Origin of the sequence: Mycobacteroides sp. LB1, from assembly GCF_013449725.1 — a bacterium.
Taxonomy (GTDB): domain Bacteria; phylum Actinomycetota; class Actinomycetes; order Mycobacteriales; family Mycobacteriaceae; genus Mycobacterium.
This window is the reverse complement of sequence record NZ_JACCFF010000007.1, coordinates 283,733-341,163: the sequence shown is the minus strand read 5'-3', so window position 1 is coordinate 341,163 and position 57,431 is coordinate 283,733. Positions and strand designations below refer to the sequence as shown.

The following is a 57,431-nucleotide window of genomic DNA, read 5'->3' as shown; positions in this document are numbered from 1 at the left end:
AGCCCCGCACCGGCCCGGATATCCGATGACCACACCGGCGCACTGGACAGTTGACGGATACCCCGAACCACTGCGTGATGCCCGTCTGTTCGCGCGTCGGCGCCCAATCGCATCATCTCCTCGACAAAGCGGAATCTGGCCTCGAAGACGTTCTCGGTGATCATGGAAGTGCCGTCGGCTATCGCTGCAAGACCAATTGCCATGGGCTGCAAGTCAGTTGGGAATCCCGGGAATGGCAGCGTGGCCACGTTGATCGCTTTGGGACGCTCGTACTGAACCACGCGAAATCCGTTGTCGTCCTGGGTAACTGTGGCCCCGGCATCGTGGAGCTTGTGCAGCACCAGCTGGAGGTGCTCTGGATCAACTCCGGTGACCGTGACATCACCCCGAGTCATCGCGGCGGCGATACCCCAAGTGGCAGCGACGATTCGGTCTCCGATAACGCGATGCTCGGTGGGATGAAGCTGAGGCACGCCGGTAACCGTCAACGTCGACGTTCCAGCACCTTCTATCTGGGCGCCCATCTGCACCAACATGGTGCAGAGATCCACCACGTCTGGTTCACGCGCCGCGTTGTGGATTGTGGTGATGCCATCGGCAAGCACAGCTGCCATCAAGATGTTCTCGGTCGCACCCACCGACGGGAAGTCAAGTTGAATATTGGCCCCGTGCAACGCTTTTGCCTCGGCGACCACACAGCCATGCTCGATCGTGCACTCCGCCCCCAGCTGCCGCAGGCCCGCCTGGTGCATGTCGAGCGGGCGAGACCCGATGGCATCTCCACCCGGTAACGCCACCTTCGCCCGTCGACACCGGCCCACCAACGGACCCAGGACGCAGACCGAAGCCCGGAACTGACGTACCGCCGCGAAGTCGGCGTCGTATTTGAGCTCAGCCGGCGAGGTGATCGTGACGACGTCGCCTTCGAGTTCCACCGTGGCACCCAATCCGCGCAGCACCTCGGCCATCAAGGGCACGTCCAGGATGTCGGGGCAGTTGGTGATGGTGCTGACTCCCTCCGCCAGCAGCGCGGCCGCCATCAACTTGAGCACGCTGTTCTTGGCGCCGGTAACAGCCACTTGACCTGTAAGCCGGGCGCCGCCGGTCACCAAGAAATGCTCGCTCACGCCCGACAGCGTAGCCGGGTAACGTTTCAACGCATGACCGATGAGGCGCCCGCAAGCGGGAGGGACCCCGAGAGTGCGCGGAGAGCATCGAGTGGTGTGCATCTCACTCGCATCTACACCCGGACCGGAGATGACGGGACCACCGGTCTAAGCGACTTCTCACGAGTGCCGAAGAACGACCCACGGCTCCTCGCATACGCCGATTGCGATGAGGCCAACGCCGCTATTGGCGTCGCAGTGGTGCTCGGGAACCCGAGTCAAGCGATCAATTCGGTGCTGTTGCAGATCCAGAACGATCTGTTCGACGCCGGCGCAGACCTGTCCACCCCCGTCGTGCCCAATCCTGAATACCCCCCGCTGCGGATCACGCAGCCGTATGTCGACCGCCTAGAAGGCTGGTGTGACGAGTACAACGAGGATCTACCGAAGCTGAATTCCTTTGTGCTGCCGGGCGGTACCCCACTATCCGGCTTATTGCACGTGGCACGGACCGTGGCGCGTCGAGCGGAACGTTCGGCCTGGGCCGCAATCGATACGTATCCCGACAGCACCAATGTGCTGACCGCCAAATATCTGAACCGGCTCTCGGATCTGCTGTTCATCCTGTCGCGGGTCGCCAACGGCGGCAAGGACACGCTCTGGAAGCCCGGCGGACCGGCACAGCCCGCCTAAATCCTTCAGATCCTCCTCGACATACCGCCTCGTGGCGAAAACACGCGGTACGAAACCACCGCAACACGACGTGTCGGCGAGAAATGCCTAGCGGCTGCGGCGCTCTGCCCGCGGCGAGGGCCGCGACTCCATCCACGACATGAACGCGGTCAGCGCACCGCGATCCAGCGCCATTTCGTATTCACGCGCACCGTCACGCAGCTGCAGCACCACGATTTCGGCGGTCATGATGTCGTACTCATCGCCGCGCGGAATCCGACGATCGAGGATCTCGAGATCACGTCGCGACAGCCGGCGATCCGGCCACAGTCGAATACTGGACAACCGATAGAACTCCGCCTCAGATTCGCGGTAACGCATGACGCCGTGGCGCCAGCGCCGCTCCTGCGATGAGCCGCTTACGCGAAGAACATCTGGGCCGGTGTCCGGTCGAGCATCCCGTAACAACGCGGCGGTCCCGCCATGTCGCAACTTGAGCAGACGAAAACTCAAGGCAGCCACCGCCAAAACGAGAACGGCGATGATCGAGATCTCGATCATCGCCGTCACGCTCAAAGCGGTATCCCTAGGTGGGTAATGCTAAACCGTCTGTCCGAGCGCACGTAAGCGCGCGCGTCCCTGCGCGGCCACCCGTGGAACGTCGGAACCGGAATCGGTCTTGGCCTTGGCCTCGTCAATATCCGCACGTGCCTGCACGGACTCCGCCAGGATGCTGACCTTGGTGTCGGTGATCGACAGGAATCCCCCGTCGATCGCCCACCACAGGTCGTCAGCGCCCTCGCGCTCGATCTTCACCGCGGCATCGTCCACCAGCTGCGCCACCAAGGGAATGTGGTGCGGCAGGATTCCGATTTCACCGGAGGTCGTGCGGGTAAAGACGAATGTGGCCTTACCCGACCAGATCTCGCGCTCGACGGCGACAATCTCGACGTCAATTTCGGACATTCAGTGCACCTCCTTCAGATGGCTAGCGACGAATTACAGCTTGGCGCCGAGGCTTTCGGCCTTCTTCGCCAGGTCGTCCAGACCACCGATGAGGAAGAACGCCTGCTCGGGCAGGTGGTCGAACTCACCCTTGGTGAGCTTGTCGAAGGCCTCGATGGTCTCCTTGAGCGGCACGGTCGAGCCGGGCTGGCCGGTGAACTGCTCGGCAGCCATCATGTTCTGGCTCAGGAAACGCTCGATACGACGGGCACGGCCCACCAGCTGCTTGTCTTCTTCCGACAGCTCGTCGATACCGAGGATGGCGATGATGTCCTGCAGGTCCTGGTAGCGCTGCAGAACACGGATGACTTCCTGCGCAACCCGGTAGTGCTCCTCACCCACCACGGACGGCAGCAGAATCGTCGACGACGAGGCCAGCGGGTCCACGGCCGGGAAGATGCCCTTGGAGAACACCGCACGAGAAAGCTCGGTGGTGGCGTCCAGGTGCGCGAACGTGGTCGCCGGCGCCGGGTCGGTGTAGTCGTCGGCGGGCACGTACACGGCCTGCATCGAGGTGATCGAGCGACCGCGGGTCGAGGTGATGCGCTCCTGCAGCTCACCCATCTCGTCGGCCAGCGTCGGCTGGTAACCCACGGCGGACGGCATGCGGCCCAGCAGGGTCGACACCTCCGAGCCGGCCTGGGTGAACCGGAAGATGTTGTCGATGAACAGCAGCACGTCCTGACCCTGCTCATCGCGGAAGTACTCCGCCATGGTCAGCGCCGAGAGCGCGACGCGCATACGCGTGCCGGGCGGCTCGTCCATCTGGCCGAACACCAACGCGGTGTCCTTGAGCACGTTGGCATCGGCAAGCTCGACCCACAGGTCGTTGCCCTCACGGGTGCGCTCACCAACGCCGGCGAATACCGAGGTACCACCGAAGTTCCGGGCGATGCGGTTGATCATCTCCTGGATCAGCACGGTCTTACCCACACCGGCACCACCGAAGAGTGCGATCTTGCCACCACGCACGTACGGGGTCAGCAGGTCGACGACCTTAAGGCCGGTCTCCAGCATCTCAGTACGCGGCTCGAGCTGGTCGAAGGCCGGGGGCTTGCGGTGGATGGACCACTTCTCGAAATCGCTACCGTAGCCCGGCTCGTCGAGGCAGTCGCCCAAGGCGTTGAAGACGTGCCCCTTCACGCCGTCACCGACCGGCACCGAGATGGTGCTACCGGTGTTGGTGACATCCACGCCACGCACCAGGCCGTCAGTCGGCTGCATGGAGACGGTGCGAACGAGGTTGTCGCCCAGGTGCTGTGCCACCTCGAGGGTCAGCGTCTTGGCCATCGCTTCGTAGGTGATCTCGGCGTTGAGGGCGGAGAAGAGCGGCGGCACGGCGCCACGCGGGAACTCCACGTCGACGACCGGGCCGGTAACGCGAACCACTCGTCCGACGGTCTTGTTAGCAGTTGCAGCAGTCATCTGGCTCGACTCTTTCTATTCTTAATGTTCGCTTGCGGCGGCCGAGGCAAGCGCGTCCACGCCGCCAACGATTTCACTGATTTCCTGGGTGATCTGGGCCTGGCGAGCACGGTTGGCTTCCAGGGTGAGTCCCTTGATGAGGTCATCGGCGTTATCCGTGGCCGCCTTCATGGCGCGCCGGCGGGATGCCGACTCCGAGGCTGCCGCCTCCAGCAGCGCCGCGTACACCCGGGTCGCCAGGTAGCGAGGCAGCAGGGACGCGAAAAGCGTTGTGGCGTCAGGCTCGAACGAGTACTGGGTGGTCGGTCCAGCGGCCTCGCCGACGTACTCGATCTCCATCGGCGCGATCCGCTTGGCCACGGCCGACTGGGTCAGCATCGACTTGAACTCGGTGTACACGATATGCAGCTCGTCGACGCCGAGAATGCCATCGGCACCGGGCTCGTCGCCGTCGTCATCGGCACCCGCCAGGAAGCCATCCACCAGCACGCCGGCGATTTCCTGGGCGTGTGAGTACTCGGGACGCTCGGAGAACCCGGTCCAGGACTGAGTGACCGTGCGGCCACGGAACTTGTAGAAGTTCAGCGCCTTGCGGCCGACCACGTAGATCACCGGGGTCTTGCCCTGCTCACGCAGCAGCGCGAACAGCTCCTCGGCGACACGCAGCACGTTGGCGTTGTACCCACCGCACAGCCCGCGATCCGACGAGACGATGAGCACGCCTGCCCGCTTCGGCTCGGCCCGCGCCACCAGTAGCGGATGATCCAACGCGGCATCATCGGCGAGTGCGGTAAGCACGTTGGTGATCTCGGCCGCGTACGGACGAGCCGCCACCACACGTGCCTGCGCCTTAGAGATGCGCGATGTCGCGATCAGCTCTTGCGCCTTGGTGATCTTCTTGATCGATCCGGCGGATTTGATCCGCCGGCGCAGTTCTCGGATTTGTGCAGCCATTTTCTGGAGGTCCTACTGCTCTACTTTTTTGCCGGAGCCGGCTTGCGGACCTGGACGGTCTCCTGACCGACCTCGGACTCGTCGAGCGCCTCGGCCGCGACGTCCTTGACCTCCACCGAGCTGCCATCAGTGGCGGCGAAGCTCTTCTTGAACGCGTTGATCGCGGCCGTGAGCTTGGATTCGGTGTCCTCCGAGAACTTCTTGGTCTCCTTGATATCGGTCAGAATGTCGGCGTGTGAGCCGCGCACGTGGTCGAGGAATTCCTGCTCGAACCGAATGACATCACCGACCGGCACCGAGTCGAGGTGTCCACCGGTGCCGAGGTAGATCGCCACGACCTGCTCCTCGACCGGGTACGGCGAGTTCTGCGACTGCTTGAGCAGCTCGACCAGGCGCGCACCACGCTCCAGCTGGGCCTTCGAGGTGGCATCCAGGTCCGAGGCGAAGGCCGCGAAGGCCTCCAACTCGCGGTACTGCGAGAGCTCCAACCGCAGCGAGCCGGCTACTTCCTTCATTGCCTTGATCTGTGCGGCACCACCCACGCGCGACACCGACACACCAACGTTGATGGCCGGGCGTACGCCCTGGTTGAAGAGGTCGGTCTGCAGGAAGCACTGTCCGTCGGTGATCGAGATGACGTTGGTGGGGATGTAGGCCGAGATGTCGTTGGCCTTGGTCTCGATGATCGGCAGACCGGTCAGCGAGCCGGCACCCAGCGCGTCGGACAGCTTCGCGCAACGCTCCAGCAGACGCGAATGCAAGTAGAAGACGTCACCCGGGTATGCCTCGCGGCCCGGCGGACGGCGCAGCAGCAGCGAGATGGCGCGGTAGGCCTCGGCCTGCTTGGTGAGGTCGTCGAACACGATGAGGACGTGCTTGCCCTGGTACATCCAGTGCTGGCCGAGGGCCGAGCCGGTGTACGGCGCAAGCCATTTGAAGCCCGCCGCATCGGAGGCCGGGGCGGCCACGATGGTGGTGTACTCCAGCGCGCCGGCCTCGTCCAGGGTGCGGCGCACCGCAGCGATGGTCGAGCCCTTCTGTCCGACGGCGACGTAGATGCAGCGCACCTGCTGCTGCGGATCGCCGCTGTCCCAGGCCTGCTTCTGGTTCAGGATGGTGTCGACGCAGACGGCGGTCTTGCCGGTCTTGCGGTCACCGATGATCAGCTGGCGCTGGCCGCGACCGATGGGGGTCTGCGAGTCGATGGCCTTGATGCCGGTCTGCAGCGGCTCCGCAACACTTTGACGCTCGACCACACTGGCGGCCTGGAGCTCGAGCGCGCGAGTGGTCTCGGCCTCGATGTCGCCGCGGCCGTCGATCGGCTGACCGAGCGGGTTGATGACGCGACCGAGGAAGGCGTCGCCCACCGGTACCGATAGGACCTCGCCGGTGCGCTTGACCTGCTGGCCCTCTTCGATGCCGTGGAAGTCGCCGAGGATAACGGTGCCGACGCTGCGCTCGTCCAGGTTCAGCGCCACACCCAGCACGCCGCCCGGGAACTCGAGGAGCTCCTGAGTCATGACCGAAGGCAGACCCTCGACGTGGGCGATGCCGTCACCGGTGTCGGCGACGATGCCGATTTCTTCGCGGGCGGGGTCGGCAGAGAACGTCGCGACGTACTGCTCGATCGCGCCGGAGATGTCCGCCGAGGAGATCGTCAACTCTGTCATGGCTTTTCTCGTCTTCCTGTTCCTGGCTCTTCTTGCGGGGTAAGTCTGGTGGTTGCTTAGTTGGGCAGGTGGAGGGCGGCCGCGGAAAGCCGGGTGGACAGGCTGCCGTCGATCTCCTCGTCACCGATGTTGACGACGAGCCCGCCCAGCAGTTCGGGATCCACATCCAGCTGCACCGCGATGGTGCGGCCGTAAATCTGCCCGAGCACCTGGGCCAGCCGTGTGCTCTGAGCATCGCTGATCGGGGCGGCCGACTTCACGTGAGCGACCGACTCGTTGCGCCGGGCAACCGCCAATTCGGCGACATCAAGTACTGCGATATCTGCGCGCTTACCGCGCAACAGACGCACGGTCTGCGCCAGCAGGCTGGTCACGATCAGGTTGGAACGACCGGCGAGGACGTTCTTCAACAGCGTCACGCGATCGGCGGTAGGCGCGGCGGTGTTGCTCAGCAGCAAGCTCAGCTGCGGCTCGCCGTCGAGGACGCGGCTGATGCGGAACAACTGGTCTTCGACATCGTCGATCTGACCGTCGCGTTCGGCCCGCTCCAACAGAGCGAGGCGGGCGATGTGTTCGATCGCAGTGATCAGATCACCGGAGGCAGACCAGCGGGCGGTAACGGCCGAGCGCACGACCTCGAGCGCCGGCCGTCCGATCTTGGAAGTGAATATCGAGTCGACCAAGGTGATCTTGGCTGACAGCTCGCTGGCGTCGACCGGCTCGGACAAGTGCTTACGCAGCACCAACTCCTTAATGAGGAGCTCGGCGACCGCGGTCAGATCATCGGCCAGCGCGTTGAGTGTCAGGCTATCGAGCGAGACCGCGTTGGCTTGAAAAGCGGATACCTGCTCGGCGAGCGACTCGCGGCTGGCGGCGTGCAGGCCTGCTCCCCCGACTGCCAACGGCCGGCGTTCGGTGTTGACGCTGCCAGCCATCTGGGTCAGCTCATCCAGGAACCGGTCGACGGTGGCGGATTGCGCTGCCGCGTCACCGACATGTGAACGAACCAAATCGCCTGCACGGTTCACGGATTCAGTACCGAGATCACCGCGGAGCTGACGGATCAGCTGCTGGCGCTGCAGCAGGATCTGCTCCTGGCCGTGCACCTTGATCCGCTCGACCTCGGCGTCGGCCTGCTCGCGCAGCTGCTTGGAGATCTGCTTGGCATCGGCCTTGGCTTCTTCGGCGATCTCGGCGGCGTCGGCCTTGGCGTCTTCGATCGCCTTGGCATGTGCACCCTCGGCCTCGACGAGCTTGGCCGCAGCCGACTTACTGTCGGCGAGCTGCTGGCGCACCACGTCCTGCTGCTTGCCCATCAGCGTGCGCACCGGTGGCACCACGAACTTGACCACCAGGAACACGATGACAGCGAAACCGATGAGCTGCCCGATAAATGTCGACATCTGTACCTAGCCTCGCCCTGCATTCGCTGGTTCCGAAAGGCTCACGCCGAGAACGCGTTCGGCGAGCGTTCGGGACAGGCTGTCGACGTTCGCCGCCAGCTCTCCCGAAGTTGCCTCGCCCTGACGGGCCAACGATTCGGCCGCCGCTGATGACACAGCATTCGCTTCCGCATTGGCCCGCTGACGCATGTCCTCGAGAATTCCGCGTCCCTCGGCCCTGGCCTCGTCGCGCACCGCTGTCGCGGCACCGCGAGCCTTGGCCAGCTCATCCTTGTAGTCGGCCTCGGCGGCGGTGAATTGCTCGGCGGCGTTCTTGGTGTCCTCTGCCGTCTTGGTGACCATGTCCTCGCGTGCCGTGAGCACCTTTTGGACCGGCGGCACCACAAAGGTACCGATGACCGCTAGGACGATCAGGAAGATCGCTAGGACGACGAAGAAGGTGCCGTTGGGGATGAGGAAGTTCGACTTCTCCGCACCCTCTTCGGCGGCCTGCGCCACGACGACGCTCTGCAATTCACCCATGCCGATTAGCTAGCGCCGGGAGTAGCGAAAACGAACAGCGCCATGAAGGCCAGGTTGATGAAGTACGCGGCCTCAACCAGACCGACGGTGATGAAGAACGGCGTGAACAGCCGGCCTTGAGCCTCAGGCTGGCGAGCTACACCGGAGATCAGGGCGTTACCGGCGATACCGTCACCGATACCGGCACCGATCGCGCCGCCGGCCATGATCAAACCACCGCCAATGAGGGCACCAGCAACAATTGTCGGGTCCGCCATCTCTTTCCTCCTTATTAAGTGGTAGCTGTGCTACCAGGGTCTTTCAGGTTGGTCTATGTAATTAGTGGTGTTCGTCGGTTTCCATCGACTGGCTGAAGTACAGGATTGTCAGCAGCGCGAAGATGAAGGCCTGGATCAGACCGACGAATAGATCGAACGTTTTCCAGATGGCGTTGGGCGCCCACATGATGTACGCGGGGAACAGCGCGATCAGCGCGACCATGATGCCACCGGCAAACATGTTGCCGAAGAGCCGCAGCGATAGCGATATCGGCTTGGCGATCTCCTCGACGATGTTGATGAGCGCCAAGGCCGGAACGTGTCCCTTGATCACCTTGATCGGGTGACCGATGAGGCCACGCCGCATGAACCCTGCGGCGTGATAGCAGAGGAACACGAACAATGCCAGGGCCAGCACGTAGTTGATATCCGAGGCAGGCGGTTTGAGGAGTTCGGCGGTGGCGCCGTTGGCGTCGGTGTACTGCACCGGCAGCACCGAGATCCAGTTGGACACCAGCACGAAGACGAAGATCGTCACGGCCAGCGGCAGCACGAACGGCGCGATCTTCATGCCGATTGCGGCCTCGACCTGGTTGCGGAACTGGACGGTCACGGCCTCGAAGAACAGCTGCACACCGTTGGGCACACCGGTCGAGGTGACCTTGGCCCTCAGGAAGAGCGCGAGCGCGATGACGATCACGCCGGCAATGGCAGAGGCCAGGATGGTGTCGGTGTTGACCTCACCAATGAGCGGCCAATGCGCATGAGTGTGGTGGCCAACTTCGATGGCGCCTTCGGCCAGAAAAGTCGTGGTGCTCATGGTCGGCTATACCTCCGCCTGATTCACTGAACGGATCCCTTTCCACACCGGCACAGCGGTGGTCAACACCAGCAGCACCTGGAACAACGCAACTCCGAAGAACACCCCAAGACCATCGGGGCGGAAAACGAACGCGATAACCAGGGCAAGGACGGTAATGACCATCAACCGCGCAGCGGAATTGATGGCCATTTTTTGCTTGCTTGGATTGTCTTGCGCGGTAATGACTTCCGCGGACTGGCGAACGAGGAGAGCGTTCACCAGTCCGAGTCCAAGCCCGGTAACGAAGAAGACGCCGATCGCCCAATGCCCCAGAAGTGCAGAGGCCAACAGAGCCAGGGCGCCGAGAACGCCACAGAGAACCGTCAGACGCAACGGGCGGAACGCCAATGCCGGGAGTACAAACGGGGCATTGGGGTTTGCCTGGGGCGCGGTCATCTGGGGTGTCACCTCACATCTTTGTCGGGGTGGCGATACAAAAAATTGCGTTCGTCGGTGTCAGACCCTATCGGAGGTCCGCGGGCTCGCGGAACTCACCTCAAAGGACAGCTCTCTGTCGGTCAGTTGATCGGTCCGGTGGCACCTGGAACATTCGGACAAATGCTCTCAGAATCCCGCCGATCCGGTGTGGCCGGCACCCGTGAGTTTTCGGGTATGCCAGAACGGTATCACATGGTAGAGGCCGTTAATGCACCCCTACTACTTTTCGTCGTACACGGCTGGTTCCCTTGGCGGACTGAGGTCCGATTCGACATCCGGCACCACCGCATCTGCCACGGTCGGCCGATCGGATTCACGGCGCAACAGTGGGATGACCGTCGCGACAATCGCGATACCGATCGCGCCTAACACCACCGCTCCCGCGTATCGGGGTTCGAAGAAGATGGTGCTGGCCGCTCCGAACGCGATGATGGCCACCCAGAGGTAGATGATCAGCACCGCCTTGCGATGCGAATGCCCGATCTGAAGCAACCGATGGTGCAGATGCATCTTGTCCGGGCTGAAGGGGCTACGGCCCGCCCGAGTCCGCCGGATGATCGCCAGCAAGGCATCCAGCGCCGGTACCAGCATGACCGCGATCACCAGCAGGAACGGCGACAGCAAGACAAACATGTCCTTGGCACCGTAAGAACTCTGCGAGATGGGGCCCGCGGCCGTCGTCGACGCCGCCGCCAGCATCAGGCCGATCAGCATCGACCCCGAGTCGCCCATGAAAATCCGGGCCCGGTGGAAGTTGTGCGGAAGAAAACCCAGGCACGCCCCGGCCAGCACCACCGAGATCACCGCGGGTGGGTAGTACAGGACATCGCCGCCATGGCTGCGCAGTAGCCCAACGGAAAAGATGCAGATGGCGGCCGCGGTGATCAAGCCCAAACCGGCAGCCAGGCCGTCGAGCCCGTCCACGAAGTTCATGGCGTTCACGATCGACACCGTCAACGCCAGCGTGACCAGGATGGACGACATCTGGTCCAGCACAATGGTCCCCACCCCGCCGAACGGGATGTAGATCATGCTCCAGGCCACACCCATGGTGACCAGAACGCTGGCGGCGGTGACCTGGCCGGCGAACTTGGTCAGCGCGTCCAGGCCCCATTTGTCGTCGATCAGACCGACGACCATGATGATGCCGCCTGCGACCACTACCGCCGGCAGGCCCGAAGAATAGACGAAACCCCTTGTCAGGGCCGGTAGTTGCGAGGCCAGGAAGATCGCGGCGCACACACCGAGATAGATCCCGAGACCGCCCATCCGCGGTGTCGGCTGCAGGTGGACATCACGTTCGCGCGGGTAGGCCACCGCACCCACACGGGTCGCAAAAAGCCGTACTCCACCAGTGCAGAAGAACGTCGTGATGGCGGCGGTCAGACCAACAAGGACAAGCTCTCGCAGCGGTACGCCCGCACCTCGATCGGCAAGCGCCAACAGTTCACTGGCCACGGCGCTCACCGAATCTGGGCTCACCGAAATCCACGCATCTGACCGTACTTCAAGATCCTGTGGGTTCTGCGCCATCGGCAGGTCCGATCGCAGTGCCAATGACACTGACGATCTGGTCCCGGGTGATCGGCCCTTCCCGCACGATCATCGGCGCCGGCCCGGTGAGGTCGACGATCGTCGACGCCGCACCCAGCTCCGCCGTGCCGCCGTCCAGATACACCGCCACCCTGTCACCCAATTGATCGCGCGCCTCTTTGCCGGTGAGCGCCGCAGGCTGCCCCGAGACATTGGCACTGGAGACCGCCATCGGACCGACGGCACGCAGCAGGTCGATCGCCACCGGATGCAGGGGCATACGCAGCATGACGCTTCCCCGGGCATCCCCCAGATCCCAGGACAGCGATGGCGCGTGCCTCACGATGATGCTCAGCGGTCCCGGCCAGAATGCCTCGATGAGCTCGCGGGCAGCGGGCGGAACGGCGAACACCAGTCCGTCGATGGTGTGCCACGACCCGACGAGCACCCCGACGGGCATATCCCGCCCCCGCCCCTTGGCTGCAAGCAGCGCCGATACCGCGTTGGAATCGAATGCGTCACAACCCAATCCGTAGACAGTGTCGGTGGGCATAACCACCAATTCGCCTGCCTTGAGCGCGCTCACCGCCGCGTCGATCCCCTCCTGGCGGGTCGCTGCATCCTGGCAGTCGTAGACGACGGTCACCGGACAAGTCTATGACGAGGACGTTTTCCGGCGAGCGGTGACGAATCGCGGCCGGCCCCCAAGATCTTGCCGCTGTGTGACGTCATCGAATAAGCCGCTTGCCGTGAATAGCTCGCACGTTCCATCTCCGTTGCTGTCATCGTGCTCTACGCCGATGCAGCCTCCCGGAGCGAGCAGTCGACCTGCTGCCGTCACGATGGGCGCGATGACTGACAGCCCGTCCGCGCCCGCGAACAGCGCCAGCGGCGGATCATGCTGCGCCACTTCGGGCTCCAGTTCGGCATTCTCAGGGATGTAGGGCGGGTTGGCGACGATCAGATCGACCGTGCCATCAAGATCGGTCAGCAGCGCGGGCATCGTCACATCGGCCTGGATCACCTCGACCGGAGTTCCGGCGGTATTCCGGCGCGTGTATATCAGCGCCTCGCCGTCGAGCTCAACGGCGAGGACACGGGCGGTCGGCTCGTCATGTGACAGGGCGATCGCGAGAGCCGCCGATCCGGCACATAGCTCGACGACCGTCGCGTGTGGCGCCAACTCGCCGGCCGCCCAGGCGTACAGCGACTCCGTCTCCGGGCGCGGGATGAACACTCCAGGACCCACGGACACCTCGATGGGGCCGAAGGCCGCGTTGCCGATCAAATGCTGCAACGGGATCCGCCGCGCCCGCTGCACCACCAGGTCGCGGTACCTCTCGGGAAAACCCGGGGTGATCTCGGTAAAGCGCAGCCGCGTCCGCGGGACGCCGAGCAGGTGCGCGGCGAGCTCTTCGGCGTCTACCTGCGGGCTGGAAACCCCTGTCCGGGAAAGTGATTCGACCGCCTCAGCGATCAGTTCGCGCAAGCGGCTCATCTAGCCCCCAGTTCTTTCGCGCAAGCGGCTCATCACGCCTCCTGCAGGCGCGCCTTCCGGTCCGCAACGGCCAGTGCGTCGAACAGCGCATCCATGTCACCGTCGAGCACCTGATCCAGGTTGTGGGCCTTGAATCCGACGCGATGATCGGTGATCCGGTTCTCAGGGAAGTTGTAGGTGCGGATCCGCTCGCTGCGGTCGACGGTGCGGATCTGGCTCGCACGGCCCGCCGACGCGTCGGCCTGTGCCTGCTCCTCGGCGAGGGCCTGCAGCCGCGCCGCCAGCACCTGCATGGCACGGGCCTTGTTCTGCAGCTGTGAGCGCTCGTTCTGGCAGGTCACCACGATCCCCGTCGGCAGATGGGTGATGCGGACCGCGGAGTCGGTGGTGTTGACGCCCTGGCCGCCCTTGCCTGAGGAGCGATATACATCGATTCGCAGATCCGATTCGTCGATCTGGACTTCCTCGACCTCTTCGGGCTCGGGGTACACCAACACGCCAGCCGCCGAGGTGTGCACGCGCCCTTGGGATTCGGTGACGGGAACACGTTGTACGCGGTGCACCCCACCTTCAAACTTGAGTCGCGACCAGACGCCGTCCGCGCTGTCGCCCTTGCTGGCGATGGCCAGCGTGGCGTCCTTGTAGCCGCCGAGATCAGACTCGGTCTCGTCGAGAATCGTGACCTTCCAGCCATGCCGCTCGGCGTAGCGGATGTACATGCGGGCCAGATCGGCAGCGAATAGCGCCGATTCCTCGCCGCCTTCACCGGATTTCACTTCGAGGAGGATGTCGTCGCCGTCATGGGGGTCGCGAGGTGCGAGCATGTCCGAGAGCTGGGTTTCCAACTCCGCGATGGACGATTCCAACTCGATCAGCTCATCGGCAAATGAAGGATCGTCCGCCGACAGCTCACGGGCGGTGGCCGCATCGTCGCGGGCGGCGAAGAGCTTGCGGTGGGTGGCGACGATCGGCGACAGCATCGCGAACCGACGTCCGGCCTTGCGCGCTGCGCCCGGATCAGCATGCAACGCGGGGTCGGCCAGTTGCTTCTCCAGCTCAGCGTGCTCAGCCAGCATCGCCTCGATCAGTGGCGTCTCGCCCATGCACCCTCCTCAGACGTTCACTACAAAAAAACCGACGCCCGGTCTGCATCAGCAGAACGGGCGTCGGCATGGAAGCTACTGGTCGGCTGCGGCCTTGCGCTTGCCGTACCGCGCCTCGAACCGGGCGACGCGACCGCCGCTGTCCAGGATCTTCTGCTTGCCCGTGTAGAACGGGTGGCACTGCGAGCAGACCTCGACCACGATGTGGCCACTGTCCTTAGTGCTGTGAGTGGCGAAAGTGTTGCCACAGCCGCAGACCACATTGGTCTCGACATACTTGGGGTGGATACCCGATTTCATGGTGATTCCTCTTCGTGTAGTGGTCGCCGGGTCGCCTGCGTTGCGACGTGAACCGGAACCCGTCAAAGACTGAGAGGCCATTATGCCAGCTCAATTACGTAGAACCTAAACGGCAGCGACCAGCGCAGTATTCCCATTTCCTAGCCGCGGCGTACGTTGGGTGGCAGTACGCCGATTCGGAAAGGAAACGCATGAACATCAAGAGATTGATCGTCACAGGCGCATCCGCTGCGGCAATGGGATTGGCCGCCTTCGCGGGCGCGCAAGGCCTGGCCTACGCCGACCCCATCACGCCTCCGCCGCCACCACCTATCCCCCAGGCGCCCCCGGTTCCGGAGGTGCCCCAGGCACCTCCGATTCCGCAGATCCCACAGATTCCGCCCATCCCACAGCCGTGACGCCCGCCTGAGCACCGGCACGTAACGGCGATTGACATCCTGTCGATATCCAATTGGGCAGCCGCGGCATAACCACCGCGGGGCCGCTGTTGAGTATCAGCACCTTCGGTCGAGTCGGGGCGAACCGCCGAGATAATCGGACAGGAGTCGCACATGAATCTGAAAAGCGTTGTGATCCAAGGCGCTATGATCAGCGCGCTGACCGTCGGCACGCTTGGACTCGGTGCCATACCGGCTTATGCGCAGCCCGCAGGTCCGCCCGGTTACATCCAGGATCATCCGAATCGCCCCCACGGCGACGACGATGACGACTGGGGTGATCACGACGGTTACCGCTACAACGACGGTTGGCGCGGTAATGACAATTGGCGCGATCGCGACCAGGACCGGCGGGATGACCATCGGTGGCAGGACGACCGTAGGGAATGGCGCGATAACCCATGGCATTACAACCAGCGCCCGCCCTGGGGCTGGGCCGCGCCGCCGCGCGCGGAATGGCGCGGTCCGCTCCCCGACCGCTGGGGTCCACCCCCGCGGTCCATCGACTACTGGGGATATCGGGTACAGCCGGTCTGGGATGACGGGTTCCGCACCTGGGGTTTCTGGCTCCTCGGCATCTGGATTCCGTTGGCTTCGGTGGGCTGAACCGGTTCCGCCCGTCGGCGTAACAGCAGAAGGACGATGTCCCGAATGGGTCCCACCACCTCAGGGCCCTACCCAATCGTGAACTCGCAATCGGTCGCCCGAAGAAAAACCGCGCGCCGGGTTGAGCGGTATCTCCATGTCCTGCGCGTGGATGATGACGTCGAGCGCAAACCCGGCCCGACCGCCGGTCGGGCCCGGCTCGTGGTGCTGAGCGCGCACGGAAAGAAGCAGCGCGATATCGCGCAGCGCGAGGTCACCAAGGTTCACGCCGAATGGCGAAAGCATTTGAGCACCAAGGAATACGGCCAACTCGCGGCCACCCTGGCAAAGCTGCGGGAGGTCACCGATCCGTATCGGTGATACTGTGCGCACTCTGGCAAAACTGGATCACAACGGGGGCAAAATGGCAGACGCGCGCAAACCCTGGTGGCGTGGATTCCTGATGCGGATCGCACTCGCACTCGTGGTGGGTGTCATCGCGATCTTCGTGCGGCATTGGATGAGCGAAAAGAACACCGAGTCCGCGGCACGCAAGGAGTTGGACAAGTACACCGTGGGCCAGTGTGTGGTGCTGACCAAATCGGGCACGGGGATCGGCAGCGTTGACGCCGCCGACACACCCTGTGATCGCGATCCCAGCTACACCGTGGCAAGCCGTATCGATGCGAATGCCAAGTGCCCCAACGAGAACTACGTCGAGTACAGCTATGAGGTGGGCTCAAAGAGCGCCGGCAAGCTGTGTCTGGTCGAGAACCTCACGCCCGGACATTGTTACGAAGAAGAACTGCTCACCAAGATCACCAAGCTCAACAACAGCTGCAGTGGCCTGGCTTCATCAAACCCGTTCCGGGTGCAGAGTCGGACCGAAACCGACGGTGCGCCATGCCCGGACGACACGACGCCGATCGTCTACCCACAGCCGCCCCGCACCTACTGCGTGACGGCCGTGGACACGCTCTAGCTGTACTGCGGCTCGTCGGCGCCGTTGCTGCCCGGAGTGTTCTTCGAGACCGAGACCAGGAACTCGTAGTTGGTCTTGGTCTTGCGCAGCTGGCTCATCAGCAGGTCGATGGCCTGATGCGAATCCAAGCCCGACAGCACGCGGCGCAGCTTGTGCACAATCGCGAACTCGTCGCCGCTCATCAGCAGCTCGTCCTTACGGGTACCCGACGGGTTGACGTCGACAGCCGGGAACACCCGACGCTCGGAGATCTTGCGGTCGAGCTTGAGCTCGGCGTTACCGGTGCCCTTGAACTCCTCGAAGATGACGGTGTCACCGGTGGAGCCGGTCTCGACCATGGCCGTGGCGATGATCGTCAGCGAGCCGCCGAACTCGATATTGCGCGCCGCGCCCAGGAATCGTTTGGGCGGGTACAGCGCGGTCGAGTCGACACCACCGGAGAGGATGCGACCCGAGGCGGGCGAGGCGTTGTTGTACGCACGGCCCAGGCGGGTGATCGAGTCCAGCAGCACCACCACGTCCTTGCCCTGCTCGACCAGACGCTTGGCGCGCTCGATCGCCAACTCCGCGGCCTGAGTGTGATCTGACGGCGGGCGATCGAAGGTCGAGGCAATGACCTCACCCTTCACCGAACGCTGCATATCGGTGACCTCTTCAGGCCGTTCGTCGACCAGCACCACCATCAGATGGCACTCGGGATTGTTGGCCGAGATCGCATTGGCGATGTTCTGCATGATCGTGGTCTTACCGGCCTTGGGCGGGGACACGATCAGCGCGCGCTGGCCCTTACCAATCGGCATGATCAAGTCGATTACCCGAGTGGTCAGCTTCTCGGTGGTGGTTTCCAACCGCAGCCGCTGATTCGGGTACAGCGGGGTCAGCTTGTTGAAGTCGGGGCGATTCCTGGCGTCCTCGACCGGGCCGCCGTTGACGGTGTCGAGACGCACCAGCGGGTTGAACTTCTGCCGCTGATTTTCTTTGGACGCGTCCGAATCCCGCGGCACCCGCACGGCGCCGGTAATCGCGTCACCACGACGCAACCCGTTCTTGCGCACGAGGTTCATCGAGACATACACGTCGTTCGGGCCCGCAAGGTAGCCGGACGTCCGCACGAAGGCGTAGTTGTCGAGCACATCGAGAATGCCGGCTACGGGCTGGACGACATCGTCCTCGCGCAGCTGCTCGGTCTCGCCGCCACCGCTTTCGTTGCCATTGCGGTCACGACCGCGGCGCCGTTCCCGAGTGCGACGGCCGCGACGGCCACGGCCATCGCCATCGTCGCCACGGTTCTGGTTGTTGTCCTGGTTCTGGCCGTCCTGGCCGCCGTCGCGGGCGGAGTTGTTCGAGTTTCCGCTGTTTTCGCGACCGCCATCCTGCTGCTTGCGCTCGCCCTCGGCGTTCTGATTCTGATTCTGGTTGCGACGCCGCTCGCCGCGGCCCTCGCGGGGCGCGCCGGCCTTATCGGCGTCTTTACCCTCAGCGCCCTCAGCGTCCTGGGCGGAGTTGGTCTCCGGGGCGGACTTCGGCGTCTCGGACGGCAGATCCAGCGCCGTCTGGGTCGGCTCGGGCTGAGCCGACTCCTTCTGCGCGGGCTCGGCTGGGGCAGAGGAAGCCTGGGGCTGCTGAGTCCGCGTAGCCGCCTGGTTGTTCTTCGGTGCGCCGAGCGCGCCCTGATGCTCACGAATGGCGGCAATCAAGTCGCCCTTACGCATTCCGGAGGTGCCCTTGACGCCTACCTGGCCAGCCAGGGCGCGCAGCTCCGGCAACACCATCGTCGACAGTGCACCCAGCTCGTCCCCTCGGCGCTCCTTGCCGGCGCGATCAGAGGAAGCTGTGGTGGGCGCCGCCGGGGTCTCCGGGGCGGCTTCGGTCGCGATGAGGTCCGTATCGGTCACGGATTTCCTTTCCTTCCCCCGCCAAACATGGGGCGAGGGGTCTCACTTCGGCCAGACAGGTTGCTGGCCGCGAAGTTCATGCTGCGGGCCCACACAGATAGGGCCGCGCGAGGTCCTGAGAAATGGCAGCTGACCATTGACCTTGCCCAATATCGCCGCCTGTCGGCGACGACTGAAACATTAGGAAGAATTTGTGATCGTCCTCGTTCTCGGCGCAGGTGCGCAGAAGCTGCAATTGCTGGGACTGATACCGAGGATAACCCTCAGGTGAGCATCAAGCAACCAGCGCCCCCCGGCGAGTCCCCCGCTCACCAGCCATAACGTCGATTATCGAACCGACACACCCTCCGACACGGACATCGCCACGACTGAGAATCCTTGATCTTCAGCGTATTTCACTGCCGAGTCGGGAAGCTCGCCGGTGGTCAGCGCCAACACCGCAGGTCCAGCACCGGAAAGGACCGCCGCAATCCCTTGGCTGCGCAGGTACCCGAGAACCTCCGCGGACGCCGGCATAGCGGGTGCGCGCTGCGGCTGATGGAGACGATCCTCGGTGGCGATCATCAGCAGATCCGGCCGCGACGTCAGCGCGAGAGTGAGCAATGCCGCTCGGCTAATATTGAATCTTGCGTCTACATGGGTGATAGATTCCGGTAGCAACACCCGAGTGTGCGCAGTAGAAGACTGTTCCTCCGGGATGGCGGCAACAATCCTGATATCCGAGTGCACATCGAGACGAACCGCCGCATAGGCGGTGGTCACGCCCGCGGTCTCCGATAACGGTTGTCCATCTTCGCGCGAGCGGCTCATCCAGACTTGATTATCTTCGCGCGAGCGGCTCATCCAGGCCACCACCGCTCCCCCGAGCACACTGGCCGCCGCGTTATCGGGATGCCCCTCGAACTCCGAGGCCAGCTGCACCAGCATGTCGTCGGAGAGCACCGGACGCCCCGCCTTGGCGAGTAATCCGTTCGCGACCCCAAGACCCGCCACCGCCGCGGCGGCCGAAGAACCCAGCCCACGCGAATGCGGAATTTTGTTGTGGCACTGAACGATCAGACCCGGGGCGGCGACCCCGCCGGTGGCAAGCCCGCGTTCGATGGCCCGCACGACGAGGTGACTGCCATCAAGCGGAACCTCACCCGCACCCTCACCTTCAACGGCCACCTTGAGACCGGATGCGATTGTGTTGACCTCGATCTCGTCATACAGGGACAGAGCGATGCCGAGGCTGTCGAAGCCAGGGCCCAGGTTCGCGCTCGACGCGGGCACCACCACGGAGGTGGACAGGCCGACGGGGAGAAGCTGAACGTGATGGCCCTCGCCCGAGAGGCTCATCCCACTCACGCGAGTTCCAGTGCCTCGGCGACCGCGCTCGCCTCCACCGGAATGGGGGTCACCTCGGGCATTCCGCTCAGTGCGTTATCCGGATCCTTCAAGCCGTTACCGGTCACGGTGCAGACCACGGTGGAGCCCTTCGGAACCCACCCGTCGGCAACCGATTTCAGCAGGCCCGCAATGCTGGCCGCCGACGCAGGCTCCACGAACACACCCTCGCTGGAGGCGACCAGGCGGTAGGCGTTGAGAATCTCCTCATCGGTGACGGCGAGGAACTTGCCACCCGACTCCTGTTGTGCGGCAACCGCACCCGACCACGACGCCGGGGACCCGATCCGGATGGCGGTGGCGATGGTCTCCGGATTCGCCACCGGCGCCCCGTTCACCAGCGGCGCTGCACCAGCGGCTTGAACACCCAGCATCTTGGGCAGCCGGTCCGACAGGCCGTCACGGTAATACTCGTTGTAGCCACGCCAATAGGCCGTGATGTTCCCCGCGTTGCCCACGGGCAGCGCATGGATATCGGGCGCAGTGCCGAGTGCATCCATGATCTCGAAAGCGGCGGTCTTCTGACCTTCGATGCGCACCGGGTTGACGGAGTTGACGAGCGCAATGGTCGGGTAGTCCGATGTGGTCTTGCGCGCCAGCTCCAGGCAGTCGTCAAAGTTGCCATCCACCTGAATGATCCGAGCGCCGTGGATAACGGCCTGGGCGAGCTTGCCCATCGCGATCTTGCCCTGCGGGATCAACACCGCGCAGGTGATACCGGCCTTCGCGGCATAGGCAGCGGCGGAAGCCGAAGTGTTTCCGGTCGAGGCGCACAGCACCGCGCGCTGGCCGCGGGCCAACGCATCGGTCACGGCCATCGTCATACCGCGGTCCTTGAACGATCCGGTGGGGTTGAGGCCTTCAACCTTCAAATGCACCGTGCAACCGGTGAGCTCGGAGAGCCGCGCCGCGGGCAGCAACGGGGTGCCGCCCTCGCGCAGGGTGACCGGCTCCCAGTTCTCACCGATCGGGAGTCGGTCTCGGTAAGCGGCGATGAGGCCGGGCCAAGGCGTGTGAACGGTCACTCTTGTGTTCCTTCCAGCCGGATGACGCTCGCGACACCCAGCACCACATCGAGATCGGCAAGTGCGGCAACGGTTTCCGATAGCGCAGCGTCGGTCGCCTTATGCGTGAGCACCACCAGCCGGGCGCCCGTCTCGTCGACCTCGCCCTCCTGCCGGACGGTCGCGATGCTGACCTCGCGCTTTGAGAACTCAGCGGCCACGGTGGCCAGCACGCCGGGCCTGTCGGCGACCCGCATACGCACGTAGTACCGCGTCGGGATGAGACCGATCGGCGCGATGGGCAGCTGCGCGTAGCGGGACGAGCGGGGACCGCGTCCGCCCTGCACCCGGTTGCGTGCGGCCATCACCAAATCACCCAGCACCGCGGAGGCGGTGGGTGCCCCGCCTGCACCCTGGCCATAGAACATGAGCTGGCCGGCGGCCTCTGCCTCGACGAAGACGGCGTTGAACGCGCCGTTAACGCTTGCCAGCGGATGAGTGAGCGGCACCAGCGAGGGGTACACGCGGGCTGAAACCCGTTGGCGTCCTTCCTCGTCGGTGATTCGTTCGCAGATGGACAGCAGCTTGATGGTGCACTGCAGCGCCCGCGCGGAGTCGAAGTCGTCAGCGGTGATCTTGGTGATGCCCTCGCGGTACACATCGTCGGCACTGACCCGAGTGTGGAAGGCGATGGATGCAAGAATCGCTGCCTTGGCGGCGGCGTCGTAGCCCTCGACATCGGCGGTCGGGTCGGCCTCGGCGTATCCGAGCTCCCCGGCCTCGGCGAGGGCGTTGGCGTAGCCGGCACCCGTGTTATCCATGGCGGACAGGATGTAGTTGGTGGTGCCGTTGACGATTCCGGATACCCGGATCACCGAGTCACCGGCCAGCGACTGAGTCAGCGGGCGGATAACCGGAATGGCACCGGCCACGGCCGCCTCGAAATAGAGATCAACCCTTGCCTTCTCGGCAGCTTCCGCGAGCTCTCCGGCGGATTGCGCCAGCAGCGCCTTGTTGGCAGTGACCACCGACTTGCCGGCGTTGAGCGCACCCAGGATGCCCCGCCGCGCGGGCTCCACCGGACCCATGAGCTCGACCACGATATCGACGTCATCGCGTGCCACCAGCGCGTCGATATCGTCGGTGAGGAGGTCGACGGGCACGCCACGGTCTGCGGCAACGCGGCGCACTCCGATACCCCGAATCTCCAACGGGGCACCGATGCGGGCAGCGAGATCGCTTGCGCTGCTTTCGATGATGCGGGCTACCTCGCTACCGACATTGCCCAGGCCCAGGATCGCTACACCTATTGGCCTACCGAGTTCGCTCATTCACTTACCTCCAAACTCACCAAATCCTCGACGGTTTCGCGCCGCAGGATCAGTCGCGCCTTACCGTCCTTGACGGCGATGACCGCCGGACGGGTCAGCAGGTTGTACCGGCTGGACATCGAATAGCAGTACGCACCGGTCGCGGCAACCGCCAGCAGGTCGCCGGGGGCCACGTCCTCGGGAAGCCACGCGTCCCGGACCACGATATCGCCGCTTTCGCAGTGCTTTCCGACCACCCGGGATAACACCGGAGCGACATCGCTATCGCGGGACACCAGCTGGGGGTGGTACTCGGCCTGATACAGCGAGGTGCGGATGTTGTCGCTCATCCCGCCGTCGACACTCACGTATCGGCGCTGGCCGTTCGAGAGAATCACATCCTTGGTGGTCCCCACCCGGTACAGCGTGACGGTGCCGGGGCCGGCAATGGCACGGCCCGGCTCGATCACCAAACGCGGCTCGGGCAGACCGACCAGTGCCGACTCGGTGCGCACAATGACGTCGAGCTTGGCGGCCAGATCCTCGATGGGGGGCGGATCGTCGGAGGGCACATAGCTGATGCCGAGGCCGCCACCGAGATCGATGATGTTGAGCTGCGCGGTCTTCTCGGTACCGAACTCGGCGACCACATCACGCAGCAGTCCGATGACCCGGTGCGCGGCAACCTCGAACCCGTCGACATCGAAGATCTGCGAGCCGATGTGGCTGTGCAGCCCGACGAGTCGCAGGTTGTCGGTGGCGAAGACGCGACGCACTGCCTCGAGCGCCTGGCCACCCGCGAGGGACAACCCGAACTTCTGGTCCTCGTGAGCGGTGGAGATGAACTCATGGGTGTGCGCCTCGACACCGACGGTGACGCGCACCAGAACGTCTTGCACCACACCGGCGTTGCCCGCGATCAGATCCAACCGGTCGATCTCGATCATCGAATCGACGACGACGTGTCCGACACCTGCCTGTACCGCCTGCGCGAGCTCCGCCTCGGATTTATTGTTGCCGTGCAGCGCGATTCGCTCCGGAGGGAAATCGGCCCGTAGCGCGACGGCCAACTCTCCCGCAGAGCAGACATCAAGACCCAGACCCTCGCCGGCGATCCAGCGCGCGATCTCCGTGCACAGGAATGCCTTCGAGGCATAGTGCACGCGCGCGGCACCGCCGAACGCCGCGGCCATATCCCGGCAACGCGAGCGGAAGTCGTCCTCGTCGATGACGAACAGCGGAGTTCCGTACTCCTCGGCGAGTTCGGAGACGGTCAGGCCTGCGAGTGACACCTCACCATTCGCGCCGCGGGTGGCATTACGGGGCCATACATTCGGCGCCAAAAGAGTCGGGTTTTCTGGAGATGCGGTCATGACGGTGTGCTGTTCCCCTTCTGCGTGGCGGGGGCCTGCCGGGTGTGCGCTCACATCCGCTCCGGTGCGCTCACGCCGAGAATGTCCAGGCCGTTGGCGATGACTTGACGGGTGGCAAGGCACAGCGCAAGCCGTGCCGCGTGCAGGTCTCCCGGCGTTTCATCACCCTGCGGGAGCACTCGACACGAATCGTAGAACCGGTGGTAATCACCGGCGATGTCTTCCAGATACCTTGCGACCCGGTGCGGCTCGCGCAGTACCGCGGCGCTCTCCAGAATCCGACCGAACTCGCCGAGTCCCCGGATCAGCGCACCTTCCTTCTCGTGGGTGAGCAGTTCAAGATGATCGGTCGAGTGCTGCAGGCCCAGATCGGCGGCGTTGCGCGCCAGCGCGCAGAGCCGTGCGTGTGCGTATTGCACGTAGTAGACCGGATTCTCGCTCGACGCGGAGGCCCAGAGTTCCAGGTCGATATCGATCGAGGTGTCCACCGAGGACCGAATCAAGGCGTAGCGAGCGGCGTCGACCCCGATGGCATCCACCAGGTCGTCGAGGGTGATGACGGTGCCTGCGCGCTTGGACATTCGGACGGGCTGGCCGTCGCGCACCAGGTTGACCATTTGGCCGATGAGCACCTCGACACTGTCGGCGTCGTAACCCAGTGCCGCCGCAACGGCTTTCAGCCGTGCGATGTAGCCATGGTGGTCGGCGCCGAGCATGTAGATGCACAGGTCGAAGCCGCGCTCACGCTTGTCGAGGTAATAGGCGATGTCACCGGCGATGTAGGCGGGGTTACCGTCGCTCTTGATGACGACGCGGTCCTTGTCATCGCCGAAGTTGCTCGCACGCAGCCAGGACGCGCCGTCCTTTTCGTAGATGTTGCCGGTCTTACGCAGCTGCGCGATGGCCTCCTGCACGCGGCCCGAGGTATGCATCGAGTCCTCGTGGGTGAAAACGTCGAATTCCGTGCCGAATTCGTGCAGCGACTCCTTGATGTGGGTGAACATCAGGTCCACACCTACTGCACGGAACGCCTCGGCCTTCTCGTCTTCGGGCAGCGACAGCGCGTCGGGACGCTTAGTGAGGACCTGCTTGGCGATATCGGCGATGTAATCACCCGCGTAGCCGTCCTCCGGGGCTTCTTTGCCCTCGGCAGCCGCGATCAGCGATCGGACGAATCGGTCGATCTGCGCACCATGGTCATTGAAGTAGTACTCGCGGGTGACCTTGGCGCCCTGGCGGGTCAGTAGGCGACCCAGTGCATCACCGACCGCCGCCCAGCGGGTACCGCCGATGTGGATCGGCCCCGTCGGGTTGGCCGAAACGAACTCCAGGTTGACGGTGTGCGTAGCCTGCGAGTCGGAGTTGCCGTATGCCTCCCCCGCATTCAGGACGTTCGTGACGACGGTGCCTTGCGCCTCGGCGGCGATCCGCAGGTTCACAAACCCGGGTCCCGCGATCTCGGCGGCAGCGATCGCCTCATTGGAGGTCAGGGCATCGACGAGCCAGCCGGCCAGGTCGCGCGGGGCGACACCCACCTTCTTGGCGACCTGCAAGGCCACGTTGGTGGCGTAGTCGCCGTGCTCGGGGTTACGGGGCCGTTCGACAGTAACGACGGCCGGTAGCGCCGACGTGTCCAGGCCACGCTCGTCCAGCACCGTGGTGGCGGTGGAACGTAGCAGGTCGGCGAGGTCGTCGGGAGTCACGGCGATCATCTTATGGGCTGGGGTATCCAGGCCCCGAATCCTTTATCCGCGACCGAAACGGTGTCCGGGGCCGCGATCAGGATGCGCTAGGCTGTCAGGGCCTTGATGCCCTCGTAGCTCAGGGGATAGAGCGTCTGCCTCCGGAGCAGAAGGCCGCAGGTTCGATTCCTGCCGAGGGCACACACATTTACTCGGCCGCGGGCCTTTCCGCCGCGGCGGCCTCGCGGGCCTGCTGCTTCTCGGTCTTCACCCGGCGATACCTCTTACGCACCGTGAAGAACGAAACGACCAGGACGATCACCAACGCGATGATCGCGCCTATCACCGTCGCCCCCCGAAACCCCGGTGCCTCGACATCAAGCACACGCTCACCGGCATGTGCGGAATTGCTGGTTCCGAGCACGATGGTCAGCGTCATGAGGTTGGGCAAGGCGAGGATCAACGAGAGCAACGCGAGCACCCCGGCCATGAACTTGCCGCCACGACGTTGCCATAGAAGCGCCGCGGAGAGCAGGAGCAGCAATGGCACCCCCGTGCACACCAGACCGAGAACCAACCCACTCCAAATCCCCTGGGTGAAGCTGCCGTGGCCCGACATGCCGGCGATGCGCTGTGCCCACCAGCGTGGGATGAAGGCCGACAACGCGAAGTACACGGCCAGAAGGGCCAGCAGCAGCGCAACAACCGCTATCAGGCGCCCCCGCCACCTGGCCCAGAGCGACTCCTTGCCCACCGGTCTTGCTTCGCCTACGCCAGCCATAGCGAAAGGCTATTCCAATACAATGGAACTCGTGTCCAAGGCAGCGGTAATCGGTGTGATCGGTGCGGTATTGATGCTGTGCGCACCGGCCGCCTATGCCGACCCGATTCCGGTCTGCCCGTTCAACCAGCCCTCGGGTTGGAACGGGCAGCAGTGTTTCCCGCAGCCGTGCGTTCCTCCCTATGCACCCGGTGTCCCGCCCTGTTTCATGCCGCCACCGACAATCGGGTCCAACGGCCTGCCGCAGATCTAGTCAGCCGCAGGCAGCGGCTCGGACCTCCACCGCGCGTACAGCAGCGAGAGCGCCAACACCCCGAGACCTGCCACGGCAAGCGCCGCCCCGACGAGCGAGGGGGCCCGGTAGCCGTACCCCGCGGTGATAACCAGCCCACCGAGCCAGGCACCGCCCGCGTTGGCGATGTTGAGCGCCGAGTGATTGAGCGCAGCGGCCAGTGTCTGTGCATCCTCGCCGACGTCCATGAGGCGCGTCTGCAACGCGGGCACCAGGGACGTCCCGGATACTCCTACCGCAAACACCAGCACCAATGCCGCCCAAGGATTTCCGGATACAGCCACGAAAATCACGAGCATCACCGCAACCAGCACCAGACCGACGGTGATCGCCCTGACCACACTGCGGTCGGCCATCCAGCCGCCCAGCACGTTTCCGGTCACCATGCCGATGCCATAGAGGGCCAGCGCGAGCGGGACGACGGCCTTCGGCAGCCCGGAGACGCTCGTGAGCGTGGTGCTGATGTAGGTGTAGAAGGCGAACATGCCGCCGAAGCCCACGATTCCGATCAGCAGGGTGAACCACACCTGTGCGCGGCGCAGTGCCCCGAGCTCGGTGAGCGGGTTCGTGATGGTCATGTCCGTCAGCCCAGGCAGGAACCGCAGCAACGCCACGATAGTGACCACACCGATGACCGCGACGACGGCGAAGGCCGCACGCCAGCCCACCGTGTTGCCCAGCCAGGTCGCGGCGGGAACCCCCACCACATTGGCCACTGACAGACCGAGCATGGTCTGCCCCACTGCCTTGGCACGTCCGCCGGGACCCGCCAGGTGTGCCGCCACCAAGGCCGCGATACCGAAGTAGGCACCGTGCGGCAGGCCGGAAACGAACCTGGAGACGATGAGCGCCGCATAACCGGGCGCGAACATGGTGGCGGCATTGCCGATGGTGAACGCGATCATGAGGGCAATGAGCAGCGTCCGACGCGCGGCGCGGGCGGTAAGCGCCGCGATGATCGGAGCGCCGACCACGACGCCGAGCGCGTAGGCGCTGATGACGTGCCCGGCCTCGGGTTCGGTGACACCGAAGCCATGCGCGATATTGGGGAGTAGGCCCATCGCCACGAATTCGGTTGTCCCGATTCCGAATCCACCGATGGCGAGCGCGAAGATGGCGGCTCGCCGGACTCGCGGCGACACCGGCAGCACGGGCTGCGTGGGTGTTTCGACAAGGGCAGTCATCAATGGGCTCCAGGGCGGTATGCGAAGAATGCGCACACCGGTGAGCGCCACGATCGGTAAACCAACGATCCCGGCGGGTTCATTCCCGACGGGCGGTTGCTCTGTGAAGAGTAGCGCTTCCGTGTTACCGGAACGGGCTGATGATGTCGCGCATGAACTGACCGATATTGGTGGGCGCATCCCCGTCGGGGAAACTCGCGGTGGCCAGCACGTTGCCACCCGCGTCGGTGAAGTTCCGGTCAGCGCGCTGCTGGTGGGTCGAGTTCGTCACCAGGATGATTCCGGATGCACCCGCCTGCTTCGCCAGCGGCACCGAGAACTGCGCGTTCTGCACCGTGCTGTTGGCCCGGGGCTCCACGACGATCCGGTCGGACGGATAGCCAAGGCCGACAAGCATGTTGCGCATCTGCTCGGCCTCCGACACGCCATTCTGCGGATTGCCTCCGGTCACGATGATGAACGAATTCGGGAACATGTTGGCGATCGTTCTGCCGGTTGCCACTCGCTGATAGAGCTTGTCCCGCATCGAGCCGTCGGGCTTGAGTCCGTAGCCCAGAATGACGACGGCCGGTTTCGAGAAATCCTTGCCCACCGCCATCGGTTCGGCGCTCGCGGTCCCAGAGGTACCCAACACGGGGACACCAAACGCGAAGACGACGGCGACAACGATCGCGGTCGTCCATCGAGTCATCAATGCGTCCTCCAAACCACAGTGACTTCTGAGCCAGGTGAGGTACATGGTGCCAGAGGTACCCCTGTCAAGTCGACCCGCCGCAGAAATCGGCCTCAGTTCCCCCTGGTGTGACCGACATGACAGATGTACGATCCTTTATCAGACACATGTCTACTAACACCACAACGCCGTGGAGGGTGACGTGACCGAGGCCTCAACCATCGACCGGGAAACGGCTGCGTCCGAGCCAAGCCCGCCGCCAACGGTGCCATTCCCCAAGCTGGCTCAGGGCATCGCATTCGTGGCCTCGCGCCGCTGGACAACCCGCCAGCTGGCCAAGCAGTACGGGAAGATCTACACGATCAACATTCCCAAGTACGGGCGCACCGTGATCGTTGGCGACCCGGACCTCGCGCGTCAGGTGTTCAGCACCAGCACCGAGGCCCTGGGCAACATCCAGCCGAATCTCAGTCAGGTACTGGGGTCCGGCTCGGTGTTCGGGCTCGAACGCAAGGAACACCGGCACCGCCGCAAGCTGCTCGCACCAAAGTTCCACGGCAAGGCGATGGTTCAGTACGAGCAGATCATCGAGGAAGAGACGCTGCGTGAGTGCGCGTCATGGCCCGAAGGTCAACAGTTCGAAATCATGGAACCGATGATGCGGATCACGCTCAACGCGATCCTGCGCGCGGTCTTCGGCGCCGACGGCGCCGAGCTCGACCAACTACGGAAGCTCATTCCGCCCTGGGTTGTCCTCGCCTCGGCCGTCACCAGATTCCCGCAGCCCAAACGCATCTATGGCCGGTTCAGCCCGTGGGGCCAGCTCGAGACCAAACGCAAGCACTACGACAAGGTCATCAACGTCCTTATCGACAGGGCTCTTGCCGCAACGGATTTCGAAGATCGCACCGATATTCTCGCGCTACTGCTGCGCTCGACCTACGACGACGGCACCTCAATGTCGCGCAGCGATGTCGGCGACGAACTCCTCACCCTGTTGGCGGCCGGCCATGAGACCACGGCCACTACCCTGGCGTGGGCGCTCGAGCGGATAAGCCGCCACCCGCGCATACTCACGCGTCTGGTTGAGGAGGCACAGACCGAGCACAACGAGTATCGGCAGGCGACGATCCTGGAGGTACAGCGCAGCCGGCCGGTCATCGACTTCGCGGGCCGCCATGTGTTCGCGCCGTATGTGGACATTGGGGACTATCGCATCCCGCATGGCTGGACGGTCCTGGTGAGCGTCAGCCTCATGCAGGACGATCCCACCGCATTTCCTGATCCGGAGCGCTTCGACCCCGACCGTTTCGCGGACACCAAACCCGGTAATTCCTGGGTGCCCTATGGCGGCGGTACCCGACGCTGTGTTGGGGCCGCGTTCGCGAACATGGAGATGGACGTTGTGTTGCGAACCATATTGCGACACTTCACCATTGAGACCACCAACGCTCCCGACGAGAAGTGGCATTCACGCGGCGTCGCCTCATGCCCGAAGGACAACGGGCTCGCCACGGTATATCGGCGCACCTGAGACACGCGGGCATCACGCAGTGAGTCTGCGCAGCTCCGCCTCGACATTGCTCCGCGCGGCGGCTTCCCAGCGCACTCTGCCGGCTTCGGTGTGGAATATCGAATCCTGTTCCAGTAACGCACCCAGGATCCGCGCCCGCTCACGATTGAAGACATGGTCCGGCACCACCTCGTACTCCTCGCGTACCGCCGCCGCGTACCGCGCGTAGCGGTCATCAGAGGACCCAAGCACCGACAGATCGGCATCGCTCAGCACGGCGCCGTTGACGTCGCCTGGTTCCACGCGATGAGTCTCGGTGATCAGAACCAGGCGGATAACCTCCCGGCTGGCGTTGGGAGGCAACAGATCCTGCGCTAATGCGGCCGACTGCACCTCGTTATCGCCATGCCCGATCTCGTACACCGCATCGTGGAACCACACCGCCAATTCGACGGGCTCCCTGTCAAAGACCATGCCGTCACCAGCGAGCAGGTCAACAGCATCCAGCACTTCACGCAGATGCACGAGGTTATGGTGGCGCCGGTGCGGTTGCAGCCACCGAGCCGTCAACTGGCCACGAAGGGCCTCGGTAAGGATCGTCACTCCACCAGTGTCACGGATGCCGTCGGCGCAGCTTCATCAGGATCTCACCCTCGGGCCCGCCGGTGAACGTCACCTCACGGCGCGGATTCTGTCCCGGCAGCATGTCCAACTCATATTGCTGGGCCAGCGCCGCCACTCCGATGACGGCCTCCAGGTTCGCGAAGCCCGACGCAATGCACATCCGCTTACCGGCGCCGAAAGGCATGTGCGCCTTACGCTGTTCCGGCTCCAGGTTCTCCTTGAGGAACCGTGAGGGATCGAACTTCGAGGCATTCTCCCAGACTCGCTCATTCTGATGAATGCTGTCGATGACAATCGCCACTGTGCTTCCCGCCTCGATCGGGTAGTCCCCCAGCACATCCCGCTCCTTCGCGGTGCGCGCCACGCCAATAATCGGCGGACACACCCGCATCGCCTCGTTGACCACTGCGGCGGTCCACGGCAAGTTGTCGACATCCTCGGCGGTTGGCAAACGACCCTGCAGCACCCGGTCGACTTCTTCGCCCAGCGTGACGCGGGCCTCGGGGTTGCGCGACAACAGGTACCAGGTCCACGCCAACGCCGCGGCCGTCGTCTCGAAACCTGCTCCCAGGAACGTCATCAGCTCGTCGCGGATCTCCAGGTCCGTGTATTTGGCACCGGTCTCCGGGTCCTCGGCCGCCATCAGCAGCGCCAGCAGATTGTCTTGCCGGGTGATGCGCCCGCTTCGATGGTCGGCGATAAGCTGATCGATGGTGTGCTCAATCCACCGCAATCCACGCATGGTTCGCGGCGCGATCACCGAGGCTCCGATGCGCAGCGCGCGAATCGCCAATCGCGGTGTGTGTGAAGATAATTCGTCCGGCCCATGAGTGGCGAGCTTGTCGACTATCCAACGCAGCGGGGGTGCCGCGCCCGCTATGAATCCAATACCGAAGAGCTTGAGCAGCCGCGCGAAGCTGATCCGCATCCGCTCGGCCATATCGCCAGAGAGATCGATCCCGAACATCGTCTGCGCAACGATATCCATGGTCAGATAGTTCATCTCGGCGGTGATGTCCACCGGCTTGCCCTGGGCATATAGGTTGTCCCAGCGTTCCAGGGTCCGGGCGCTAGCCTCGGCCATCTGCGGCGCGAACAGGTCAACCTGCCGTTTAGCGAAGATCGGCTGGACCAACCGACGGTTCCGGTTCCACTGCGCTTCGTTCAGATCGGTGACCAGACCGCGGCCGAAACCGACTGCAAGCAAATCATATTCGGCACACTTGATGTAGTTGTCCTGGTTGGCCACCAACACATACCGCGCCATTTCCGGGTTGCGGACGACGACGAGCTTGCGCATGGGAGCCCGCGCCACCAACAGGTCGTCTTGGCCTGGCATGTCGGAGACATACTCGAAGATGGAGTGCCGATACACCGACCACACGGCGCCCAGCGCGATGCGCCAAGACTTAAAATAGCCGACCTTCGTATGGTGCCACCGCAAGAACGTGGGCCCACCGGGATACAGATCGTGATTGACCGGACAACCGCCGGCCGCCGCGGCGGTCGGCACGGAAAGGGATTCGGGCTGCAACGCTGGAGCCGACACGGTTAGACCCTCTCCTGCTCGGAAGCGCCGCCGCGCGCCTCGTCAACCTCTGAGTCGGAAGTCACCTCTTCCACCACGGCATCGATCTTGTCATCGGCGATCTCGTCGTCAGCAACGTCATCAGCAACATCAAGATCCTCGTCCTCGTCATCGAGATCGACATCGCCACCCTCGTTGGCGTCCCACCGTTCTTGGTCAGCACGCGCCCGCTTACTGGCCTCGGCGATCTCGAACCCATCAGCCACGACGCCGCTCACTTCGCGTGCAACTTCCCCCACCGTCCGCGTGATAATGCGGATGATCCGGCCTACACGAGACCCGACCGACTCCACGACTTCCTGGACGACGTTGACGTTGCGCTCAACAGGTCCCACCATGCTGCACTGTCCTTTCGGATTCAGTAACCAAATAGTGAACAATTGTGCACTGGACTTAGTGTGCGCAACGTAGATGAACCTGTCAATACGGCCGAACAACGTGGTTTCGAACAAATCACCCGATCACCAAGAGCACGCTCGTACACTGACACGTATGCGCCATAGCCGTGCCGAGAAGAAGTTGCACACCCGCCGCGCATTGCTCGACGGGACCTTGGACCTACTCAAAGTTCGTGGCTTCGCCACCCTGAGCCTGCGCGAGGTGGCACGATCCGCAGGTTTGGTTCCCACCGCCTTCTATCGACACTTTGAATCGATGGAAGACCTGGGCACCATCCTCGCCGAGGAGAGCATTCGCGCGCTTCGTGACACCTTTCGTTCGGCCCGGCGTGAGGCGGGCAGTGACAACCCCGCCAAGATTCTCGGCCTCATGGTCGACCGCGTGAGCGAGCACGCGAACAACTTCCGGTTTCTGGTGCGTGAACGTCACGGTGGCTCGGCTCCGGTGCGTCGTGCCATCAACAACGAAATGCGCATGCTCACCAACGACGTGGTGGTGGAGCTGGCACGCAACCCGGCAATGAACCACCACACCACCGAGGACCTCGAGATCGCGGCCGAACTCATCGCCGGCTCGATCCTCAACACGATCGGCATGCTGGTGGACACCGATCACCCCACCGACGCGGACGCTGCCGCCGCCCTGAATCGCGCGCTGCGTCAGCTAGATCTGGTCACCAGCGGTCTGGCTCACACCGGCCTCGTCAAGACCGTCATTCCGGAGCCCGCCGTCCCCGAGGACCAGGGCGAACCTTCTGCCACAACAGCAGCCCTGTAAGCAGGCCGACCGCATCGGCGAGCAGATCCAGCAGGCTGCCGTCACGATGCGGAATCCACAACGCTTGAATCACCTCCGAGCATGCCGCGAAGGCCAGAACCCATGCCAACGTGGGTTTCTCACCGATCCTCGCGAAACGCGAGGACACCGCCAACATCCCGAATATCAGGAAATGCACCACCTTGTCGGCCCCGGGAGGACCTGACGGGACGGTACCGCCGGGAGTGAACAACAGCAGACAGGCGAATGCGAAGGCGCATAGCAGCGTGAACTGCGGAAACCATGACAGAACTGTGCGAATCATCGTGACCTATATTGCCGCTTCGGTTCTGGGTGATTCAAAGCGATGCCGCCAATTGACACTCTGCGTACAACGAAGACATGACTTCCGCCTCGTCAGTCCTCGACATCCGCGCGCTGCCCGGCACCGAGACCTACCGGAATCTACTCGCCCAGGTTGCGAACGGGGCGCGTGATCGCGATCTGGCTGACGAAAATCCCTTTGACCAAGTTCGCCTGCTGAAGGAGGCCGGCTTTGGGCGGCTGCGCATCCCGGCCGAACTCGGTGGCGCGGGACTTTCTGTGCGGCAACTCTTTTCCGCCATCATCGATGTCGCGCAGGCCGACCCCATCGTCGCGCACATCTTCCGTACCCACTTCTGGTTCGTCGAGGAACGGCTGCGCACGCTGCCTGACGCCGCCTCGGCAGCTTGGCTGACCAAGGTGAACGAGGGGAACCTCTTCGCCAACGCGTTCAGCGAGAAGGGCACATTGGCAGTCGGCGGCCTGGTGTTCAACACCCGTCTGCTGCCGGTCGGTAATGGGTATCGCCTGAACGGTGAAAAGTTCTACAGCACCGGGACGTTGTTCGCGGACTACCTGACGGTCACCGCCACCACCGACCGTGATTCGGTCGCATCGGTGATCGTCCCCGGTGACCGCGACGGTGTGCGACTCGTGGACGATTGGGACGGCTTCGGCCAGCGACGTACCGGTACCGGCACCACCATCTTCACCCAGGTCGACGTCGAAACCGACGAAATCCTTTCCGACACAGCGTATGACGCATCCCCGGTACCCACCACGCAATATGCGTCACTGCAGCTCTACATCCTGGCGATTGTCGCCGGCGTGCTGCGGTCAGTGGTGGATGACGGCGCGGCGCTGCTCCGCTCCCGTCAACGTAACTTCAGCCACGCTCTCACTGAACGCCCCGTCGACGACCCACTGCTGCAACGCACCCTCGGTGAGTTGAGCGCAACCGCGTTCGCCGCAGAGGCGGTGGTTCTTGCGGCGGCAGATGCCGTCGGCGCCGCCACCGCATCACTGCGAGAGGGAATCCCCGACGCGGAGCTGGCAGAGGAAGCACAGTTGGCAGTCGCCAAGGCCAAGGTGCATATCGACGCCGTCGCGCTCGATGCCACGACCAAGCTGCTGGACCTGGGCGGCGCCAGCGCCGCCAGCCGGAGCCGCAACCTGGATCGGCACTGGCGCAATGTCCGGACCATCAGCCTGCACAACCCGGTGCACTACAAGGCCCGCGTGATCGGCCAGAACCTGCTGCACGGCACACCGGTGCCCGCAAACGCCTACTTCTGAGGGGTGTGGGCGAGCTGCTCAGGCTGACAAGCTGATTCGCTGTGCCCCGGTGACCGCGTGGTAGCGCTCGGGACTGCAGGTCAGCACGATCACCTGCGCCTCGGTACCCACCGCGTCGAACACCTCGCCCATACGCTGCAGCCTGTCGCTGTCGGTAAACCCCAGCGCATCATCGATGATGACGGGCACTGCATCCTGAGGTGCCACGAGTGCGGCACTGGCCAGCCTCGCCACGATCCCCAGCTGCTCCTTCGCGCCACCTGAGAGCGACTCGTAGGGGACAGTCCTGCCGTCGAGTGTCCGGCTGCGGATACTCAGATCGCTATCGATATCCACTTCGAAGGTGGGGCCGAAGACCATGCGGCCCAACCGTTCCAGCTCCGCGCGGAACGGGTCGACATAGCGCAATCTCATACCATCACGGTGCCGCAGCATCACCGATCGTAGCGTGTCGACGGCCCTAGCCTTCGCACCGATACGCGTGAATTCCGTTGCTGCATACTCATGCTCAGAGGCTGCAGCATCAAGCTGATCCTTGCGCCCTTGCCTGCCGAACACCTCCAGACGCACCGAGATGTCACGCAGCTGATGACGCAGTGACTCATGCCGCTGATCCAATGCGAGCGCCCGCCCGGAAACCTCGGCGAGTTCAGCGCGCACCCGGTCGGCCTCCAGCTTCGCCAACTGGCTCACGAGATCGGCGACACGCCGAGTGGTCAGGTCTGCCGCCTGTACCGCTTGGTCATGGCGCTCTGTGAGCGCATCATCGGAAGCCGAGGCCCGCACCTGGGCAAGACGCTGCTCGACGGCGCTCAACTCCTCCGCGCGGGCGGCTTTCTTCTCCCGCAATACCGTTGCCTCGGTGGCCTTCTCGGCGAGCCGCTGACTCGCCGCCTGGACCGCCTGGCGGTGGGTGACCTCATCGGCCTGCATGCGTTCCACCTCGGCCACCAACCTGGTGACCTCGGCGCGCGCCTGCGCCGGATCGATGGCATCCCACAATCCGGTGGCCTCCGGCGCCAACTCGCGTAACCTGCCCAGCTTCTCGCGCAACACGTCAAGATTCTCCGACGCCAATAGGCCGTCGAGTAGCGCCGTCAACCGGTCGCGTTCGGCACTCAGCTCAGTACGCCGCTCATACTGCTTCTGCGCCTGCTCTACATCGGCGACACCGGCAGCGGTCAATGCGACCGACAGGGTATTGCGGGTGGTATCAAGGTTGTCACGCAGCTGAGCGGCATTGGCCCCCGGAATGATTCGGGTGACCGCCACACCGGGAGCAGTGATCTCGATGGTGTCCGAGGCAGCGCTCGCCCACTGCTCCCCCGCCGCGACCCGCAGCTGCTGACCGTTGGCGGTGATCTCCACATCGACGAGCGCCCGGACCTCGACCTGTGCCGAGGCGGTCTCCAGAGCTACCTCTGCCATCCCGACAGCGCGTGCGGCGGTCTCGATCGCGCCCAGAGTCTGCGGAGTGATCACCATCGCCGAAAGCTCCGCGCCGGCCATTGCCAACTGCCGGGTGGTGAGGTCGATACGCGACACCCTGGCCGCCAACCCATCCACCTCGTCCCGGGCGAGCGCGCGATCCAACGTATCCCGTGCCGACTCCACGTGCGCACGGGCACCGTCAAGGGTTTGCGTCGCCTGGACCGCGGCGGCCTCAGCGGCCTCGGATACCTGCTGTGCCGTCGCGTGTGACTCCGCCACGGCGGCAACGTGTTCCGCGAGCCCGTCGATCGAGGCTCGCCGGGCGTGGGTATCGGCGACCAGCTGAGCCCGCTCATCGCGTTTCAGCTGCGCTGCCATCACAGCGGCCTGTGCCGCCTCGGCGACCACGGTGGCGTTGGCGTGCTGTTGCACCAGCGCCGAAACGGCTTGGGAGGCTTGCTCCAACGGAGCCAGGCGACGGCCCACCTCGGCACGGCCAGCGATGACCGAGGCCAGCTCCCGTGTCAGCTCATCATGCTCGCGGACCTGCTGATCGACCTCTGCCACGGCCGCGTTAGCGACGGCGAGGGCATCCTCGGCGGCGGTCAGACGCGCAGAGGCCCTGGCCCATTCGCCAGTGGGACGTCCGGTCGCGGTGAAATACAGCGCATATTCCGCGTCGATCCGCTCCACCAGGTCCGGCTCGCTGCCCGACAATGCGACCGATTGTCCGGCGGCCAGATCCAGGGCCCGGGTCAGCGCATCACTCGATGACAGATCGAGCGCACCCGCCCCCGCTGACTGCAGAACCCGTTGCGCCTTCCACAAATTCATGTCGATCGACTGATCGAGCATATCCAGCACCCGCTGATGCGCCTCATCTCCGGAGAGCTGTTCGCGTCGCGGTTCGATGATCGTCAGGTGTGTCTCAGCACGCTTGTGGAAACGCTTGTGATACACGAACCGGTAAGGACCACAACTGATCTCGGCCTCAATCTCGGAGCCGACATCGGCGAAGGTGGGCTTGACCTGTTTTACGTCCTTCTTGGTGGAGCGGTCCTTCGATTCGATCAGCAGGTCCAACGCCTCGATCATGGACGTCTTGCCGATCTCGTTCGCACCACTCACCACCACCACCCCTCGATCAGGAAAGGTGATGTCGCGGTGTGCGATTCCGCGATAGTTGGTGACAGAGAGCCGATGCAGCTTCACGCCGCCGACCCTCTTTTCGTTGAACTGCCCAGTGCCGGGCCGCCCAGTCCAGCACTAGAGGTGAGGCGCAGTAGCAACGACAGCGCGCCCTGAGCATCTGCGGACGCTGCCCCACCGGCGGCCGCCATCTCCTTAAGCTCGGCGATCGCCGAGCCGGCGAAACCGCCGACACCGAGATCGCTGAACTCGCCGTCGACGGGTATCACCGCAATATCGGTATGCCGCTCCCACGTCCGCACGCTCGCGAAAAGGCGGGTGTACTTGTCCAGGCACTCTTCGAGCACGGCGTTATCGGTCACACTGAGCGTGCCGGTAAGCGCCAACCGCACCACCGTGCGCTCCTTATCCGGCAACAGTTCGAGGTTGAGTCCCAGATCGGCGATATCGCGCGCGTGGTCCACCGACCGTCGCAGCGTCACAAACCGCCACCGGCCCACATGATGGGCATCCACCTGAACCGCACCCGATTCGTCCAGATTCACCACAAGGGCGTGCCCCGGGTCGGACTCGATATCGTCGTAGTTGGTGACCTCGGGTGCCCCCGAGTACCAGACCCGCCCGCTGGCACCCACCTGAGTACGGGAGTGCTTATCGCCCAATGCCACATAGTGGACCGCACCCCGGGCAACGGCGTCCTCGACGGCCTTCAGCGCGATGAGCGCCGGTTTCGTCGGGTCGGGGTCGAGTATGTCGATACCGCCGTGGGCCACCACGATGCGTCGGGTGCCGTCGACGGGCAGTCCCTCCAGCTGTTCGGCAACGAGATCGTGTGTGGGCGCCTTCGATCGCCACGGCACCGCGACCAGCTCCACACCGTCGGCCACCCGATGTACCCCGGCGGTATCGAGCACGTGGACGTTCGCGGGTTTTTCGGCCAGGAACAGCTCACTGGTGTACACCGAGGCGGCGTCTAACGGATCATGATTGCCAGGCAGCAGATAGATATCCACGCCGACCCCGCGCATGACCTCCAACGCCTGGCTGATGACGCGCGGCGCCAGCTGATTGGACTCGAAGACGTCTCCGCACACCACCATGAAGTCGCAACCCTGCTCCACAGCAACGTCACCAACAGAGGCAATAGCCTCCCGACGCGCGGCTGAGTACTGCGGCTGGGCCTCGCCGGCAAGGAAATGCCGCGTCATGCCCAGCTGCCAGTCAGCGGTGTGCAGGAACTTCACATGCCGAAGTCTATGGCCGCCGACCGACAACCCCGGGGAGGCAGCGCCCGATCCCTTGGACCCTGCAATACAGCCTATCCACAGGTCGCGCATTTGCCCGGTGCTCGTCACGTAGCCGGGCTACGGTACGACTCATGTCGGAGGACCAGTTGGTGAAACGCACCCTCATCCTGATGCGACACGCGAAGTCGGCCTACCCACCCGGGGTGGACGACCACGAGCGTCCACTGAACCTGCGCGGCAGCCGCCAAGCCACTCAGGCCGGAACCTGGCTGCAGGACAATTTCAATCGGATCGACGCGGTGCTGTGTTCCACCGCCACCCGGACCCGCGCGACGCTGACTCAGACCGGGGTCCACAGTCAACTCGTCAGATTCAGCAACAAGTTGTACGACTCGACGGTGGGGATCACCCTCGGCGAGATCAATGCGGTGCCTGATTCCGCGATCACCGTGCTTGTCGTCGGGCACGAACCCACCACATCGCAGCTGGCGCTCGCACTCGCCGACGCGGGTACGAGTAGCGCCGACGCCGCGAACCGCATCTCCACCAAGTTTCCGACCTCGGCATTGGCGGTCCTGACGACTCGTTCGCCGTGGTCGCGGCTCGAACTGGGCGGAGCCTCGCTCACGACGTTCCACGTGCCGCGCTAGAGGCGTACTCAGACCTTCTCCGCCACCTGGGTGGACAACTTCATCGCACAGTGGCACGCATCTGATGAGGTGCCGTGACCGGCGCCGAGCAGGGTGACCGCCAATTCAAAGAACTGGCCGTCCCCATATTCGAGGGCGGTGACGCACATCCCGTAGGTCGAGCTGATGAAACCGCGCTTACCCCCGGCCGAGAAGTCCTTGACCTCGTCCCTCGTCCGTTCCTCCCCCTCACGTTCGCGCCCAATCGGGCTGCCTCGATACCAGGTGAGAGCGACGTTCGGCAATGTGCTCCAGGATCCGCTGGGAGACCACGTGCAACCTGCGGGGGTTTTCGCAATCAATTTGAGGTCGGTACGACGCACCACCGCCGCGACATCAGGAGTGGTGAGGCTGCCGCACTCGGAGTACGCCGGGCCCACCCGAACGTCATTCGCGGTCGTTACCTCGTGGCCGCCGAGTTCACGGTGGTGGCCAGAACATCCGGCGCTGAACAGGATTCCCGGGGCCAACACGGCACACAGAAGTATCCCGACGATCCGGGACGAGCGAACATGACGCGTCAGATGTTCACTGACAGCGTCATCTCCATCAATTTGATTGCCTGCGTGCATGAGTCTCCGCCTTGGCCCTGCGGGTTGACCCACCATCCAACAACACCTGCGGTGTCACTGGCAACTCCACAGGCACCCGGCTGATCCGGCGGCCTCATCACGATCGACGGAATTCCTTGTATCGCCCGTTCCTGGACGTTGTATTTCAGGCTGTTCGCTGTGGCCTTCTCGGCGTCGAGGCTGCCGGTCTCGAACCAGAAGCGGGTGATATCGACCAGGCCACCGCTCTTGCTCATCGCCTGCCACCGGCACACGGCACCCACGAATGTGCTCTGAATGTCCTTGGGGTCCGCGTCGACGACCTTGGCGAGGATGTCCGTGGTGAGCACTTCACATTCCTTGAGCAGGTTGGGGTACTTCTGCTCGGCGTTGGTGCCGTCCCCCGTGTCGCCACTGCCGGGCATTACCGCCTCGCCGTCAACGGTGCCGCCGCAGCCCGCCGACGTGAACACGATGAGTGCCGCGCACAACGTCGCGAACAATGACTTTGTCATCCGATATGTCATTTCTTGGCCGCCTTGATGGATGTCTCGGTCAGCTGTTTGGCGACATCGCAGGAGTCGGGGGCACCGGTTCCGGGCTCGAAGTTGATTGACCATTCGATGAAGTCGTTTCCGAAGTCCATGCCGATCTCACACAGGGTGGTCGCGGTGCCCGGGTAGCCGTTGGTCGCGATGAATCCCTTGTACCCGGCAATCTCGACGTCTTCGACGCTCGGGCGCGTCCGCTCTTCCGTCGCCCGCTCCCGGCCGATAGGGCTGCCGCGATACCAGTTGAATGAGAAGTGCGGTCCCGCGATGCTGCCACCCCGGAGCCAGACACAGCCCACAGAATTCTTGGCGGTGCCCACCAGACCCATGACCTTGGTCAGCTGCATCATTGCCTGGTCGCTGACCCCGCCACACTCCGCGAACATCGGGCCTTCAACGCCCTTGGACTTGGTCTGCTGAGGTGACGTGGCGTTCGGCCCGGTGCCATTGGGCGGATCGGACTTATCGCCGCCCGAGCAGGCAGTCAACACCAGTGCGACCATCGCCAATGCGACAACACACTTGCTCAACACGTTGCGTGAATCCAGGCCCAACCTCACATGTGCACTGTAGCGGCACAAACCCGAGTCAACCACTGAGCTGCGGGTTTGTTGCCGGAGTCGTGTGCGACAGTTGTGCCCATGCCTCAGGGTCAGTTGCGGGCCCTCCTGTCACGTTATGTCCGCCCCTACCGCAGCCTGGTCGCCGTCGTCGTCACGCTGCAGATCGTCAGCACACTGGCGTCGCTGTATCTGCCGACCGTCAATGCAGCGATCATCGACGACGGGGTGGCACAAGGCGATACGCCCACGATCATGCGGCTGGGCATGGTGATGCTCGGGGTGACACTGGTGCAGATCGTCTGCTCGATCGGCGCGGTGTATTTCGGGTCCAGGACGGGTATGGGGTTCGGCCGCGATATGCGGTGGGCGCTGTTCCACCACATCACCGGCTTCTCCGCCGAGGAGTCGGCCGGATTCGGTGCACCTACGTTATTGACCCGCACCACCAATGACGTGCAGCAGCTGCAGCTGCTGGTCCAGGTCACCTGCACCATGCTGGTGACGGCGCCGATCATGTGCATCGGCGGTATCGCCATGGCGATTCACCAGAACGCAGGGCTGTCCTGGCTGCTCATCGTGAGCATGCCGGCGCTCGGTCTGGCCAACTGGTACATCGTGCGGTCGATGCTGCCGATCTTCCGCAGAATGCAGCGACTCATCGACGGCATCAATCGGGTCATGCGTGAACAATTGACCGGCATTCGGGTGGTGCGCGCATTCACCCGGGAAGCGGTGGAGCGCAACCGATTTGGGGCGGCCAACGCTGAAGTGTCCGAGGCGGCCCTAGCTGCGGGCCGGTGGCAAGCCCTGATGTTGCCCACCACCTCGCTGGTCATCAACACCTCCAGCGTGGCGCTGATCTGGTTCGGCGGGCTACGCATCGATCAGGGCCAGATGCAGGTGGGATCGCTGGTGGCCTTCCTGTCCTACTTCTTGCAGATCCTCATGTCGATGATGATGCTCACGATGCTGGCCATCATGGTGCCGCGCGCATCGGCGTGCGCCGAACGGATTACCGAAGTGTTCGAAACGGTCGGATCCATCACGGCCCCGGCGGATCCTGTTGGCGTCGACGCCATGGATCCCACCGTTGAGTTCGCTAATGCGGGGTTCCGCTATCCCGGCGCCGAACGCGCTGTTCTGGACGGGGTTTCATTCACGGCACGGCCCGGAACGGTCACCGCCGTGGTCGGCGCGACCGGATGCGGCAAAAGCACGCTGGTGTCCCTGGTCCCCCGTTTGCACGACGTGACGGCCGGTTCGGTACGTGTGGGCGGTAACGATGTGCGGCGGTATGACCCCGAGAACCTCTGGACCGTAATCGGTTTGGTTCCACAACGGGGATACCTGTTCTCCGGGACGGTGGAAAGTAATCTGCGTTACGGCAAGTCGGATGCCACCGAGGATGAGATGTGGGAGGCACTGCAGGTTGCGCAGGCGGCGGATTTCGTCCGAGCACATGGCGCAGGCCTACAGATGCCGGTATCGCAGGGCGGTATCAACTTCTCGGGCGGGCAGCGTCAGCGCATTGCGATCGCACGCGCGGTGGTTCGTCGTCCGAGTATCTACCTATTCGATGACGCGTTCTCGGCACTGGACGTGCGCACCGACGCGCGACTGAGAGAAGCGTTGCGCGGCGTTTCCTCGAGCGCGACTATCATCGTAGTGGCACAACGTATTTCGACGATCATGGATGCCGACCAGATCGTAGTACTGGAGGATGGCCGCGTCGCCGCGGTGGGTACCCATGCCGAGCTGCTGGGGTGCTGCGGAATGTACCGGGAGATCTGCGACTCGCAGGCGGTGTTGCAGGTATGACTCGAGCGATCGGATTTCGGGGCGTACAGCAGGGGCCCGCTGAACGTTCCCGAGACTTCCGCGGCACCGCCATACGGATGGTGAAGCGTCTCGCTCCGCAACGGCTTCTGACCGCCGCGGTGATTACCCTCTCGATGACGGGTATCGCGATCGGGGTAATCGGGCCGCGCATCCTGGGGCACGCCACCGATCTGTTGTTCAACGGAGTAATCGGACGGGAGCTGCCCGCGGGGCTCACCAAGGAACAGGCCGTCGAGGCCGCCCGCGCCCGGGGGGACGGCCAGTTCGCGCAGATGCTGTCCGGCATGAACGTCATACCCGGGACGGGTGTCGACTTCCGTGCGGTGGGGATGACGTTGGCGATGGCTTTGAGTTTGTATCTGGTGGCCGGGTTGTTGGCGTGGGCGCAGGCGCGGCTTCTCAACGTCACCGTGCAGCGGACCGTGGTGGCCCTCCGCGCCGACGTAGAAGACAAACTGCACCGGCTTCCATTGTCGTACTTCGATTCCCGGCAGCGTGGTGAGATTCTCAGTCGCGTCACCAACGATGTGGACAATATCCAGACATCTCTGCAGATGAGCATCAACCAACTGCTGAGCTCGATGTTGACGCTGGTGGCGGTGCTGGCAATGATGCTCAGCATTTCGCCGCTACTGGCCGCGATCACGCTCGCGACGGTGCCGATGTCCCTATGGGTGACACGCACGATCGCCCGCAGGTCGCAACGGCTGTTCGTGGCTCAATGGGCCAACACCGGGAAACTGAACGCGCATATCGAGGAGACGTACAGCGGTTTCACCATCGTCAAGACGTACGGGCATCGCGCGGAAGCGGAGGCGATCTTCGCGGATCGAAACGCCAAAGTATACCGAAGTTCCTTTGGTGCGCAGTTCTTCTCGGGGTTGGTATCACCGGCAACGGCGTTCATCGGAAATCTGAGCTATGTGGCGGTGGCCGTGGTGGGCGGCCTCAAGGTCGCCTCGGGCGATCTGACCCTGGGCAGCATCCAGGCATTCACGCAGTATGTGCGGCAATTCAATATGCCGCTGACGCAGGTGGCCGCCATGTACAACACTTTGCAGTCCGGACTCGCCAGCGCCGAAAGGGTTTTCGAGCTGCTCGATGCCGACGAAGAATCGGCGGACCCGGTATCTCCGGCCTCGATTCCTGTCGGGTCTCCCAGTGTCGAGTTCGAGAACATCAGCTTTGGCTACTCCCCCGATACCCCGGTGATCGACGGACTGTCACTCACCGTCGAACCGGGGCAGACGGTCGCGATCGTCGGGCCGACCGGGGCGGGAAAGACCACTCTGGTGAACCTGCTGATGCGCTTCTACGACGTCGACTCAGGGCGAATACTGCTTGACGGCGTGGATATCTCGATGATGAGCCGTCATGACCTGCGGTCGCGGATGGGGATGGTCCTGCAGGACACCTGGCTGTTCGGCGGATCCATTGCCGAGAACATTGCCTACGGGCGGCCCGGGGCCTCCGAAGACGAAGTTCGGGAAGCGGCACGTGCCGCCTATGTGGACCGGTTCGTGCAGACACTCCCCGACGGATATGACACCAGGATCGCCGACGACGGTGAGAACATCAGCGCCGGCGAGAAACAGTTGATCACTATCGCGCGGGCGTTCCTGGCGCGTCCACAGCTGCTAATACTCGATGAGGCAACGAGTTCGGTGGATACCCGAACCGAGCTGCGGATCCAGCAGGCCATGGCCGAGCTGCGCCGAGATAGGACGAGTTTCATTATCGCCCATCGGCTTTCCACCATTCGTGATGCCGACCGGATCGTGGTGATGGATGGCGGCAGCGTCGTCGAGAGCGGCACCCATGCTGAACTCCTGGCGCGCCGAGGCGCCTACTTCGCGATGACGCAGGCCTAGAGCTGCGGACCCTGGGTTCGCAGATCCCGAACCTCCGTCATGGCGCCGCGTAGCTTGTCCAGCCAGTCCTCGGTGTGCTCACCGACCAGCCGCACCGCCCAGGCCAGCGCGTCGGCGCGGGAGCGGGCGACTCCGGCCTCGACCAGAGTGTCGAGCACCTGACGCTCGGGCTGTCGCAGCCGCGTCATCACCGGAACGGCGATGTGGGTGAACAGGATTCGCTCTGTTGCCTCAGCGGCGCCAACATCGACACCCCAGGAAACCTTGCGTCCATACCGGGCCTGCGCCTCGTCGGCGATGCGCATTCGATGAGAGCGAGTCTCTTCCCGGAAGCGAGAGGCACGGCCCGATGCGCGAGCCTCGCTTTCTTTGTCGTCCTCATCGGCGGGCAGCCGACCAATGACCGTGATTTCTTCGCGGTCAACGACCACTTCGGGGTCACCGCTGAACCAGCCGTCGGGCAGGCGCCCGGCGAACCAATCCGCGGCGTCGGAAGCGTCGGATTGTTGATCTCGTTTCATGATTACAAGATTACATACTTACAACCGGCAGGGCGTTCGCCTACAGCGAACAGCGAGAGAGAAGCTGGGCGCGAGCTCGCACCCAATAATCGCGAGCTAAATCAGCTGCGGCGCATGACGATCGCGGCGCCACCGGCGAGCACGATGACGACGGTGAGCACCAGCGCCCAGCCGAGACCCGCGATCCACCACACCGCTCCGAGCACTGCCAGCACCGGGACGGCGGCGAACAGCGCCATCCCCGGGTGCTGACGGATCACCGCCAGCGCGGCACTTGCCCGCTGCTTATCGATTTCCTTACCAGGCATATCACCAGCATGCCAGGTGAGCGAGGTGCGCGCACTCATGCCGATTCTGGGATGAGCGGAAGAGTTCGTCGCACTGCGCGACGCCGCGGGGGCGAACTGCTGTTGTGTGAGAACTTTCTTTACTGCCCCAAGATTCCGCGGGTGTAGTGATCGCCGTCGCATGCCAGCCCTATGCCCTAGTTGGGCGGTCGCAGTGAGGAGTAACGCTTACATACATATGTTTCTAGCGCGCTGTCGTGGCGGAACGGTTTCGCAGGAAGTCCTGCGTCGTGGTGTGGCCGTTGTCGTGCGTGCTGTAGTCGAGGATTAACTTGTTCTTCTTCGCATACGCACGTCCCATTTTGTCAATCAACTTGCCCAAGAGTCCTGTTTCGGCGTGCGCTCGCCGACGAATTACGCCACTTCCCGGAACGTGGTCGACAACGTTGCTTGTGAGGGCCGCGATTTTCATACCTCGTCGTGTCCACCGCCCCGCTCTTGCGAAATCGATGTTCTCGTATGCTGTGTCGGCGAACGCCAGTCGCGTCGTCTCAGTGCCCATGATGAGCACGCCCAGCCCCGCGAGTAGGTAGGCAAAGAGCCACTTGCCTGTTTTGGATGGTTCCCCACGCGCGGTTTCCATTCCGGAGAGATGCACAAAATTTGTGATCAGCGAATCCAGGAGCTCAGCACGCTGCGGCCCCGGACGGCCTGACCGGGCCATCAGATAGTCAAAACTGCGCATCGCGTGCATGCCGCCCTTGGGAAGCAACGGGTCACTCACTCCGAACAGGTATGACCAGTACGAGAAGTAGTGCCAGATGTCGTCGTAGTCGTCGACGGTGCAGGTGCGGCCCAGCGCGTGATCGATCAGCAGACCAGTGGAGGAGGCCTCCCAGAATCCGCACAATGACGCGTTTGATATCGGGTTGCCGTGCTGGCGATAGTGCTCATCGCCCCAGGCTTTCCGGAGACCGTGCCTGGCGAACGAATGCATCAATCGGACGCGCAGCGCCAGCCGGTACCCGTCGCCGCCCGGCAGCACCGCCCCGCGCCGGCCCGCTTCGGAGACGATGAACATGGTCTCCGCCGTCCGGTTGGCCCCGTCGTAACGGAATCTCCCGCTCGCCCCGGTCGACGCTGAGACATCCGTGTTCAGCACCGTGTCGAATAGTCCGAACACTAATGTGGCGAATTGCGCGGGCAGCGAAACCGCTAGCACCCGCTGGCGCCCCCGTTCAGCTTTCACCGGATCAAACCATTCTGGGAGCTGCTCCATCTCCTTGAACAGGCGCAACAGCTCCTCGGGAGGATCACTTAGCGAATCGATGCCAGATCGCAACGCCTGCTCAAAAAGTGCCCGTCCTTCTTTCGTCCCGATCCGGTGAAACAGGGCGACCACCGCATCCATCGGCTCATCGCCCTGCCACATGTGGTCATCGAACAGCCGCGTCTCCGCTGTCGGGGCCACCTCGTCTTGGACCTCAAACCAATCGCTGAACAGGAACCCCCGGCAATACCGCCAAATCGGGTCCCATTCCGCCTTCGCCGGAGGTATAGGGCGCAGCGCCATCCCAGGTAGATATGTGTAATCGCAGCTAAGAGAATCGGATCCTTGTATCACGAGAACCGCAGCTCCTTGTCTAGATACGTTGCCGAAATACGGCACCGAACGCCTGTGGACTGGATCGTTAGACCGAAATTTCATGCCAACTACCGGTGGCACCCGGGAAACGGCGGTGCAGCCCGCCGATGAGGCGGTAGGACTCGTGGAGGTCCCGTCGCAACGAGGCCACGTGCTGGCGCTGGCGAAGTTCGGTGACGCCGTGGGTTGCGTTGTGCCGGAGGCGATGTTCGATGGCTGCCATCTTCTGCGACACCTCACTGGCATGCGCGTAGAGCGAGGCCAGCAGCAGCCGCGCCTGCGCGACAGAAACATTCTCATCCACACACGCATACTTTCACCGCACTCGTTAAAAATCTACATCTATCAAAAGATGTCACTTTTTATCACTTCTCACGTATGGTGTCAGCGATACCTGAGATCGTTCACGCCGAGCGAGTTAGCTTGTGACACTACATACAAGATCGGAGCCGCGCCGCTATGAACCGAGTCGTTCACATAGAGACAAATGTGTTGATACGTCCGGCGTGTGTCGGCCGGGCTGAGGAGCGGTAGTGGCGACACATCAGCTCAGCCCGTTGAGCGAGCCAAGTGCAGTCAGCACTATTCGGCTGTGGGGAGCCGGATATCTTGACCGCCATCCTGTGCGAGCCATCGCGACGGTAGGTCAGCAGTTCGTCTTGGGTGTCCACGCTGTCCGGTACCTGATAGCTGATGTTGGTCGCGGCCGGTTTCAGTTCGCGGAGTTCGTCCGCCAGGGGGCGTTCATGGCAAGCACTGCGGTTGTGCCGACCCTGCTGGTCGCGATGCCGATTGGGGTGACGCTTTCGATTCAGTTCGCGCTCATTGCCGGCCAGATCGGCGCCACATCACTTGCTGGCGCTGCAACGGGATTGGCGATCGTCAGACAAGGCGCCTCGCTCGTGGCCGCCATTCTTATGGCGACTGTCGTCGGTTCGGCCATCTGCGCCGACCTTGGTTCACGAACGATGCGCGAAGAGGTCGATGCCATGGAAGTGATGGGGGTGTCTGTGATCCAGCGACTCGTCGTTCCTCGACTGGTTGCAGCGGTTCTGGTGGGCGTCCTGCTTACGGGGGTGACCTGTGTGATTGGCTTCGTCGCCACGTACATATTCAACGTTTACTTCCAGAACGGGGTGCCTGGAAGTTTCGTGTCCACATTCGCATCGTTTGCGACGGTCAGCGACATGTGGGTCGCGCTGCTCAAAGCGGCGATCTTCGGAGCGATCGTGGCGGTCGTGGCTTGCCAGAAGGGGCTGAGTACTCGTGGCGGCCCCGCAGAGGTTGCCAATTCGGTGAATGCTGCTGTCGTCGAGTCGATTCTGGTGTTGCTGGCGATCAATGTTGCTGTCAGCCAGCTGTATATTCTGCTGTTCCCGCGAACAGGGCTCTGACGATGACAGTGTCCCGCTACATGCCACTCGGCGCCAGCCACGTCGTGCGCACTCTTGAATACGCAAGAAGGCCGCTGATCCGATTCGGCCACCTGGCGACATTCTTTCTTCGTGGGCTGACCACAGTTCCTGCGGCGTTGCGTTATTACAGCCACGAATTTCAGCGACTCGTCGCAGACATATTGTGGGGCAACGGTTCTCTCGTGGTGGGCGGTGGTACCGCCGCCGTGGTCGTCGCTCTCGGCGCCATAATGGGGGCGCTTATCGGAGTCGAGGGCTACAACATGCTCGATATGCTCGGACTGGGACCTGCGACGGGTTTCATCTCCTCGCTGGTTTGCACCCGAGAGCTGGCGCCGTTGATGGCCGCGATGGCTTTCGCAATGCAGGCCGGTTGCCGGTTCACCGCGCAGTTGGGGGCCATGCGTATTTCTGAGGAAATCGATGCGATGGAATCGCTCGCCATCCGGCCCATCCCGTATTTGGTGACTACCCGACTGCTTGCCTCATCGGTTGCTGTACTGCCCCTCTATATCGCCTGTATTGCCATCATGTACTTGTCCTGCCGACTGGTAGTGATGCTGTCAGGAAGCGGGTCGATGGGCTCATACATGCACTACTTCTCGATGACGCTCAGTGGCACCGACATCGTGTACTCGGTCATCAAGGCCGTGATTTTCGTGTGGATCGCGTCCACAATCCAATGCTATTACGGTTTCTACGCGGCCGGTGGCCCAGAGGGCGTGGGTATCGCCGCAGGCCATGCGATGCGCGCAACCATCACCGCGATCATCGCCGCAAATATGTTGCTGACGATGGCCTTGTGGGGGATTGATGCTGGCGCAAGGTTTGGTGGCTGAGATGCCAAGCATCTTCGAACCCAATGCCATCGGGCCGTCCGACCGAAGCCTGGCAGTGCGAGGTGTCGTCGTCCTGATCGTTCTTGTCGTCGCCACAGCGGTGCTTCTCGCAAAGTCGACCGGAGGGCTTGAGCGGCAGGTGCAGGTCACCGCGGAGCTGATCAATGTCGGTGACGGTCTGCCCGCACGTTCGGATGTGAAGTACCGCGGGATGCTGGTCGGTGCTGTCACCGACGTAATTCCGGCAGAACACGGGGTTCCGAATCTGGTTCGCTTGGATCTGAAACCCGATTTCGCAAAGACCATCCCATCGAGTGTTACCGCGCGCGTAGTGCCCAGCAATGTGTTCGCGGTGTCCTCGGTCCAGCTGGTCGATCGCGGCGAGGGACGTGCCCTTCAGAACGGCGATCGGATCGCGGAAGACACAGAGCTTCCCACCGTCCTCTTCCAGACAACAGTCAGCAAACTACGCGATATCTTGGCGGCGGGCGGCCGCAGCCGCGGCGACAATACGGTTGGAATCTTGGAAACCCTAGCCAAGGCCACCGCGGGTCGTGGCGACACACTGTTGGCCTCCGGAGCACAGCTCACACGTCTTCTTGACAGCCTCAACTCGGTCATCGCCACTGACACCGATGTATCCAACCCCTCGACCTTATCGGCGCTTGTGTCCGCGGCTCACGACCTTAAAGCCACGGCGCCAGATCTTTTCGATTCCCTCCATCAAGCTGTGGTACCGATGCGCACCTTCGCAGAAAAGCGCTCTCAGCTCCAGGATTTACTGAACAAGAGCCTGCATACCATCGGCACGACACGTGCAGCGTTCGACAACCATACCGACCGTCTCATCAGCATCACGACAGATCTGACACCTGTCGTTGGTGTGCTCGCAGAGCGCGGCGAGTCGTTCACCGGTGTCGCCAACAAGCTGAGTAGCCTCTCGGCCAAACTCATCGAGCAAGCATGGGACCCCGTGCGGCAGCGCGGAAATCTGAAGGCCATCGTCTCGTTTACTCCGACAACGCTCTACACCCGCGAGGATTGCCCACGATATGGGGAGCTTGAGGGGCCAAGTTGTCAGACCGCGCCGACACGGAAGTCCGGTGGTGTGACACCTGACGTACCTCCCCGCGCCTGGCCTGATCTACCGCCTCAGCTTCTTCCCGAAAAATTCATTCCGCCACCGGGTTTGGGTTCACTTCCACCTGATGTCGGTAAATTCGCTGACCCGTCAACGCCGATTCCCCCCGCAGGAGCCAACGATGCGGCGGCCCAACCATCGTCATATGGCGGCAACGTCGGACCAGTGGGCAGCCCACAGGAACGTGACCAGTTAGGCACCATCACCGGAACGCACGCCACATCCGCCACCCAACTATTGCTCGGACCCGTCGCCCGCGGAACAACCGCGCATATTGTCCCGCCCAGCTCGCCGGCCGGCCAGGAGACGAAATGAACTACCGCACACCGCTGCTCGGACTATCGATCTTCGTCGTGATATCGACAGTGTTGACCTGCATGGTCTTCACGACATTGCGGCGCAATGTATCGGGGCCCACAAACGTGTACTCGGCTGTGTTCAGTGACGCCTCCGGCCTGCGAGAAGGCGATGACGTCCGCATGGCCGGCGTCCGGGTCGGGCGGGTTCAGAGTGTCCAGCTTGTCGAGGACACTCTCGCAAAGGTCGTCTTTCAGGTCCAAGACGACCAACAGGTTTACGGCAACACCGTGGCCTCTGTCACTTACCAGAACATCGTCGGGCAGCGATACCTCGGCCTCGCTCTGGGACACACCGGCGGTCCTGCCGAGCTGGCGCCCGGTAGCGAGATCCCCCTCGAGCGCACCGAGCCGTCATTCGATATCGGCCTGCTGCTCAACGGATTTGAGCCCCTGTTCAGTGTTCTCGACCCAGGCAAAGTCGATGACTTGACGAGTGGAATCATCCAGGCGTTGCAGGGCGACGCCAATTCCATCACCGGACTGGTCGACCGGACGGCGACCATGACTGAAACTCTCGCGGGCCGGGATGAGCTGCTTGGCGACGTGATCACCGGACTCAACCAGGTGGTCAAAAGCCTGGCCCAGCAGAACAACAACCTTAATTCCGTGCTGGTACAAAGCAGACGGATCATCACCGATCTGAACAGCCGCAGGGCCGCGCTGGTCTCGAATATGGGGTCCATTGCGGCTGTCATCCGGCGTCTTTCGGATATCTCGCAATCGGTGTATCCATCACTGCGAGAATTGATTAACCGACAGCCTGGCTTCGCGCAACACATGGCAGATATCGAGCCCCAGCTGGCGTTCTTCGGAGCCAACCTCCCCGTGATGATGAAGACCGTCTCCAACTTCTTCGGACAAGGCGCCTATGTCTCGGCATACGCCTGCAACTTTGATATCTACGTGCTACCCGGTCTGTGGCAAGTCATTCCGCAGATCCTGGACAGAGCGGATCCGTCAGGGCATCCCACCAATTCGCCGAAATGCAGGCCAGCCGGATGAAGAACCGTACTTACTTGTTCACACGGTTCTCGAGGACGGCAACCACGCTGCTTCGACGTCCGCTGACGTCCTGGAACGCAGTCACCGTCGGGCTCACCACGATCTGTGTGGTCGTGGTGCTTGTCGCGACCACACTACTGATCAACAGGGTCGGTATCGGCTATACACGCTACCGGGCCGAGTTCTTGCAGGCCGCCCAAATCAGGCCGGGTGACGACGTCTCCATCGCTGGAGTCTCCGTGGGCAAGGTCACCGGCACCGAACTCGCCGGTGACCGCGTCATCGTCGAGATCCGGGCGCGGGACAACGTGCGGCTGGGTGCGAGCACTACTGCCGGTATCAAGCTGACCACTTTGCTCGGTTCGCGGTATCTGGAACTCAAACCCGGACGAACCGGTGCTCTGACTAACCGCACGATCCCGCTCGCGCAAACGACGGTGCCGTACGACCTGCAGGCCGCCCTGCAGGACGCGACGAGCACCTTTGAACAGGTAGATGCAGAACAAGTCGGAACCTCGCTGACGGTCCTGAGCCATCAACTCGAAGGCCTGCCACCGATCGTCCCCCGGGCGGTGAAGGACATCAAGGATCTATCTTCCATTGTCGCAAAACGCCGCAACGAGGTCGGCAGTCTGTTGGAGAGCACGGCGTTGATAACCGGAACCTTGCGCAATCAGCAAGCAAGTATCGGCTCACTGGTCAGCCAGGGCCGCGACGTGCTCGCCGAATTCCTGTCCCGGCGAGAAACGTTCCACCGCATGTTATCCGCTGTCACCGGGCTGCTCGACGTGCTCAATAAGGTCGTGGTCACAGACCGGGCGGGTATCGACAACATGTTGACCAGCCTGAAAAGAATGACCGCACTGATCAGTGACCATGACGACTACTTCCGAAATCTGCTGCAGACCTCCCCTATCGTTCTTCGGGAAGTTACCAACGCGTTCGGGACGGGCAATTCGATTGATATCCACCTCGCCAACGGATTTGTCGTCGACTCCTGGATGTGCGCAATCAGCGGACGGGCCACACAGTTGAACGTGCCCCAATATTTCAAGGATTGCAAATGACTCGACGCTTACTTGCGGCGCTTGTTCTGATCATCGCAGTGACAATCGCGGCCGCGGCCACGTGGCCGCAAATAGGTCCGGTGAATCAGCAAGTCACTCTAACAGCGCAATTCGCTGATGTGTCCGGTCTGTACGTCGGCAATGTGGTGTCTGTGCTGGGAATGCCGGTCGGTACGGTAACTACCATCACGCCCAACGCCGACTATGTAAACGTCACCTTCACCGTTGACAAAAAGATCAAAGTTCCAGCAAACGTGCAGGCAGTCACGGTATCGACCTCTATCCTGACCGATCGCCATATTGAGCTCACTCCGCCCTATCGCGAGGGACCAGCGCTGCGGGACGGAGATCTTATTGGCCTCGCCAGAACAAAAACTCCTGTGCAGTTCGACAGAGTGCTCGCAATGGTTGACCGCCTCGCGAAGGCGCTGAAGGGCGAGGGCAACGGGAGCGGACCCGTCGGTCACCTGATTGCCATCGGTAATGAGGTGACATCAGGCCGCGGACCGGAAATCAAAGACGCCCTTGACCAGCTCTCCCAAGCCATGAGGCTTAGCGCCGATGGCGGCACGCAAACCAAGGACAACATCACCCGGATAGTCGCTAGCTTGAGTTCTCTGACCCAGGCGGCAGTCGACAACGACACCACCATCCGGAAGTTCGGTTCGGATGTCCACCAGCTAAGTCGGATACTGGCTGATGAAGATTTCGGTTCAGGAACCGCTGGCAAGCAGATGAATCAGCTCCTCATCGAGGCTGCTGACCTCCTGGATAAGAACCGCGACAGCCTCAAAAAGACGATCCTGCAGACGACAACCATTACCGACACTGCGGTAAACAAACAACGTGAGATCGCGGAGGTTTTCGACGTACTACCCCTGCTCGCGGGCAATATCGGCAACGCCGTCGATATGGAAGGCGGAGCAATCCGGGCACATTTTCTGCTCGACAAGATGATGTTCGACAGCGGTCTTACCAAAGAGATATGCAATCTCATGGGACTTCGTCAACTTGGTTGCAGCACCGGCACTCTCCAGGATTACGGACCAGATTTCGGTTTAACATACATGCTCGATGGACTGGTAAGGATGGGGCAATAGCTGTGCGCACCAAAACCATTCGGCACGTTGCCGCTGTCATGGCCGCAGCAGTGGCGATCCCGCTGACGCCCGCGTGCAGCACCGGATTGGAAAGCCTGCCGCTCCCAGCGCCGGCGCTCAACACCACGAGTTACGCACTGAACGTCGTTTTCGCTAATGCACTGAATCTTCCCGCCAGAGCACACGTCAAGCTCGCCGGCGCGGATATCGGCGAGCTTGAGTCAATATCGGCGAAGGGTTACACCGCCCATACAACCTTGCGTATCAGAGCAGGTATCCGCATCCCCGTGGGCACCACCGCTGAACTCCGGTCCGCGACCCCCCTGGGCGATGTATTCGTCTCGCTGAAGCCGCCCGCATCGGCCGCCGATGACGCCCCTCTGCTCGGTGACGGAGCAACTATCGGGCTGGAATCCACCACATCGGCGTCCACTGTCGAAGCGGTGCTGAGCTCGGCGGCAGTACTGGTAAACGGTGGGGCAGTCCGGAACATGACTAAGCTGACCAATAGCCTGGGAAAGGCCGCCGGTGGCAACGGTGCGGCGTTTGCCGACATCCTGCGGAAGTCCAATCAGCTGCTGACGGCAATGAACTCTCGCTCCGGTCAATTCGAAGCCGCGCTATCCGAATCAAATCAGCTAGCTAAAATCCTCACGGCAAGTCAGGACCAGATCACTGACATCTTGGCGGCCGGCGCTCCGGCCACCGAAGCACTGGCAGACAATACGGGGCAGGCTGCCGAGATGATCGGCCAGCTGAGTGGGATAACCCGACAGCTCTCCAGGTTCCCATCAATACAGGGCACGGACACCCGCAGCATCCTGGCGGATGTCAACACGATCTCCGATAAGTTCAATCAGGTTGCGACACATCCCGATCCGCTCCTATGGGGCATCAATCGGCTGCTACCCCCGTTCATTAAGACAGCTCAGGGCACAGCCATCCCAGGACAAATCGACGTCATGAAAATCGCGCTCGGATCGATACCCGATATCGGGTATCCCGGTGATCCCGGGTTCCACGGGCCGAAACGAGCTGACTGGGATGCGATGATCGGCTCGTTCCGGTACAGCTTGCTCCGCCTGCAGGAACGCGTTGTGGGTGCAGGGCCGAAATAGCCATGACAACAAGCCTTTTCGAGCCCTTAGCCCGGGGCGTGCTGACGATGGTCCAAGCAGGGATGCGGCGCCGGTCCCTGACCTCGGCCATCGCCGTAGCTCTGATCCTGGCGCTTGGTCTCTGGTACCTCATGTTTGGGGCGCTGCGCGTCAACCCCGCCGCTTCCACGATCGCCGTCAGGATTCACCTTGCGGAATCCGGCGGGCTGCTGCCCAACCAAGACGTTACTTTGCGGGGTGCACCGATCGGGCGGATCGAATCCATCGCTGCCGACGGCAGCGGCGTCACCGCGGTCGCCAGGATCGACTCCAGTGTGCAGATTCCAGAGAGCAGCACCGTAGAGGTCTCGGGCCTTTCCCCGGCCGGCGAGCAATACGTGAACTTCCGGGCCGATGGCCGCTCCGGCCCATACCTGGTGGCTGGCAGTGTAGTAGATCAGCAGCGAACTTCCGTTCCCGTTTCGCTAGCGCAGATGCTCGCCGACTCGGACGGGCTACTTGCCCAAATCGATCCTGTCAAACTTCGCGCAATCACACGTGAGCTGGGCGTGAGCCCCACTGCACCCGAAAAGCTATCCGCAATTCTCGGCGGGGCGACGTTCCTGCTCTCGACACTTGATGCGGTACTGCCGGAGACGGTAAGCGTCCTCAAGAACAGCCGGCTGATTCTGACCACACTTAGCGATGTCAATCCTGGGTTATCGGAGACGTCGCGAAACCTCCGTCCGCTCCTTCATGGCATTGCGGCGATGGATGGCGGCTATCGCTCCATGCTGGCTAACGGGCCCGACACACTGGCCAAGCTTGACGCACTGTTCGCCGATAATTCCGACACCATGGTGCAGCTCCTGGGGAATCTGGCTGTCATCGCGCCGCTGTCGTATGTGCGCGTGCCCGCACTCAATCAGTTCCTTCGCCCGGACCGGGTATCGATGGTCGATGCTCTCGGTGCCGCGGTACACGACGGTGGCCTCTGGGCGATCGCCGATATCTATCCCCGCTACTCCTGCGACTACAGCACACCCCGAGAACCACCGTCAGCTGCTGACTACCCCGAGCCGTACGCCAATACTTCGTACTGCAGCAACCCTGATCCTGCGGTATTAGTACGGGGAGCCCGTAACGCCCCCCGACCGGCCGGGGATGACACCGCGAACCCTCCACCCAACGCTGATCCGTTGCAGCGAACAGACCCAACTCCCAAGGGAAGATTCTCAATACCCACGCCGTACGGTGGTCCCACACTGCCCATCGATCCCCCGCCGCCGCCCGAGCCTGTATCACCGCCCCGGTCAGGCAACTAGAGGGAAGCGGTCAGGCTCGCAGTTTGCCTGGACGCGGCTGCCTAACCTTGAGTGACTGACGCGATATGTCACGAGATAAGTCGGCGCAAGACAGGTCAATGAGAATGTATGATCTCGGCGCCGAAAGGTGCGGGATCGTGGTGAACTATCGGAGACGAGACGTTCTTTGCGAGATTGCGGCAAATATGGAACAAAATTCCATCCTGTACGGCAGGATACTCCTTGGTCGAGGAGTGTCGATTATCGTAGCTTCCTCGTCATGCTCTGAGCTGTGAGAGGTCGGCATGGCGGGCGGGGCGCAAGATAAATTGGCTACGCTCGTTGAGACTTATCTCAGTGAAGGACTCTCCGATACTGCTGGCGGTGATCTCTGAATGTACAGCCCCATTGACGAGAAGATAGCGTACCCCTGGATCCAAGTTTTCAAATTTGAGCTTGGTCTTCGCTTGAGGGCCATTGCCCGGTTGTAGCGTTATATAAAGAGATTCGTTTTTGACGTGTGCGCTGACTACCATGACATCAGGGAATGCGACTTGCGCCAGTCTTGGGCCGGACTCGGGTGCGTTGGTTGCAGTAGCCCGGTAAAAGCGGGCGCTGATATATCCGATATTTGTTACGACGGATAGTTTCGGGAAACGCATCGCGCCGTCTAGTTCTACCGGCTCATAGGTGGCATCAATGATATTAAGCATCGCTTTTAACACCTCCGTATCGCCCATGACACCCGCCGCGGCCGCCAGGGCCGAGTATGTGGTCATCAATGACGGCCGATACGTGCCCGGGTCGACGCGCTCCCAGGGCGCCATCTTCACTTTGGGTATGGATTGTGTCAGGTCGATTACCTGCATTCTCATTACTTCCCAGGTGCGAGTAGCGATATCAGGCAACACGGGCAGGAGTGCCATGGCAA

General features: G+C 63.0%; 59 protein-coding genes and 1 tRNA gene (2 of these 60 running past the window's edge). 21 read left to right on the top strand and 39 right to left on the bottom strand.

The genetic code is table 11. The features are described from left to right. Positions 1-1,127: the 5' portion of a UDP-N-acetylglucosamine 1-carboxyvinyltransferase gene (murA, locus tag MLB1_RS23510; RefSeq protein WP_180752243.1), read on the bottom strand. 127 nt of this gene lie to the left of the window's left edge; only the first 1,127 of its 1,254 coding nucleotides appear in the window; its start codon is at positions 1,125-1,127; its stop codon lies off the left edge, out of view. A gap of 96 nt (positions 1,128-1,223) precedes the next feature. Here murA and MLB1_RS23505 point away from each other — a divergent pair, with 96 nt between their 5' ends. Then, entirely contained in the window at positions 1,224-1,799 is a 576-nt protein-coding gene (locus tag MLB1_RS23505; protein ID WP_180752288.1) for a cob(I)yrinic acid a,c-diamide adenosyltransferase, read from the top strand. Positions 1,800-1,886: 87 nt separating this feature from the next. Here MLB1_RS23505 and MLB1_RS23500 read toward each other — a convergent pair whose 3' ends face one another. The 15 genes from MLB1_RS23500 to rpmE all read right to left on the bottom strand — a co-directional run bounded on the left by MLB1_RS23500 (position 1,887) and on the right by rpmE (position 14,748). After that, positions 1,887-2,339, bottom strand: a complete 453-nt coding sequence (locus MLB1_RS23500; protein ID WP_180752287.1) for a DUF2550 domain-containing protein — start codon at positions 2,337-2,339, stop codon at positions 1,887-1,889. Between the two features lie 39 nt (positions 2,340-2,378). Next, a complete protein-coding gene (locus MLB1_RS23495) occupies positions 2,379-2,744 on the bottom strand; it encodes a F0F1 ATP synthase subunit epsilon (RefSeq protein ID WP_180752242.1) in 366 nt (121 codons plus the stop codon). 33 nt (positions 2,745-2,777) lie between these two features. After that, complete coding sequence (atpD, locus tag MLB1_RS23490; RefSeq protein ID WP_180752241.1) at positions 2,778-4,208, bottom strand: F0F1 ATP synthase subunit beta; 1,431 nt, start codon at positions 4,206-4,208, stop codon at positions 2,778-2,780. Positions 4,209-4,229: 21 nt separating this feature from the next. Next, the gene (locus MLB1_RS23485; protein WP_180752240.1) at positions 4,230-5,162 is read right to left on the bottom strand and encodes a F0F1 ATP synthase subunit gamma; all 933 of its coding nucleotides are present in this window, start codon (positions 5,160-5,162) and stop codon (positions 4,230-4,232) included. A gap of 20 nt (positions 5,163-5,182) precedes the next feature. Then, complete coding sequence (gene atpA, locus MLB1_RS23480; RefSeq protein ID WP_180752239.1) at positions 5,183-6,832, bottom strand: F0F1 ATP synthase subunit alpha; 1,650 nt, start codon at positions 6,830-6,832, stop codon at positions 5,183-5,185. A 56-nt stretch (positions 6,833-6,888) separates the two neighbouring features. Next, on the bottom strand, positions 6,889-8,235 hold the full coding sequence (locus MLB1_RS23475; RefSeq protein ID WP_180752238.1) for a F0F1 ATP synthase subunit B/delta: 1,347 nt from the start codon (positions 8,233-8,235) through the stop codon (positions 6,889-6,891). 6 nt (positions 8,236-8,241) lie between these two features. Next, positions 8,242-8,757 carry a F0F1 ATP synthase subunit B gene (locus MLB1_RS23470; RefSeq protein WP_180752237.1) on the bottom strand — a complete coding sequence of 172 codons (516 nt, stop codon included), beginning with the start codon at positions 8,755-8,757 and terminating at the stop codon, positions 8,242-8,244. Between the two features lie 5 nt (positions 8,758-8,762). Next, on the bottom strand, positions 8,763-9,014 hold the full coding sequence (locus MLB1_RS23465; protein WP_005059842.1) for a F0F1 ATP synthase subunit C: 252 nt from the start codon (positions 9,012-9,014) through the stop codon (positions 8,763-8,765). A 61-nt stretch (positions 9,015-9,075) separates the two neighbouring features. Then, the gene (gene atpB, locus MLB1_RS23460) at positions 9,076-9,834 is read right to left on the bottom strand and encodes a F0F1 ATP synthase subunit A (RefSeq protein WP_180752236.1); all 759 of its coding nucleotides are present in this window, start codon (positions 9,832-9,834) and stop codon (positions 9,076-9,078) included. 6 nt (positions 9,835-9,840) lie between these two features. Continuing rightward, complete coding sequence (locus tag MLB1_RS23455; RefSeq protein WP_180752235.1) at positions 9,841-10,272, bottom strand: ATP synthase subunit I; 432 nt, start codon at positions 10,270-10,272, stop codon at positions 9,841-9,843. 261 nt (positions 10,273-10,533) lie between these two features. Further along, complete coding sequence (locus tag MLB1_RS23450; protein WP_180752286.1) at positions 10,534-11,772, bottom strand: MraY family glycosyltransferase; 1,239 nt, start codon at positions 11,770-11,772, stop codon at positions 10,534-10,536. A gap of 49 nt (positions 11,773-11,821) precedes the next feature. Then, complete coding sequence (locus tag MLB1_RS23445) at positions 11,822-12,493, bottom strand: L-threonylcarbamoyladenylate synthase (RefSeq protein ID WP_180752234.1); 672 nt, start codon at positions 12,491-12,493, stop codon at positions 11,822-11,824. Between the two features lie 9 nt (positions 12,494-12,502). Further along, positions 12,503-13,345, bottom strand: a complete 843-nt coding sequence (gene prmC, locus MLB1_RS23440) for a peptide chain release factor N(5)-glutamine methyltransferase (RefSeq protein ID WP_180752233.1) — start codon at positions 13,343-13,345, stop codon at positions 12,503-12,505. A gap of 32 nt (positions 13,346-13,377) precedes the next feature. After that, positions 13,378-14,448 carry a peptide chain release factor 1 gene (gene prfA / locus MLB1_RS23435; protein WP_180752232.1) on the bottom strand — a complete coding sequence of 357 codons (1,071 nt, stop codon included), beginning with the start codon at positions 14,446-14,448 and terminating at the stop codon, positions 13,378-13,380. Positions 14,449-14,523: 75 nt separating this feature from the next. Then, positions 14,524-14,748, bottom strand: a complete 225-nt coding sequence (gene rpmE / locus MLB1_RS23430; RefSeq protein WP_180752231.1) for a 50S ribosomal protein L31 — start codon at positions 14,746-14,748, stop codon at positions 14,524-14,526. A 191-nt stretch (positions 14,749-14,939) separates the two neighbouring features. Here rpmE and MLB1_RS23425 point away from each other — a divergent pair, with 191 nt between their 5' ends. The 4 genes from MLB1_RS23425 to MLB1_RS23410 all read left to right on the top strand — a co-directional run bounded on the left by MLB1_RS23425 (position 14,940) and on the right by MLB1_RS23410 (position 16,752). After that, positions 14,940-15,146, top strand: a complete 207-nt coding sequence (locus tag MLB1_RS23425) for a hypothetical protein (RefSeq protein ID WP_180752230.1) — start codon at positions 14,940-14,942, stop codon at positions 15,144-15,146. A gap of 153 nt (positions 15,147-15,299) precedes the next feature. Then, the gene (locus tag MLB1_RS23420; RefSeq protein WP_180752229.1) at positions 15,300-15,791 is read left to right on the top strand and encodes a hypothetical protein; all 492 of its coding nucleotides are present in this window, start codon (positions 15,300-15,302) and stop codon (positions 15,789-15,791) included. A gap of 45 nt (positions 15,792-15,836) precedes the next feature. Continuing rightward, the gene (locus MLB1_RS23415) at positions 15,837-16,151 is read left to right on the top strand and encodes a hypothetical protein (RefSeq protein WP_180752228.1); all 315 of its coding nucleotides are present in this window, start codon (positions 15,837-15,839) and stop codon (positions 16,149-16,151) included. A 43-nt stretch (positions 16,152-16,194) separates the two neighbouring features. Then, positions 16,195-16,752 (top strand): hypothetical protein, encoded by a 558-nt coding sequence (locus MLB1_RS23410; protein WP_180752227.1) that lies wholly within the window; start codon positions 16,195-16,197, stop codon positions 16,750-16,752. Here the strand turns inward: MLB1_RS23410 and rho are convergent. The 6 genes from rho to argS form a co-directional block, all read right to left on the bottom strand. After that, positions 16,749-18,647, bottom strand: a complete 1,899-nt coding sequence (gene rho / locus MLB1_RS23405; RefSeq protein WP_180752226.1) for a transcription termination factor Rho — start codon at positions 18,645-18,647, stop codon at positions 16,749-16,751. The two genes, MLB1_RS23410 and rho, sit on opposite strands and share 4 nt — an antisense overlap. A gap of 327 nt (positions 18,648-18,974) precedes the next feature. Further along, positions 18,975-19,985, bottom strand: a complete 1,011-nt coding sequence (gene thrB, locus MLB1_RS23400) for a homoserine kinase (protein WP_180752285.1) — start codon at positions 19,983-19,985, stop codon at positions 18,975-18,977. 5 nt (positions 19,986-19,990) lie between these two features. After that, entirely contained in the window at positions 19,991-21,058 is a 1,068-nt protein-coding gene (gene thrC / locus MLB1_RS23395; RefSeq protein ID WP_180752225.1) for a threonine synthase, read from the bottom strand. After that, positions 21,055-22,368, bottom strand: coding sequence for a homoserine dehydrogenase (locus tag MLB1_RS23390; RefSeq protein ID WP_180752224.1), 1,314 nt, complete (start codon positions 22,366-22,368; stop codon positions 21,055-21,057). The genes thrC and MLB1_RS23390 overlap by 4 nt, the downstream gene beginning before the upstream one ends. Continuing rightward, entirely contained in the window at positions 22,365-23,774 is a 1,410-nt protein-coding gene (gene lysA / locus MLB1_RS23385) for a diaminopimelate decarboxylase (protein ID WP_180752223.1), read from the bottom strand. Before lysA ends, MLB1_RS23390 begins: the two co-directional genes overlap by 4 nt. After that, positions 23,771-25,423 (bottom strand): arginine--tRNA ligase, encoded by a 1,653-nt coding sequence (argS, locus tag MLB1_RS23380; protein WP_180752222.1) that lies wholly within the window; start codon positions 25,421-25,423, stop codon positions 23,771-23,773. The genes lysA and argS overlap by 4 nt, the downstream gene beginning before the upstream one ends. 107 nt (positions 25,424-25,530) lie before the next feature. Between argS and MLB1_RS23375 the strand changes: the two genes are divergently transcribed. Beyond that, positions 25,531-25,603, top strand: a tRNA-Arg gene (locus MLB1_RS23375). A 7-nt stretch (positions 25,604-25,610) separates the two neighbouring features. Here MLB1_RS23375 and MLB1_RS23370 read toward each other — a convergent pair. Continuing rightward, positions 25,611-26,183, bottom strand: a complete 573-nt coding sequence (locus MLB1_RS23370) for a permease (protein WP_180752221.1) — start codon at positions 26,181-26,183, stop codon at positions 25,611-25,613. 31 nt (positions 26,184-26,214) lie between these two features. Here MLB1_RS23370 and MLB1_RS23365 point away from each other — a divergent pair, with 31 nt between their 5' ends. Next, entirely contained in the window at positions 26,215-26,436 is a 222-nt protein-coding gene (locus MLB1_RS23365) for a hypothetical protein (protein ID WP_180752220.1), read from the top strand. Here MLB1_RS23365 and MLB1_RS23360 read toward each other — a convergent pair. After that, positions 26,433-27,659, bottom strand: coding sequence for an MFS transporter (locus tag MLB1_RS23360; RefSeq protein ID WP_180752219.1), 1,227 nt, complete (start codon positions 27,657-27,659; stop codon positions 26,433-26,435). The two genes, MLB1_RS23365 and MLB1_RS23360, sit on opposite strands and share 4 nt — an antisense overlap. 124 nt (positions 27,660-27,783) lie before the next feature. After that, positions 27,784-28,365, bottom strand: a complete 582-nt coding sequence (locus MLB1_RS23355) for a YdcF family protein (protein WP_180752284.1) — start codon at positions 28,363-28,365, stop codon at positions 27,784-27,786. Between the two features lie 157 nt (positions 28,366-28,522). Here MLB1_RS23355 and MLB1_RS23350 point away from each other — a divergent pair, with 157 nt between their 5' ends. After that, positions 28,523-29,866, top strand: a complete 1,344-nt coding sequence (locus tag MLB1_RS23350) for a cytochrome P450 (RefSeq protein WP_180752218.1) — start codon at positions 28,523-28,525, stop codon at positions 29,864-29,866. A 12-nt stretch (positions 29,867-29,878) separates the two neighbouring features. Here the strand turns inward: MLB1_RS23350 and MLB1_RS23345 are convergent, their stop codons facing one another. From MLB1_RS23345 to MLB1_RS23335, 3 genes are read right to left on the bottom strand one after another with little or no spacing between them, the layout of a single operon-like run. Beyond that, entirely contained in the window at positions 29,879-30,448 is a 570-nt protein-coding gene (locus tag MLB1_RS23345) for a hypothetical protein (protein WP_180752217.1), read from the bottom strand. A gap of 10 nt (positions 30,449-30,458) precedes the next feature. Further along, positions 30,459-32,018: a cytochrome P450 gene (locus MLB1_RS23340; protein ID WP_180752216.1), complete on the bottom strand. Its 1,560-nt coding sequence runs from the start codon at positions 32,016-32,018 to the stop codon at positions 30,459-30,461. 2 nt (positions 32,019-32,020) lie between these two features. Next, on the bottom strand, positions 32,021-32,395 hold the full coding sequence (locus MLB1_RS23335) for a hypothetical protein (RefSeq protein WP_180752215.1): 375 nt from the start codon (positions 32,393-32,395) through the stop codon (positions 32,021-32,023). 154 nt (positions 32,396-32,549) lie between these two features. Here MLB1_RS23335 and MLB1_RS23330 point away from each other — a divergent pair, with 154 nt between their 5' ends. Next, a complete protein-coding gene (locus tag MLB1_RS23330; RefSeq protein ID WP_180752214.1) occupies positions 32,550-33,233 on the top strand; it encodes a TetR family transcriptional regulator in 684 nt (227 codons plus the stop codon). Here MLB1_RS23330 and MLB1_RS23325 read toward each other — a convergent pair. Continuing rightward, the gene (locus tag MLB1_RS23325) at positions 33,169-33,537 is read right to left on the bottom strand and encodes a VanZ family protein (RefSeq protein ID WP_180752213.1); all 369 of its coding nucleotides are present in this window, start codon (positions 33,535-33,537) and stop codon (positions 33,169-33,171) included. The genes MLB1_RS23330 and MLB1_RS23325 overlap by 65 nt on opposite strands. A 77-nt stretch (positions 33,538-33,614) precedes the next feature. Here MLB1_RS23325 and MLB1_RS23320 point away from each other — a divergent pair, with 77 nt between their 5' ends. Further along, positions 33,615-34,832, top strand: coding sequence for an acyl-CoA dehydrogenase family protein (locus MLB1_RS23320; protein WP_180752212.1), 1,218 nt, complete (start codon positions 33,615-33,617; stop codon positions 34,830-34,832). An 18-nt stretch (positions 34,833-34,850) separates the two neighbouring features. Here the strand turns inward: MLB1_RS23320 and MLB1_RS23315 are convergent, their stop codons facing one another. Further along, positions 34,851-37,475 carry an AAA family ATPase gene (locus MLB1_RS23315; protein WP_180752211.1) on the bottom strand — a complete coding sequence of 875 codons (2,625 nt, stop codon included), beginning with the start codon at positions 37,473-37,475 and terminating at the stop codon, positions 34,851-34,853. Continuing rightward, entirely contained in the window at positions 37,472-38,656 is a 1,185-nt protein-coding gene (locus tag MLB1_RS23310; RefSeq protein ID WP_180752210.1) for an exonuclease SbcCD subunit D, read from the bottom strand. Before MLB1_RS23310 ends, MLB1_RS23315 begins: the two co-directional genes overlap by 4 nt. Positions 38,657-38,790: 134 nt before the next feature. Here MLB1_RS23310 and MLB1_RS23305 point away from each other — a divergent pair, with 134 nt between their 5' ends. Further along, positions 38,791-39,309, top strand: a complete 519-nt coding sequence (locus MLB1_RS23305; protein ID WP_180752209.1) for a histidine phosphatase family protein — start codon at positions 38,791-38,793, stop codon at positions 39,307-39,309. Between the two features lie 8 nt (positions 39,310-39,317). Here the strand turns inward: MLB1_RS23305 and MLB1_RS23300 are convergent, their stop codons facing one another. Genes MLB1_RS23300 through MLB1_RS23290 form a run of 3 tightly spaced genes read right to left on the bottom strand, consistent with a single transcriptional unit; the run spans position 39,318 to position 40,983 of the window. After that, positions 39,318-39,836, bottom strand: coding sequence for a DUF3558 family protein (locus tag MLB1_RS23300; protein WP_180752283.1), 519 nt, complete (start codon positions 39,834-39,836; stop codon positions 39,318-39,320). Positions 39,837-39,868: 32 nt separating this feature from the next. Then, positions 39,869-40,426, bottom strand: a complete 558-nt coding sequence (locus MLB1_RS23295) for a DUF3558 domain-containing protein (protein ID WP_180752208.1) — start codon at positions 40,424-40,426, stop codon at positions 39,869-39,871. Further along, positions 40,423-40,983, bottom strand: coding sequence for a DUF3558 domain-containing protein (locus MLB1_RS23290; RefSeq protein WP_180752282.1), 561 nt, complete (start codon positions 40,981-40,983; stop codon positions 40,423-40,425). Before MLB1_RS23290 ends, MLB1_RS23295 begins: the two co-directional genes overlap by 4 nt. A gap of 123 nt (positions 40,984-41,106) precedes the next feature. On the opposite strand from MLB1_RS23290, the gene MLB1_RS23285 reads away from it, so the two are divergent. Both MLB1_RS23285 and MLB1_RS23280 read left to right on the top strand, forming a co-directional pair. Further along, entirely contained in the window at positions 41,107-42,831 is a 1,725-nt protein-coding gene (locus MLB1_RS23285; protein ID WP_180752281.1) for an ABC transporter ATP-binding protein, read from the top strand. Further along, complete coding sequence (locus tag MLB1_RS23280) at positions 42,828-44,723, top strand: ABC transporter ATP-binding protein (protein ID WP_180752207.1); 1,896 nt, start codon at positions 42,828-42,830, stop codon at positions 44,721-44,723. Before MLB1_RS23285 ends, MLB1_RS23280 begins: the two co-directional genes overlap by 4 nt. Here MLB1_RS23280 and MLB1_RS23275 read toward each other — a convergent pair. From MLB1_RS23275 to MLB1_RS23260, 4 genes are all read right to left on the bottom strand, one after another. After that, entirely contained in the window at positions 44,720-45,244 is a 525-nt protein-coding gene (locus MLB1_RS23275) for a hypothetical protein (protein ID WP_180752206.1), read from the bottom strand. The two genes, MLB1_RS23280 and MLB1_RS23275, sit on opposite strands and share 4 nt — an antisense overlap. A 101-nt stretch (positions 45,245-45,345) precedes the next feature. Beyond that, positions 45,346-45,552, bottom strand: coding sequence for a hypothetical protein (locus MLB1_RS23270; protein WP_180752205.1), 207 nt, complete (start codon positions 45,550-45,552; stop codon positions 45,346-45,348). 223 nt (positions 45,553-45,775) lie between these two features. Next, positions 45,776-46,963, bottom strand: a complete 1,188-nt coding sequence (locus MLB1_RS23265) for an oxygenase MpaB family protein (protein WP_180752204.1) — start codon at positions 46,961-46,963, stop codon at positions 45,776-45,778. 259 nt (positions 46,964-47,222) lie between these two features. Further along, entirely contained in the window at positions 47,223-47,480 is a 258-nt protein-coding gene (locus MLB1_RS23260) for a hypothetical protein (protein WP_180752203.1), read from the bottom strand. Between the two features lie 253 nt (positions 47,481-47,733). Here MLB1_RS23260 and MLB1_RS23255 point away from each other — a divergent pair, with 253 nt between their 5' ends. The 8 genes from MLB1_RS23255 to MLB1_RS23220 are packed head-to-tail and all read left to right on the top strand — an operon-like array spanning position 47,734 to position 56,521. Next, on the top strand, positions 47,734-48,570 hold the full coding sequence (locus MLB1_RS23255) for an ABC transporter permease (protein WP_180752280.1): 837 nt from the start codon (positions 47,734-47,736) through the stop codon (positions 48,568-48,570). Positions 48,571-48,572: 2 nt separating this feature from the next. Next, positions 48,573-49,430, top strand: a complete 858-nt coding sequence (locus MLB1_RS23250; RefSeq protein WP_180752202.1) for an ABC transporter permease — start codon at positions 48,573-48,575, stop codon at positions 49,428-49,430. 1 nt (position 49,431) lies between these two features. Next, positions 49,432-50,886, top strand: a complete 1,455-nt coding sequence (locus MLB1_RS23245) for an MCE family protein (RefSeq protein ID WP_180752201.1) — start codon at positions 49,432-49,434, stop codon at positions 50,884-50,886. Next, complete coding sequence (locus MLB1_RS23240; RefSeq protein ID WP_180752200.1) at positions 50,883-51,932, top strand: MlaD family protein; 1,050 nt, start codon at positions 50,883-50,885, stop codon at positions 51,930-51,932. The genes MLB1_RS23245 and MLB1_RS23240 overlap by 4 nt, the downstream gene beginning before the upstream one ends. After that, the gene (locus MLB1_RS23235; RefSeq protein ID WP_180752199.1) at positions 51,929-52,999 is read left to right on the top strand and encodes an MCE family protein; all 1,071 of its coding nucleotides are present in this window, start codon (positions 51,929-51,931) and stop codon (positions 52,997-52,999) included. Before MLB1_RS23240 ends, MLB1_RS23235 begins: the two co-directional genes overlap by 4 nt. Next, on the top strand, positions 52,996-54,099 hold the full coding sequence (locus MLB1_RS23230; protein ID WP_180752198.1) for an MCE family protein: 1,104 nt from the start codon (positions 52,996-52,998) through the stop codon (positions 54,097-54,099). The genes MLB1_RS23235 and MLB1_RS23230 overlap by 4 nt, the downstream gene beginning before the upstream one ends. 2 nt (positions 54,100-54,101) lie before the next feature. Then, on the top strand, positions 54,102-55,217 hold the full coding sequence (locus tag MLB1_RS23225; protein ID WP_180752197.1) for an MlaD family protein: 1,116 nt from the start codon (positions 54,102-54,104) through the stop codon (positions 55,215-55,217). Between the two features lie 2 nt (positions 55,218-55,219). After that, on the top strand, positions 55,220-56,521 hold the full coding sequence (locus tag MLB1_RS23220; protein ID WP_180752196.1) for an MlaD family protein: 1,302 nt from the start codon (positions 55,220-55,222) through the stop codon (positions 56,519-56,521). A 257-nt stretch (positions 56,522-56,778) separates the two neighbouring features. On the opposite strand, the gene MLB1_RS23215 is transcribed toward MLB1_RS23220, so the two are convergent. Next, on the bottom strand, positions 56,779-57,431 hold the 3' portion of the coding sequence (locus MLB1_RS23215) for a hypothetical protein (protein WP_255486104.1). 1,309 nt of this gene lie beyond the right edge of the window; the window shows 653 of its 1,962 coding nt (coding positions 1,310-1,962); its start codon lies off the right edge, out of view — the gene reads right to left on this strand; its stop codon occupies positions 56,779-56,781.

Coding starts and splice junctions, on each gene's coding strand:
- MLB1_RS23500 (WP_180752287.1), bottom strand. CDS start 2,339: ATGATCGAGATCTCGATCATCGCCGTTCTCGTTTTGGCGGTGGCTGCC.
- MLB1_RS23495 (WP_180752242.1), bottom strand. CDS start 2,744: ATGTCCGAAATTGACGTCGAGATTGTCGCCGTCGAGCGCGAGATCTGG.
- atpD (WP_180752241.1), bottom strand. CDS start 4,208: ATGACTGCTGCAACTGCTAACAAGACCGTCGGACGAGTGGTTCGCGTT.
- MLB1_RS23485 (WP_180752240.1), bottom strand. CDS start 5,162: ATGGCTGCACAAATCCGAGAACTGCGCCGGCGGATCAAATCCGCCGGA.
- atpA (WP_180752239.1), bottom strand. CDS start 6,832: ATGACAGAGTTGACGATCTCCTCGGCGGACATCTCCGGCGCGATCGAG.
- MLB1_RS23475 (WP_180752238.1), bottom strand. CDS start 8,235: ATGTCGACATTTATCGGGCAGCTCATCGGTTTCGCTGTCATCGTGTTC.
- MLB1_RS23470 (WP_180752237.1), bottom strand. CDS start 8,757: ATGGGTGAATTGCAGAGCGTCGTCGTGGCGCAGGCCGCCGAAGAGGGT.
- MLB1_RS23465 (WP_005059842.1), bottom strand. CDS start 9,014: ATGGCGGACCCGACAATTGTTGCTGGTGCCCTCATTGGCGGTGGTTTG.
- atpB (WP_180752236.1), bottom strand. CDS start 9,834: ATGAGCACCACGACTTTTCTGGCCGAAGGCGCCATCGAAGTTGGCCAC.
- MLB1_RS23455 (WP_180752235.1), bottom strand. CDS start 10,272: ATGACCGCGCCCCAGGCAAACCCCAATGCCCCGTTTGTACTCCCGGCA.
- prmC (WP_180752233.1), bottom strand. CDS start 13,345: ATGAGCCGCTTGCGCGAACTGATCGCTGAGGCGGTCGAATCACTTTCC.
- prfA (WP_180752232.1), bottom strand. CDS start 14,448: ATGGGCGAGACGCCACTGATCGAGGCGATGCTGGCTGAGCACGCTGAG.
- rpmE (WP_180752231.1), bottom strand. CDS start 14,748: ATGAAATCGGGTATCCACCCCAAGTATGTCGAGACCAATGTGGTCTGC.
- MLB1_RS23425 (WP_180752230.1), top strand. CDS start 14,940: ATGAACATCAAGAGATTGATCGTCACAGGCGCATCCGCTGCGGCAATG.
- MLB1_RS23420 (WP_180752229.1), top strand. CDS start 15,300: ATGAATCTGAAAAGCGTTGTGATCCAAGGCGCTATGATCAGCGCGCTG.
- MLB1_RS23415 (WP_180752228.1), top strand. CDS start 15,837: ATGGGTCCCACCACCTCAGGGCCCTACCCAATCGTGAACTCGCAATCG.
- MLB1_RS23410 (WP_180752227.1), top strand. CDS start 16,195: ATGGCAGACGCGCGCAAACCCTGGTGGCGTGGATTCCTGATGCGGATC.
- thrB (WP_180752285.1), bottom strand. CDS start 19,985: ATGAGCCTCTCGGGCGAGGGCCATCACGTTCAGCTTCTCCCCGTCGGC.
- MLB1_RS23390 (WP_180752224.1), bottom strand. CDS start 22,368: ATGAGCGAACTCGGTAGGCCAATAGGTGTAGCGATCCTGGGCCTGGGC.
- MLB1_RS23370 (WP_180752221.1), bottom strand. CDS start 26,183: ATGGCTGGCGTAGGCGAAGCAAGACCGGTGGGCAAGGAGTCGCTCTGG.
- MLB1_RS23360 (WP_180752219.1), bottom strand. CDS start 27,659: ATGACTGCCCTTGTCGAAACACCCACGCAGCCCGTGCTGCCGGTGTCG.
- MLB1_RS23335 (WP_180752215.1), bottom strand. CDS start 32,395: ATGGTGGGACCTGTTGAGCGCAACGTCAACGTCGTCCAGGAAGTCGTG.
- MLB1_RS23330 (WP_180752214.1), top strand. CDS start 32,550: ATGCGCCATAGCCGTGCCGAGAAGAAGTTGCACACCCGCCGCGCATTG.
- MLB1_RS23325 (WP_180752213.1), bottom strand. CDS start 33,537: ATGATTCGCACAGTTCTGTCATGGTTTCCGCAGTTCACGCTGCTATGC.
- MLB1_RS23320 (WP_180752212.1), top strand. CDS start 33,615: ATGACTTCCGCCTCGTCAGTCCTCGACATCCGCGCGCTGCCCGGCACC.
- MLB1_RS23305 (WP_180752209.1), top strand. CDS start 38,791: ATGTCGGAGGACCAGTTGGTGAAACGCACCCTCATCCTGATGCGACAC.
- MLB1_RS23295 (WP_180752208.1), bottom strand. CDS start 40,426: ATGACATATCGGATGACAAAGTCATTGTTCGCGACGTTGTGCGCGGCA.
- MLB1_RS23280 (WP_180752207.1), top strand. CDS start 42,828: ATGACTCGAGCGATCGGATTTCGGGGCGTACAGCAGGGGCCCGCTGAA.
- MLB1_RS23275 (WP_180752206.1), bottom strand. CDS start 45,244: ATGAAACGAGATCAACAATCCGACGCTTCCGACGCCGCGGATTGGTTC.
- MLB1_RS23270 (WP_180752205.1), bottom strand. CDS start 45,552: ATGCCTGGTAAGGAAATCGATAAGCAGCGGGCAAGTGCCGCGCTGGCG.
- MLB1_RS23265 (WP_180752204.1), bottom strand. CDS start 46,963: ATGTGGCAGGGCGATGAGCCGATGGATGCGGTGGTCGCCCTGTTTCAC.
- MLB1_RS23250 (WP_180752202.1), top strand. CDS start 48,573: ATGACAGTGTCCCGCTACATGCCACTCGGCGCCAGCCACGTCGTGCGC.
- MLB1_RS23245 (WP_180752201.1), top strand. CDS start 49,432: ATGCCAAGCATCTTCGAACCCAATGCCATCGGGCCGTCCGACCGAAGC.
- MLB1_RS23240 (WP_180752200.1), top strand. CDS start 50,883: ATGAACTACCGCACACCGCTGCTCGGACTATCGATCTTCGTCGTGATA.
- MLB1_RS23235 (WP_180752199.1), top strand. CDS start 51,929: ATGAAGAACCGTACTTACTTGTTCACACGGTTCTCGAGGACGGCAACC.
- MLB1_RS23230 (WP_180752198.1), top strand. CDS start 52,996: ATGACTCGACGCTTACTTGCGGCGCTTGTTCTGATCATCGCAGTGACA.
- MLB1_RS23220 (WP_180752196.1), top strand. CDS start 55,220: ATGACAACAAGCCTTTTCGAGCCCTTAGCCCGGGGCGTGCTGACGATG.